Genomic DNA, 57671 nt, shown 5'->3' with positions numbered 1-57671 from the left:
GACCGCGTGGGTGTCGTGGACGCCCCAGACCTCGTCCGGCGCCCAATCCGTGAGGGGGTCGGTAGCCCCGATGACGTGTAGGTCGGTTGTGGCGTCGATGGACCATAGGTACCTGTTCATCGACGTGTCCTCCGACAGAATCTGTCGCTCTGCGTCAGGAGGAAGCAGACGCTCAACTCGACGGAGAGCAGCGTCACGGTACCTCTTCCCGAGTTCCGCGAGTTGCGTCTCCTGGTAGGCGAAGCGAAGCAGGTGATAGCGGACGGTCAGCAGCAGATCGAGGGGCACCACAACTTGATAGCCATCCGGCAGACGAAGGAAGGGCGTCTGCAGAAGTCGGTCCTCCACGACATCGTCGTCGCAGGGGTCAGTCAGGTCGCCGGGGTCCAAGGCGAATGTGTCTACAACCATGCGCAACCAAGGGCCATGCGTTTCCAAGTCTTTATGAGTGAGGAGGGCCGCGTGCCCCAACTCATTGAGTCTCGCCGCACTTGGCACCTCCACCGGCGTACGCGGATCTCGGCCCGGACGTGTCCCCCTAGCCAGGCCGGAGCGTGTCAGTACAAGGTTGCTCACTGTGAGAAGACCTTGGATGAGTTGCCGCATAGGAACCCGAAGGTCCTTCGGCATCCAGTCCTCACGGAAGGCTGCATCCGCAAGGTTCTCCAGATCGGCGACTGTGTGCTCGCCAGAGCCAGGCGACACCAGATATTCACCGCCAAAGAAGCTCATGCTCTGGATGAGAATCTCGGAATACGGATCCTCCTGACTCGTGATTCTGCTGCCCCCGATGTCATCGCGCTTGAGCAGACCCCGCACAGTGCTCGAACTCAGCGGCTTCTGCGAGTCGTCTGGGATCGCCATTCCCAGCGCGGCGAGGCGATGTAACCGCACCAGACGTGACGCGTTGGACGGCAGCAGCATCAGCCCGGCCGCAGCACGAACAATCGCGGGACCACCGACGTGCGCTGGAGCGTCAACAACCACAGTTCCGACCACGCGCCTTATGCTGTCATCCGGCGCCGACAAACCTTCCTCCGCGGGCGCATCGCTACGCCGCCAGGCAGCGGTCTGTCTGTCAGGGATGCACCGTTAGGCCTCTAGCCTCTGCACGGCCGGCCAACCACAAAAGAACGTGCCTGGGTTCCTCTTCAAGTCCAACTCAAAGGAGGCTACTGCTGGTCGCTCACCAAGGCTACGCCTCGGCAAGGAGATCATCCGGAGGCTCCGGTGGGTTGTACTTGTGGCCCACGTGGTAGTCGGACAACGTGGCTAGGAACGTGGGCAGACGCCACTCCCGAACCAGTTCCTCGTACATCCGCCCCAAGTTGGCGGCTCGTCGGAAACCATCGAGCAGGTAGTGCTGATACCGGAGCACGTCTTCCTCTGGAAGTACCTGGTTCATTGGTGGCAGGTGTTCCTGCAGGAAGAGCAAGTTCTTCTGAACATCCTCCAGGGGAGCCCAGTAGGCCTCACCAGCAGGGTTCCAGATCGAGAGACGCAAGGCAGCGCGGAGAAAGGTCCGTGCCATGGTCAGCATCTCGGGGGCGGGGATGACGCCTGGGCGCTTGTCGTGGGCGAGGTTCGGATGCTCCGAGCGCGCCCAAGTGAGCTCATGGAACTGGTAACCGAGCGTGTTGAACGCCGCGTAGTACTTGGCCCTACGCGCCAGCAGCCGAATGTAGGAGAAGCCAAGGTCGGCGGTATCCAGCACATTCCAACTCGGGATCAGAATGGTGACGCTGCCTTGTTCCTCGTACGAAGGCTTATAGGGCAGCAAGCCCTTTGCGATGTAGTCGTTCAAGCAGACGTAGTAGACGTTCTCCGAGGACAAGTCGACGTAGCACAAGAGCACAGGGATGGCTGCTCCCATTGTCTCGACAGTTAGCAATGTCTCGGTATCGAGGGTGAACTTCGCAACATCGATTTCGACCGGGGTTCCAAGCGTCGGATCAGGGTCGTACTTCGTAACGTTCCCCCGGCTCCGGACGGTCACCTTCTCTAAAGCGACGGTCCTGGCCGTCTTCACCTGTATGTAGAGATGTTCACCGAGCGTGTTTCCGCTGCCCGGGTCCCCATCGTCGGGCTCAAACACTTCGACGTGCAGATCCAGCCCATAGTCCGGATTGATGGGCCGCACCACCCAGTGCACCGGCAACTTTCGTCGAACGATTTCGACACCAAGGTCGCCGGCGATGTGATTGGAGTGCCGCTGCTTGGTCCGCACCTTGCCCTTGCGCTTCTTGGTGCCCTTCTGGTCACCCTCCTCCTTGACACCACTTCCTGGGGCCTTCGCGTCGCTCACGGCCAGATGGTCTCACCGCCGCAGCGGCAGTGCGAGCGGTTCCCCCACGCTTTGGGTGTCTCATGGCACTGGCACGAATGCTTCACCTTCTAGGGAGAACGACTTCGCGACTGTGTTCTGGAGGGATGCAGTGAGTCGCCCTGACGGCAGCAGTGGCCTCGCAACTGACGGGTGAACCCTTGGGGCCAGCAACCACGGCCTCCGCGTCGCCAAGCGCCCTATAGCGGCATCCCCTCGACGCGAGCGCAACGGGAGTGCGTCTTACCGCCGCCAAGGCTGCCGGGGCCCAATCAGTGCGGTCCTTGGAATTGGAAGTCGCCGGCCAGCCACCGGACGAAGCGGCGCGATCGATCCACATAGGTTTGCACCGAGGCCTCCTTGAGTCCTGCCGCCCGAGCCTCTCGCTCGAATCGGTCCAGCTCATTCAGCAGATCTGAGATGCTCCACGTGTTGTTCATTCCTGCATCGTGCCTCCGGAAGGGTGGCACAAGCGGGATCCTGCGCATCCTTCTCGCCGCCCCCATTCCGCCCGCGGCGATGTAGCAGCGTGACCCACGCTTCTCAGTCGGCCATGTCCGCGCCTGGGGCGAGTGCAGACTCAGCATTCACTTGGTGTGACTGTGCCGTGGCGTTCCGGACGGCTTTGGCCGTCAGGCGTAGTGGGCCGTCGAGAGCGTCGTACATGGCCAAGAAGGCCTGAGTCGCCCAAGCCTTCAGCGCCTCACGGTCTATCGGCGACAGGGTGAGTAGGTTCGTCGGCGCGGAGTGAGTGGCGATGCGACAGGCGCGGCGCCCATCCATTTCCTCAAACGTCAGGTCGATGCCCGCCTTCTCGTTCCACATGTCCGGTTCTGCAGCGAACTTGTCAAAGAGTGCCTTGTTTCGGATGCCGTCGCCGCTGTCTAGGTAGGCCTCAACGCGAACACGACCGTCGTTGATCTGCGCCAACCCCCAAGCGCCGAAGGGTCCCGACGCAAAGTTGATCCAGCTGTTGTTCGTGTTACGTGCCGGCACCCGGACAGCGGGCCTGGCGCTGTTGACGGCGTCGAGAATCTCAGCAAAGAGGTCCTGCCGCGCCTGATTCAACGGCGTCTCGGTGGATGCGCCGGCACCCCCGCCAGGGTTCGTCTTGACCCCCTTCGCCCAGTCGTTTGGTCTGGATACCACTTCGAAGACCGGCGCACGGGGACCTGACTCACCGATTTGGACGACTCCGACTTCTACGCCGAAGAACTGGATGCCTTGGTCGGTGCGTTCGTTCAGCCAGTCCAAGGCCCTCCGGAAGTCGTCCCGGAATTGGCGTGACACCCAAATGACGGTCGACGCCTCAAGGCCGGCTGCGTAGACCAAGCATTGCCCGAGGTGTGAGTGGTCGGTCCTCTCGAGCTGGTTCTCCACGATGACCACTCGTCCGTCATCGTCTTGAGCCTGTATGTCGAGTCGGAATTGACCTACCAGAACCTCGGTGCCCACGACTGTGAGGGTCATGCCCAGCTCGTCCGCGAGGACGTCGATGTTCTCGGCAAGCCAGGGCGTGAAGTCGCCTGACTCTGACGTCCAAACTTCGCGCGGATCTGCAACGTGCTTGAGGCGACCAAGATTCTTGCTGTCCAGTTCCATGGCAACCTTCCGCTGTGGGCCGTCGGCCCGATGGTACGGCGAGGCGTCGCTGCCGTGTCGCTTCGATTTGCGCTCGACTAGTAGGGGAGCCTGACTGCCGCGGGTCGAAGGAGCACTCCTGCCGCGGCCGAGATGCGTCATACCGCCGTCCTTGAACGCGCTCGGATCCAACCGTTCTCAAGTGGCGAGGCACTACTGGCCGTGCGTCACAACACGTCTGGTTGTCGGGTCCCTAGTTGATCACTCCTGCAGCCCGCATCAACGCGTAGCTGTGATAGCCGTCGATCACCATGTAGCGACGCGGATTGCGCATGTCGGAAGCCAGGCTCTCTAGCATTGACACAACTTCGGGACGAATTTCATGACAGTGCTGCAGGACCAGGACCTCCGCCGGTGACGAAGCCATCCGTTGAAGCTGGTCCCCGTTCTTGCCGAGCATTGCGATCGTCATTGGTCGCCACATCGATCCGCCAGCAGGCCCCTTCAAGACGAACGCAGCGCTATGCCCTCGACCCTCGAGCCTCAGTCGCGTCGTCCACAGATCGTGCTGCTCACCGCCCCAGTCCTTGGGAATCGTCGGTTCACCAATGAGCGCTGCGAGTGCCTGCTTTACCTCAGCCTCCGCCAACGTGCGCATCGCGTCGAGCGCCTCAGGCATGACCTCGAACTTGACGTTGGCGAACTGCTCGACCTCACTCACGTCGACTCGCTGCCATCGCGGGTGGGGCGTCCACTCGGCTCCTCGTCCGTCCGGAGGCTGAAGAAGGCGCGTTGCGATCGCAAGCGGCCGCAGCTCGACTTCGTCTTCCCCGACAGCCGCGACGTGACCGAGCATGAACTGGTGGCGGACTCCTTTCAGCTCAATGTTTGAGGTGCTGGAGGTCAGACGCGATGGATTGAAGGTTCCGTGAACCAGCATCGATCGGCCATCGCCGACACTGAGGCTCGTTCGAAACGAGGACCGTACTTCAGCAGCACCGGTTCGCCGCGCCTGTCGTTCGGCAGCGACGTCACTCCAAGCGAACTCGCGTTGAAGCCAAACGAGTTGGCCGACATGGCATTGACCAGTGGCGAGAGCGAACTCCAGCGGCTGCACGGCATACCTCGCCAGCCATCGTTCAAGTTCCCGTGCGTAGGCCAGGTGATCACCGCGCCCGAGGCCCCACGTCCGCCGAGCCAAACGTTCCAACCGGCCCCGCGACGTGCCGTTGAACAGCGTCCTGAGCAATTCCTCGTGCAGAAACCACGCGTAGATCGTCTCCGACTCCCAAGGTCCCCGCCCCCTCGACCTCATAATCACCGCATCACTTTGACGCATCCCGCCCCTGTTCAGCGACATCCGACGCCTGAGTCGCCGACGACGCTAAGGGCACAAACACCCAGCGGCCAAGTCCCAAGTTGCGGTGGACGGGTCTCGAACGGTTCGGACGGCGCCGCGCGTCACGGTGTGCCAGCCCGACGGTAACCAGCACGGCTGTTCGACCATCGAGAGTGGAGTTGGACTCGGTGGGTCCGTCCGAACTGTGTCGGGCTTCGCCGCCGGACCGGCCGCGATTGGCGTAGGGAATGGGGGACGGCGCCAGGAGTACCGCGATCTCTTCCCCCCGCGGCGTCTTTCCGCCGCGAAAGGGCCAGACCCGTCAAGGCACCGCGGGGACCGGCCAAAGAATCGGCGCCAAAGCTGAGCCCCTCAGACTGAGCCGGGAATGCCCACAGGGCCGATGACTCCGCGCGGTCGGCGGAGTCGATGCTGTGTAGGCATCCCACCCAGGAGCAGAATCGATGGACAAGACCCCAGCCGCGCGAGTTGCAGGTACGGATCCGCGTGCCGAAACTCGACGTGCCTTCGTCAGCGCCGAGACACTCTGATCATGGCGGCGCTCGACGACCTTCTCCCGCTGGGCACCGAACTGGAGCGCTCCTACCCCGTTCATGTGCACGGCAGGCTGAAGTTCCGCGTCAAGCAGATCGTCTACGTCGCGTTCTCCCGCGACGAGACCGTCATGGGCTTCGCGTTCCCCAAGGAGGAGCGTGCCGCCCTCGTCGCGAGCGAGCCGCACAAGTTCCACCTGCCGCCACCGTCGGACCTGCGCTTCAACTGGGTCCACGCCGACCTTGTGGCGCTGGAGGCCTCCGAGGCCCGCGAGCTGGTCGTCGACGCGTGGCGCATGGTCGTGCCCAAGAAGGTGTCTCGTGCCTACGATCTCGCGCACCCCGACGGGCCGGGCTGAAGCACGACCTTCGGACAGCTACAGATGGAGGCAGCGGCGCGCCGGGACGGCGAGCCCGAGTCGTGCGGCATACCGGTTCGGCGTCAGCCGGCGACCGGGAGCTCGGCGCCCCGGTCGGCTTCGGCGAGGTCGCCGGTCTCGCCGCGGCGGTGGGCCCACCGCCCCGCCGTGAAGACGTAGGTGAAGAAGGCGGCCTCGGCGAGCACCCCGATGCCCACCCGGGCCCAGGTCGGCAGGGGCGAGGGCGTCACGAACGCCTCGATGAGGCCCGAGATGAGCAGCAGCACCACCAGCCCGAGCGAGGTGGCGAGTGCCGCGCGCCCTTCAGCACCGAGGGCCTGGGCGCGCGTGCGAGCGCCGGGCTCGACCCACGCCCAGAACAGCCGCAGGCCGACGCCAGCCGCCACGAACACGCAGGTCAGCTCGAGCAGCCCATGCGGGGCGATGAGCCCGAAGAACAGACCTCCCCGGTCGTGGCGGATCATGATCGACCCCACGACGGCGAGGTTGGCCATGTTGGTGACGAGCAGGTAGACGACCGGTAGCCCGAAGACCCCGGAGGCGATGCACAGGGCCGAGAGCCAGAAGTTGTTGGTCCACACCCGCAGCGCGAAGGAGGTGGCGGCGTACTCGCTGTAGTAGCGCTCGAAGTCGTTGCCGACGAGCTGGCGGATCTGCGCCGGTGACGCCAGGGAGCTCTCCACCGACGGGTGCGAGAGCAACCACCACCCCATCAGCACGACGAGGACGACGTCGAGGACGAGCACGGTGATCCACCACCGGCGCATCCGGTACAGCGCAGCCGGGAACGTCTGCCCGAAGAAGCGGCCGACGTCCGACCACGACATGGTGCGCGTGCCGGCCGACTTCGAGCGGGCCTTGGCCAGCAGCATGGAGAGGTAGGCCACGAGCGAGGGGTCGGGCGCGGTGGAGCGCACGAGCGAGAGGTGCGTTGCCACCCGCTGGTAGCGGTCGAGGATCTCGTCGGCCTCGGCGCCGCTCAGGCGCCGCTGCTTCGTGAGCTCCTCGAGGCGCTCCCAGTCCCCCTGGTGGGCTGCCACGTAGGCGTCGAGGTCCACGGGCGACACCCTAGTGCCCGGCCCCGAAGGGCGGGCCGCTCTCGGAGGACCCGCTGTAGGGTGAGCCGCCATGAGCAGCAGCACCGTGGGGGTGGGTGCCGACGACCTCGTCACCGGCGAGGCGGTCGCCCTCGACCTGCCCCACGCCGGGCTTGGCCTGCGGATCTGCTCGGGCATCATCGACCTGGTCGTCGGGTTCGCGGCGCTGTGGGGCCTCCAGTGGGTCGCCTACTCCCTGGCCGGGGCCGGCGACGACGCGCTGGTCGGCGCCGCCATCACCATCGCCACGATCAGCGCGATGGTGGCCATCCCGACGACCTTCGAGACGCTCACCCGCGGCAAGACGCTGGGCCACCTGGCGCTCGGACTGCGCACGGTGCGCGACGACGCCGGCCCGATCTCGTTCCGGCACGCGGTGACCCGGGCCATGGTCGGGGTGATCGAGATCTACGGCTGCCTCGGCATGCCGGCCCTGATCTGCGCCGTCTTCAACCGGCGCGCCAAGCGGTTCGGCGACCTCCTGGCCGGCACCTACGTCGTGCGCGACCGGCAGAAGGTCGCCCTGCCACCGCCACCGCAGATGCCGCCGCACCTCGCGGCCTGGGCCGCCGGCGCCGACATCGCACCGCTGCCCGACGCGCTGGCCGCGGCCATCCGCCAGTTCCTGTCGCGCACCGGCAGCTTCTCCCCCGGCATCCGCGAGGAGCTCGGGCAGCGCCTGCTCGCCGAGGCCACACCGTTCATGGCCCCGGCGCCTCCGCCGGGCAACCACCCCGAGTGGGTCCTCATGGCCCTGCTAGCCGAGCGCCGCAGCCGCGACGCCGCCCGGCTCGAGCGCGACCAGGCGCTGCGGGCGAAGGTCGTGCCACCGGACGTGCTGGAGCCGGGCTCACGCTGACAGCCCGGCGCCCCTGACCGCTCAGTCGAGCAGCTTCGCGTAGCCCGGCTTGACGACCTCCTCGATGATCGCCAGCCGCTCGTCGAACGGGATGAACGCCGACTTCATCGCGTTGATGGTGACCCAGCGCAGGTCCTCGAGGGTCCAGCCCGCCTCACCGACCAGCAGGCCCATCTCGCGCGACATGCTGGTGCCGCTCATCAGCCGGTTGTCGGTGTTGACGGTGACCCGGAAGCGCAGCCGCTTCAGCAGCGAGATCGGGTGCAGCGCAACGGAGTCCGCGGCACCCGTCTGCACGTTGCTGCTCGGGCACATCTCCAGCGGGATGCGCATGTCCCTGACGTATGCCGCGAGGCGGCCGAGGTGCACCTCGCCCGGTTCGGCGGCGATCGCCGCCGCGACGTCGTCCCCGAACGCGCGGTCGCGCACCATGATGTCGTCGACGATGCGCACGCCGTGGCCGAGCCGGTCGGCGCCGCACCACTGGATCGCCTCCCAGATGCTCGGCAGCCCGAACGCCTCACCGGCGTGGATGGTGAAGTGGGCGTTCTCGCGGCGCAGGTACTCGAACGCGTCGAGGTGGCGGGTGGGCGGGAACCCGGCCTCGGCGCCCGCGATGTCGAAACCGGCCACGCCCTCGTCGCGGTAGCGGACCGCCAGCTCGGCGATCTCGGTGCTCTTGGCGGCGTGCCGCATCGCGGTCAGCAGCGCGGTGACCCGGATCGGGTGCCCCACCTCGGCGGCCAGCCCCTCGCCCTCGCGGAAGCCGGCGTTGACGGCCTCGATGACGTCCTCGAGCTGCAGGCCGGCCTCGAGGTGCTGCTCGGGGGCGTAGCGGCTCTCGGCGTAGACGACGCCGTCCTCGGCGAGGTCGAGCACGCACTCGCGGGCCACCCGGCGCAGGCCCTCGGTCGTCTGCATGACGGCGAGGGTGTGGTCGAAGGTCTTGAGGTAGCGCTCGAGCGAGCCCGAGTCGGCGCTCTCGAGGAACCACGTCCCGAGGGACTCGGCGTCGGACGCCGGCAGCGCGGCATACCCGACCTCGTCGGCGATCTCGAGGATGGTCTGCGGCCGCACACCACCGTCGAGGTGGTCGTGCAGCAGCGCCTTGGGCGCCTGCTTGATCTTCTCCGCGAGAGTCAGCTCGCCCCTGCCCTGTTGCCCGGCGACAGCGCCGGCCCCGGTCTGGTCGTCGGCGGTCGAACCGCCCTCCTGCGCCTGGCCGTCGCCATCGCGGCGTCCCCAGATCACGCCTCGTCCTCGCGGTTGACCGTCTCGGGCGAGAACGCGGGCAGGCACACGGCGACGTACTCGGCGCCCTCGGGGCCGCAGGAGTAGCGCACCCGCTCCCCCGCCGACGTGATGATCGACTGGCCGGCCGCAACCGTCGTCGGGCCGCCGTCGTGGTCGACGACGACCTCGCCCTTGAGCACCAAGGTGATCTCGTCGAACTGCGGCGTCTGCGCGGGCTCCTCCCACCCGGGCGGAGCCACCATGTGCGCGACCGAGACCGCCTCGGTGCCGCTGTTCACCCGGCCGACGTGCTCGTTGATGATCTTCCCGCCGGGGACGGGGATGGAGGTCGGTGAGCTGATCAGACGTGGCATGGGCAAACCCTAGCCGGGGCTCGTCGACGCCACCGGCAGCCGGAGGGTGAAGCGGCACCCCGGCGGCTCGTTCGCCACCTCCGCCGTGCCGCCGTGGGCGGTGGCGACGCCGCGGACGATGGCCAAGCCGAGGCCTGCCCCGCCGCCGTCCTGGGGCGACCGGTCCTCCGGCGACCGCGACGCCGCCGCACGCCAGCCCGGCTCGAACACCCGGCCCAGCGCCTCCTGGGCGATGCCACCGCAGCCGTCGCGCACGACGACGGTCGCCGCGGCGGCGCCACCGGCCCGGCCAGCAGGCTCGAGCTGCACCGCTACCCGGACGTCGCCGCCGGCGGGTGTGTGACGCAGCGCGTTGACGACGAGGTTGCCCACCGCGCGGCCGACCTCTCCGGGGTCGACGTCGGCCGGCACGGGCCCCTCGGCCCCGCCGCTCAGCCGGACGCCTCGCGCGTCGGCCAGCGGCTGGGCCCACGCCACGACGTCGGAGACCACGTCGGCCAGGCTGACCCGCTGCACCCGCAGCCGCAGGGTCGGTGACTGGAGCCGCGACAGCGCAAGCAGGTCGTCGACCATCGAGCTCATCCGGGCCACCTCGGCGCGCATCCGCGCGAGGTACTCCGCCGGGTCGGGCGCGACGCCGTCCTGAAGCGCCTCGGTCACCGCCTGCATCCCGGCCAGGGGCGTGCGCAGGTCGTGCGAGACCCAGGTCACCAGCTCCCTGCGTCGCTCCTCCACCTGGCGGTCGCGGTCGCGTTCGGCCGCCTCGCGGGCCCGTGCCCGGGCCAGGTCCTGCACCCGCAACGCGGTGGCCGCCCCGAGCACGGCGGCCACCGGCAGGGCGGCGAGCAGCACGAGCAGCACCGTGTTGGACTCGCGCTCGGTCAGCAGCATCGCGCGGGCGCTGGCGTAGACGCCGGCGGCCAGCGAGAGCACCACGACCAGGGGCGCCGTCGCGGCCGCCCACGCCGGACGCACGCGGGCCAGCCTCACCACGACCACCGCGCCGAGCAGCCCCGTCGCGGCGGCGACCAGGGCCGAGAGCAGGACGGCCTGCACCTCGACGCTGTTCATGGCGAGTGCGGCGACTCGGCCGAGTCCGCCGAGTCGGGCGACGGAGCCGCGGGGTCGGGCGACGGCACCGCGTCCGCCGAGGCCGCTGCGTCGGGCGACGACACCGGGTCCCAGCGGTAGCCGACCCCGAAGACGGTTACGAGGCGCGTCGGCGTCGACGGGTCGGCCTCGACCTTCTCCCTCAGCCGCCGGACGTGCACGGTGACGGTCGACTGGTCGCCGTACTCCCAGCCCCAGACCGAGCGCATGAGCTCCTCGCGGGCGAAGGCCTGGCCCGGGTGGGCCAGCAGCCACGCGAGCAGCTCGAACTCCCGTGTCGTCAACGACAGCTCGCGACCACCGAGGGTGGCGCGGTGGGCCAGCCGGTCAAGCAGCAGGTCACCGTCCGCGAGCCCGGCCCCGGCGGGCGGCACCGGGCTCGGCGCCAGACCTGCCGCCGGGCGCATCGTGCGCCGGAGCACCGACTGGAGCCGCAGCACCAGCTCGCGAGGACTGAACGGCTTGGTCACGTAGTCGTCGGCACCGACCTCTAGCCCGAGGACGCGGTCCTCCTCCTCGCCGCGCGCGGTCAGCATCACGACCGGGAGGTCGGGGCGCTCGAGCCGCAGCCGTCGGCACACCTCGAGCCCGTCGATGCCCGGCAGCATGAGGTCGAGCACCACCGCGTCGGGTGGTTCGGCGGCCGCTGCCGCCAACCCCGAGGGGCCGTCGCCCGCACGTCGCGCCTCCAGCCCCGCCGCCTCGAGGTAGGCCACGACCACCTCCGACACGGTGGCGTCGTCGTCGATCACCAGGACCCGGGCCACCTGCTCAGGATAGGTGGGCAGACGCATGCCGCGGGCGCTCCTGCGCCCACGTCACGACCCTGTAAGAACCGGGTAATCCCGCTGTCATGGAGTGCGGCCCCGAGCACCAGTTGAATCGAGGAGAGCCGACCACCGGGGTCGGCAGTGGAGGTGAAAACCCATGGCCCTCAAGCGTTTCCTCACCATCGGCGCCGTTGCGACCGCAGCCCTCGGCGGCCTCGTCGCAGGATCGTCCGCGGCTCCGGCAGCCGGCGTCTCCGGCCCGGCGTTCTACGTCGACCACGTGCTGTACCGCACGGTCGCCACCCCGACCGACCTCACCGGCACCGGGGCGCCGGACCAGTCCTGGGACACCATCTACAGCTTCGGGTCGGCGCAGCGCAGCGTCGCGACCGCCGCCCCCGGCGACCCGGGCTTCAACGGCGGACGCTGGCAGGTGCACGCGGTCGGCCTCCCGCACGGGTATGCCGCGGCGCTCGCCTCCGGCGACCTCGACCACGACGGCGTCCTCGACGCCGCCAACGAGGTGTATGCCGCCATGGCCGCCGGTGACGCCGCCGACCTCGGCGTCGTGAAGCTGTTCGTCTGCACCGTCAACAAGGTGCCGGCCAGCCAGGCGTGACGGCCGGATGGCGTCCCCGTCGGTGGGCGGGCGCGCCGCCTCCTTCTGCTCGACCCCCGCGACGACGATCGTGGGGGTCGAGCCGAACCCGCCACCTCGCGCGAAAGGCACAGCGGGGGCCTTGTCACTCACGAACGGTCGTGCTTTTATTGGCCGCATGCGCAAAGGCGAGGTGACCCGCGAGACGGTGCTGCGCGAGGCGTTGGCCCAGGCCAGCCGCGTCGGGCTGCGCGGGATCACCATCGGCTCCCTCGCCGACTCGCTGGAGATGTCCAAGAGCGGGCTCTTCGCCCACTTCCGCTCCAAGGAGGCCCTCCAGGAGGCGGTGCTCGACCACGCCGCCCAGGCGTTCGGGCGGCTGGTCGTCCAACCTGCGCTCCAGCAGCCGCGCGGGGAGCCGCGCCTGCGCGCGGTGTTCGAGCGCTGGCTCGGCTGGGACGGCGACGCCGACTACGCCCAGCCGGGCGGGTGCATCTTCATCACCGTCACCACGGAGTTCGACGACGAGCCCGACAGCCCGGTGCGTGACCACATCGTGCGCACGCAGCGCGACCTGCTCGACAGCATCGAGACGATGGTGCGGGCCGGCGTCGCCGACGGTCACTTCCGCGAGGACACCGACGCCGGGCAGGTGGCGCACGAGCTGTACGGCATCGTGCTCGCCCACCACTTCGCCGCCCGCATGATGCGCGACCCCGAGGCATCGGCGCGCACCCACGCGGCTTTCGAGCACCTGCTCGCCACCATCCGCAGCTGACCTTTCTCCCCGGACGGAGCATCCATGGCGCCAGAAAAAAGCACGATCGATCGTATTGACTCGCCCCTGGCGCCACCGTCCGTGCCGCCACCGTCGGTGACACCACCGTCCGTGCCGGTGCCGGCCGTCGTGGCACAGGCGGTACGTGCCGTCCACCGGGTCTCACCGCGAGCCGCCGGACGCCTCGCAGCCGACCTGTGGTTCCGCCTGCCACCCCGGGCAAGCGCGCAGCGGCGGGCGCGCCACCAACCCCCTGGCGGGGAGCCGTTCACGCTCCAGTGGGCGGGCGGCTCCGTCTCGGGACGGAGGTTCGGCAGCAAAGGTGCGCCGACGGCATACCTCGTGCACGGCTGGGGCGGTTGGTGGCAGCAGCTCGGTGCCTTCGTGCCACCCCTGCTCGAGGCGGACTTCCAGGTGGTGGCGTTCGACGGGCCGAGCCACGGCGACTCCGGGCCGGGCCGGTTCGGCCCGCGCTCGACGTCCCTCGTCGAGCTGGCCGAGTCGCTCTCCGCCGTCGTCGAGGCCCACGGCCCGGCCGAGGTGGTCGTGACCCACTCGGTCGGGGGCGCGGCGACCCTGCACGCCCACGAGCTCGGCCTGCAGCCGGGGCGCCTCGTCCTGGTCGCGCCGCCGGTGGCCATGACGCCCATCCTGCGGTGGTTCGCGGGCGGGCTCGGCCTCGGCGGGGACGCCGTGCGGCACCTCCTGACCCGCGCCGAGGACCGCGTCGGGTGGCCGCTCGACCACTTCGACGCCGTGGCCATGACGCGGCGCCGCTCAGGGCAGCCGCCGCTGCTGCTCGTGCACGACCGCGACGACGTCGAGACCCCCGCCCGCGGCTCGCAGTCCCTGGCGGAGGTGTGGCCGGCAGCCGAGCTGCTGCTCACCGAGGGACTCGGCCATCGGCGGGTCCTGTGGGACCCCGAGGTGGTGGAGCGGGCCGTCGCCTTCGCGACAGGGCGCGGGACTGCCGGCTCCGACGAGGAACCGGCCGCGTCGACGCTGCGGGTCAGCCCACGCGGTCGATGACGAGCGGCAGCAGGTCGGGCCGCGAGCCCTCGGGCGCGATGGTGAACGCGCCGTCGAGCACCTCGAGGGCGCGCTCGAACCTCTCCGGGGTGTCGGTGTGCAGCGTGAGCAGCCGCTCCCCCGCGCGGACGCTGGCACCCGGCTTGTACTGCATCTCGACGCCGGCGCCGGCCTGCACCGGGTCCTCCTTGCGGGCGCGCCCGGCGCCGAGACGCCAGGCCGCGACGCCGACCTTGTAGGCGTCGAGCTGGGTGAGCACGCCGTCGGCCGGCACGAGCACCTCGTGGGTCTCGCGCGCGGTCGGCAGCGCGGCGTCGGGGTCACCGCCCTGCGCGCGGATCATCGCCTTCCAGACGTCCATGGCTCGGCCGTCCTTGAGGGCGTCGGCCGGGTCGGCGTCGTCCTTGCCGGCCGCGGCGAGCATCTCGCGGGCCAGCGTGACCGTCAGCTCCACGACGTCCTCGGGGCCGCCACCGGCGAGCACCTCGACGGACTCGCGCACCTCGAGGGCGTTGCCCGCGGTGAGGCCGAGCGGGGTCTGCATGTTGGTCAGCAGCGCCACGGTCTTGACGCCCGCGTCGGTGCCGAGGTCGACCATCGTGCGGGCCAGCTCGCGCGCGTCGTCGACGTTCTTCATGAATGCGCCGCTGCCGACCTTGACGTCGAGCACCAGGGCGCCGGTGCCCTCGGCGATCTTCTTGCTCATGATCGAGGAGGCGATGAGCGGGATGGCCTCGACGGTGCCGGTGACGTCGCGCAGCGCGTAGAGCTTCTTGTCCGCGGGAGCGAGGCCCGCGCCGGCGGCGCAGATGACGGCGCCGACGTCCTCGAGCTGGCGCATCATCGCCTCGTTGCTGAGCGCGGCCTGCCAGCCGGGCACGGACTCGAGCTTGTCGAGCGTGCCGCCGGTGTGGCCGAGCCCGCGCCCGGAGAGCTGCGGCACCGCCACACCGCACGCCGCCACGAGCGGGGCCAGCGGCAGCGTGATCTTGTCGCCCACGCCGCCGGTGGAGTGCTTGTCGGCGGTCGCTCGCGAGAGCGAGGAGAAGTCCATCCGCTCACCGCTGTCGATCATCGCCTGCGTCCAGCGGGCGATCTCGCGCCGGTTCATGCCGTTGAGCAGGATGGCCATCGCGAGCGAGCTCATCTGCTCGTCGGCGACGACCCCGCGGGTGTAGGCGTCGATGACCCAGTCGATCTGCCCGTCGGACAGCTCTCCCTTGTCGCGCTTGGTGGTGATGACGTCGACCGCATCGAATGACTCGCTCACGAGGCACAGCATCCCAGATGGCCGCGCGACTCCGTGACGGGTGGCGCAGACTGGCGGCATGGCTGCGACGTCCCCCTCGCCGAAGCTCGTCCTCGTCAGCGGGGTCACCGGTTACATCGGTGGCCGCCTCGTCCCCGAGCTGCTCAAGGCCGGGTATGCCGTGCGCGCCATGGCGCGGCGCCCCGAGCGCCTGCGCGACCAGCCCTGGCGCGAGGCCGAGGGCGTCGAGGTGGTCAAGGGCGACGCGTCCGACGCCGACTCGCTCGCGTCGGCCATGGAGGGCGTCGACGTCGCCTACTACCTCATCCACTCCCTCGGCACGGGTCCCGACTTCGCCGCCCGAGACCGGCACACGGCGCGCACCTTCGCCGAAGCCGCGCGCCGCGCGGGCGTCGGCCGCATCGTCTACCTCGGCGGCCTCTACCCCGGCGGCGAGCGGCTCTCCGAGCACCTCGCGTCGCGCAAGGAGGTGGGCGACATCCTGCTCGCCAGCGGTGTCCCGGCCACCGTGCTGCAGGCCGCCGTCATCCTCGGCTCCGGCTCGGCGTCGTTCGAGATGCTGCGCTACCTCACCGAGCGGCTGCCGGTCATGGTGACGCCCAAGTGGCTGGGCAGCCGCATCCAGCCCATCGCGGTCCGCGACGTGCTCCTCTACCTCGTCGGGTCGGCGTCGATGCCGGCCGACGTCAACCGCGCCTTCGACATCGGCGGACCCGACGTGCTCACCTACCGCGAGATGATGCAACGGTATGCCGCGGTGGCCGGCCTGAAGCCGCGCCGCATCATCCCCACGCCGCTGCTCAGCCCCTCGCTGTCGAGCCACTGGGTCGGGCTCGTTACGCCGGTGCCCAACAGCATCGCGCGACCGCTGGTCGACTCGCTCGTGCACGACGTGGTCTGCGAGGAGCACGACATCGCGCGGTACGTGCCCGACCCGCCCGAGGGCCTCGTCGGGTTCGACCGGGCCGTCGAGCTGGCGCTCACCAAGGTCCGCGACCTCGACGTCGCCACCCGGTGGTCGTCGGCGGTGCCCCTCGGCGCCCCCAGCGACCCGCTGCCCAGCGACCCCGACTGGGCGGGCGGCTCCCTCTACACCGACGACCGCTCGTCGGTGGTGCGGGCCAGCCGTGAGGCCCTGTGGTCGGTCATCGAGGGCATCGGCGGCGACAACGGCTGGTACTCCTGGCGGCTGGGCTGGGTCGCCCGCGGCCTGATGGACCGGCTCTTCGGCGGTCCCGGGCTGCGCCGCGGCCGGCGCCACCCGCAGGACCTGGCGGTCGGGGACGCGCTCGACTGGTGGCGCGTGGAGGAGATCGAGGACCTCCACCTGCTGCGGCTGCGGGCCGAGATGCGCCTGCCCGGTCTGGCCTGGCTCGAGCTCATCGCCGAGGAGGACCAGCAGGGCCGCACCGTCTTCCGGCAGCGGGCGCTGTTCCACCCGCGCGGGCTGGCCGGGCACGCCTACTGGGCGGCGGTGTACCCCTTCCACGGCATCGTGTTCGGGGGCATGCAGAAGAACATCGCCAAGGCCGCCGAGGAGGCCGAGCGCTCGGGCGCCCAAGCCCGGTGGCGCCCGTCCCGCAAGGCTTCCTGAGACCAGGGTCTGCGGGACCTCAGGCCGGCGTTCCCTGCCCGCGGGCGGCCGCCGCCTCGAGGTCCTCGAGGCCGAAGGCCTGCGGCAGCACTTCGCTCATCGGCAGCACGCCCTTCGGGGTCATCAGCAGGCAGTCCGGGCCGCCGTGCTCCCACAGCAGCTGGCGGCACCGCCCGCACGGCATCAGCGCCTGGCCGTCACCACCCACGCACGACACGGCGACCAGCCGGCCGCCACCGCTCGCGTGCAGGTGCGAGACCATGCCGCACTCGGCGCACAGCGCGACGCCGTAGGCCGCGTTCTCGACGTTGCAGCCCACGACCACCCGGCCGTCGTCGACCAGGCCGGCCACGCCGACGGGGAACTTCGAGTAGGGCGCGTAGGCCTTGCGCATGACGGCGACCGCCTGCGCCTGGAGGGCGTCCCAGTCCACTGACGCAACGGAGGCGGCTGGCACGGCCTCCCCCGTCACGACGCCTCGCCCTTGCGGTAGACCTGGCCGTCCGCGGCCGGCATGCGCAGGCGCTGGGACGCGAACGCGAGCACCAACAGGGTGGTGACGTAGGGCGTCATACCGGTGAGCTCGGCCGGCACCGTCTCGGTCAGGGCGTACCAGAGTCCTGTGAGCACACCGACGACGATGGCGATGCCGCCCTGCACCGGGTTGTGGCGCTTGACGATCTGCCAGACGCCGATGGCGAGCAGGATGATGGCGAACAGCAACAGGAAGGCGTGCACGGTCTCGCCGCCACCGCGCAGCTGCAGGGCGTCGGTGTAGCCGAACAGGCCCGACCCGGCCAGCAGGCCGCCGGGGCGCCAGTTGCCGAAGATCATGGCCGCCAGGCCGATGAAGCCGCGGCCGCCCGTCTGGCCGTCACGGTAGATGTTGGCCGCCACCAGCGAGAGGTAGCCGCCACCCAGGCCGGCCAGGCCACCGGAGATGAGCACCGCGAGGAACTTGTAACGGATGACGTTGACGCCGAGCGTCTCGGCCGCCACCGGCGACTCACCGCAGGAGCGCAGCCGGAGGCCGAAGGCGGTGCGCCACAGCACCCAGTACGTGCCGATGAAGAGGAGGACGGCCAGGATCGTCAGCACCGACACATCGGTGCACAGCGCCCGCAGCACCGAGGCGACGTCGGAGACGAAGAACCACTGCTTCTTCTCGATGGTGCCGAGCGCGTCGGAGAGTCCCGGGATGGTGATCGTCGGAAGGTTGGGCAGCGGCGGCGACTGCGTCGGGCCGCCGCCCTTCAGGCCGGAGAAGAAGCGGGCCGCGAGGTACTTCGCCGCACCGAGGCCGATGATGTTGAGCGCGACACCGGAGACGATGTGGTCGACGCCGAAGATCACGGTGGCCACGGCGTGGATGAGACCCCCGAGGACGCCGCCGACGATCGCGCCGACGATGCCCATCCAGGCGCCCGCGTGGATGGCGAAGAAGGCACCGAACCAGGTCCCGAGGATCATCATTCCCTCGAGGCCGATGTTGACGACACCCGCCCGCTCCGACCACAGGCCACCCAGGCCCGCCAGGGCGATCGGCACGGCGAGGCCGACCGCCGCTGACAGCGCCCCCGAAGAGTCGATGTCCTCGGCGCCGGTGACGATCCGCAGCAGCGAGACGACGGCGATCGCACCGGCAACGACCATCGCCCACTGGGCGGGCGTGAAACGCTGGCGACCGGTTCGCGGGGTGGTGACCGGCTGGGTTCCGACCTCGAGTCCAGCGGCGCTCATGCCGAGGCTCCTTGGGTTGCGGGGGTGGACGGTGACTGGGCGGCGAGCTCGCGCGCGACCCGGTTCTGCTCGAGCCGGAGGTCCGCACGGCGGATCAGCTCGTAGGCGATGACCACGGCGAAGAGGATGACGCCCTGGATGATGTTGACCAGCTCCGGCGCCACGCCTGCGCGGATCTGCAGACCGTTCGACTGCTGGTCCAGGTAGGCCCACAGCAGCGAGGCGAACGCGATCCCGATGGCGTTGTTGCGACCGAGCAGCGCGATGCCGATGCCGGCGAAGCCGAGCCCGGCCTGGAAGGTGGTGCCGTACTGGTAGTCCTGGCCGAACAGCAGCGGCATGCCGACGAGGCCTGCGAGGGCACCCGAGGCGATCATGGCGGTCATCACCATGCGGGGCACCTTGACCCCGCTCGCGACGGCGGCCGACTCGCTGCGGCCCGTGGCCCTGAGGTCGAAGCCGAAGCGGGTCTTGCCCAGCACGAACCAGTAGGCGACCCCGACCAGGATCGCCAGGAGCACGAGCGTGTAGACGCGGTTGCTGGCGTTGGGGATGAGGGCGAAGCCGTCGAGGCGCGACGACTCCGGGATCAGCTTGGTGCCGATCGCGTTGCTGCCCTTCTCCTGGCTGGAGACCTTGAGCAGCAGCCACTGCACCAGTCCGGTGGCAATGGCGTTCAACATGATCGTCGAGATCACCTCGGACACCCCGCGGCGCACCTTCAGCCAGGCCGCGATGGAGGCCCAGAGGCCACCCGCAACCATCGCCACGACGAGGGTGAGCAGCACGTTCAGCGGGCCGGGCAGCCAAGCCTGGCCGGCGAAGAGCGCACCGGCGAAGGCGGCGACCCGGTACTGCCCGTCGACGCCGATGTTGAACAGGTTCATCCGGAAGCCGACCGCCACGGCGATGGCCGAGAGGTAGAGCACGCTGGCACTGTTGACGATGTTCACCACCTGGCGGGGCCGTGGCGCACCCAGGAGCGTCTTCCACACCTCCGCCACGGGGTCACCGACGGCCCAGAGGATCAGTGACGTGATGACGAACGCCACGAGCAGGGCCAGGACCGGCGCAGCGACCGACAGCAGTATCCGGCGAGGCTGGAACGTCCTCATCGGTGGTCTCCTTCGTGGCTGGTGTCACCGGTCGGTCGCCCGGTCGCCGGCCGGTCGGTGGTGGATGCCGTGTCCGCCGCCGCGCCCGTCATCGCCGCACCGAGCTCCTCGCTGGTCACCGTGTCGGGGTCGAACGGTCCGGTGAGCCGGCCACGCAGGATGACCTGGATGGTGTCCGACAGGCCGATCAGCTCCTCGAGGTCAGCCGAGATCAACAGCACGGCCAGGCCCTTGGCCCTGGCGTGTCGCATGAGGTCCCAGATGCTTGCCTGGGCGCCGACGTCGACGCCGCGCGTGGGGTGGGCGGCGACGAGCACCTTGGGGTCGTGGCTCATCTCGCGCCCGACGATGAGCTTCTGCTGGTTGCCGCCGGAGAGCGACGCGGCGGTCACGTAGACGGAGGGCGTGCGTACGTCGTACTCCCGGACGATGCGCTCGGTGTCGGCGCGCGCACCGGACGCGTTGATGAGCGGGCCACGCACGTTGGGCGCCTCGGTCTGGTGGCCGAGGATCCGGTTCTCCCAGAGCGGGGCCTCGAGCAGGAGACCGTGGCGCTGCCGGTCCTCGGGGATGTAGGCCACCCCCGCCTCCCGGATCTCGCGGACGTCCCAGTCGGAGATGTCGGTGTCCTCCAGGACCACCTGGCCGGAGGTGGGCTCGCGCATCCCCATGATCACCTCGACGAGCTCGGCCTGGCCGTTGCCCTCCACCCCAGCGATGCCGAGCACCTCGCCGGCATGGATCGTGAAGGAGATGTCGTCGAGCAGAGGACGTCCTTCGGTGCCCTGGAGGCTGAGTCCCGAGACCCGAAGGACGGGACGGTCGGTGACGGTCGACTCCTCGGTGCTCGGGGACGGCAGCTCGGAGCCGACCATGAGCTCGGCGAGCTGCCGGGCGTTGACGCTGCTCGGGTCGACGGTGTCGATCGTGGTGCCCCGGCGGATGACCGTGATGGAGTCGGCGACCTTCAGCACCTCGTCCAGCTTGTGCGAGATGAAGAGGACCGTGAGGCCCTCCTTCTTCAGCTCCCGGAGGTTGTCGAAGAGCTCGTCGACCTCCTGTGGCACGAGCACGGCGGTGGGCTCGTCGAGGATGAGGATCTTTGCACCGCGGTAGAGGACCTTGAGAATCTCCACCCGCTGGCGAGCTCCGACGCCGAGGTCGGCGACGAGGGCGTCGGCGTCGACGTCGAGGCCGTAGTCGTCCGAGATCCGCCGGATCTCCTCGCGGGCGGCGTTGCCGATGCCGTGCATCGACTCGGCCCCGAGGACGACGTTCTCGAGGATCGTCAGGTTGTCGGCCAGCATGAAGTGCTGGAACACCATGCCGATGCCGGCGCGGATGGCATCCGCCGGAGTATGGAGGTTCACGGGCTGGCCGTTGACCTTGATGCTGCCCTCGTCGGGTCGCTGGACGCCGTAGAGGATCTTCATCAGCGTCGACTTGCCCGCACCGTTCTCCCCCACGATCGCGTGCACGGTGCCCCGGCGGACCGAGAAGGCGATGTCCTTGTTGGCGACGACGCCGGGGAAGCGCTTGGTGATGCCTTCGAGCTCGACGGCGAGGTCGCCGACACCGGCCGCAGCCGGGCTTTGCGTGGAGGAAGCGATGACGCACACTCCTGGTCTGGCCCGCGGTGGTGCGCGGGGAGGTTGTCAGGCTGGCGGCGGTCAGGCAAGCACCGTCTCGCCGCAGTGGTGGCGGGCGACGAAGGGCCCGGGTGGCACGTTACCGCGCCGCCCGGGCCCTGTCCGTCAGCCTCAGGTCACGGGGTGGTGGGAACCGTGATCTTGCCGTCGATGATCTGCTTCTTGTAGTCGTCGAGCTTGGCCTTGATGTCGTCGATCTTGCCGCCGGTGGTGGAGTAGTCCACACCGCCCGACTTGAGGTCGTAGACCTTGTTGCCGCTCAGCTCCTTGCCCTCGGTGGCCGACTTGATGAAGTCGAAGACGCCGACGTCGACCTTCTTGATCATCGAGGTGATGATGACGTCCTTGACGTCCGCGGGGGCCGTCAGGGCCTGGTCGGAGTCGACGCCGATCGCCATGGCGTTCGCCGCCTTGGCCGCCGTGAAGACGCCACCGCCGGAGCCACCGGCCGCGTGGTAGACCACGTCCGCGCCGCTCTGGTACATCCCCTCGGCCGCGGTCTTGCCCTTCGCCGGGTCGGCGAAGCCGGAGAAGTCCGGCGGCTGGGTGAGGTACTTGATCTGGATCTTGATGTCCTTGTTGACGGCCTTGGCGCCCGCGACGTAGCCGGCCTCGAACTTCTTGATCAGCGGGGTGTTCACACCACCGACGAAGCCGATGTTGCCCGCCTTCGACTTGAGCGCGGCAGCCGCGCCGACGATGAACGAGCCCTCGTTCTCGGCGAAGGTGATCTGGTCGACGTTCGGGCCCTTGGAGTCCGCCGAGGCGTCGTCCACGATCGCGAAGTGGGCGTCCGGGTTGTCCTTGGCCGCCTTGCCCACGGACTTGGCGTACGCGAAGCCGACGGCGACGATGTGGGTGTAGCCGGCGTCGACGAGCTGCTGCAGGCGCTCCTCGCGGGCCGCCTCGTTCTCGCCGTTGACGGCCGCGGCCTCCTTGACCTCGACTCCCAGCTCGCTCTTGGCCTTGTCCAGGCCGGCGGCGGCGGAGTCGTTGAACGACTGGTCGCCACGACCGCCGACGTCGTAGGCCATGCCCACCTTGATGGTCTTCTTTGCTCCTGCGGACGAGGTGGACCCGCCACCGCTGCTCGTCCCGCCGGAGTCACCGCAGGCGGCGAGTGCCAGCGCAGCGGCCGACATGACCGCCGCAACCTTGATCGTGTGACGCAAGGCGTTCTCCTGTTCTAGGTCTTGGAGGAGGCACGCGCTGCACTCCCGCGTCAGGACAATAGCCGTCCACGCTGTGAGACTCGGACGCCTTCGGGAAACCCGGCTGAACTGTTACGAATCCGCGACTGTATGGACGAGGTCAGGAGAGGGTCAGCGACAGGTCAGGGAGAGCCGGCCAGGACAGACGGCCAGGACAGACGTTCAGGAGACTTCGGTCAGGACTCCGTGGTGCCGGGGTCGCCCGACGCCGCCGCCTTGATGACGTCGGCCACGACCGCGCCGGCCAGCAGCCGCGCCCCGGCGGCCACCGCCCCCTCGTCGACGACCAGGTCGCCCTGGTGCAGGTCATAGGTGCGGCCCCCCGGGGTGCGGGTGCCGAGCCGCGCCATGGCCCCCGGCACGGAGGTGAGGTACCACGCGAAGTCCTCGCCGCCGAGGGACTGCGGCGTCGGCACCGGTTCGAGCCCTCCCCCGACGCACGACTGGCGCAGCACGTCGACGGCGTCGGGGTGGTTGACCACCGGCGGCACGCCGGGCACGTGCTCGAGGCGGGCGGTCACGGCATACGGGCTGACGACGGCGTGCACCACCTGCTCGAGGAGGGGGCCCACGCTCTTCCATGCCTCGGCGTCGAGCATGCGCAGCGTGCCGGCGACGATGCCCGAGGAGGGGATGACGTTGCTGGCCATGCCGGCCCGCACCTCGCCCCACACCAGGGCCAGCCCCGACCGGGGGTCGAGCCGCCGCGAGAGCACGGCGGGAACCTCGGTGATCACCTTCGCGAGCGCGAAGGTGAGGTCCTCGGTCAGGTGCGGGCGGGAGGTGTGGCCGCCGCGCCCGCTGAGGTGCACGGTGACGCGGTCGGAGGCCGCCGTGATCGGGCCCTCGCGCAGGCCGACCCGGCCGACCTCGATGCTGGGGTCGCAGTGCACGGCGAAGACGGCGTCGACGCCCTCCATGCCGCCCTGCTCCAGGACGTCGATCGCACCACCGGGGATGACCTCCTCGGCGGGCTGGAAGATCAGGCGCGCGGCGACGCCCTGCTCGCGCAGCCGCTCCTCCTGCGCCCGCAGCGCGAGCCCGGCTCCGAGCACCGAGGTCACGTGCACGTCGTGCCCGCACGCGTGGCACACCCCGTAGTTGGTCGAGGCCCACTCCAGGTTCGTCCGCTCCCGCACCGGCAGGGCGTCGAGGTCGGCGCGCAGCGCCACCCGGTATGCCGGCTGCTCGGCGCCGATGTCCGCGACGAGCCCGGTGCCGGCCAGCGGCCGCACGCGCACGCCGGCGGCGGCCAGCCGCTGGCTGACCACCATGGTCGTGCGGGTCTCCTCGCGGGAGAGCTCGGGGTGGGCGTGCAGGTCGCGGCGGATCTCGACGAGCTCGGGCAGGAGGGGGTCGACGCTGCCGACCACGGCGGACAGGAGGGAGTTGTCAGTCATCTCAGGGCGAACTGTACCCGCGCGCCCGCAGACCGACCGGCTGCGAAGCTGCAGACGTCCAGAAGAAGGTGCGGCAGGTCAGAAGCTGTCGCGCGGGACGTAGAGGCCCCACACGTCGCGCAGCGCGTGGCTGACCTCGCCGCCGGTGGCGCGCAGCCGCAGCGCCTCCTTCATCGGGTAGAGGAGGTTGTCGGTGCCCCGGGCCGCCTCGCGCACGGCCTCGAGCGCCCGCTCGACGGCCTCGTTGTCACGCTCGGCGCGCAGCGCGGCGAGCCGCTCGCACTGGTCGGCTTCGATCTGCGGGTCGACGCGCAGCGGCTCGTAGGGCTCCTCCTCCTTGAGCGTGAACCGGTTGACGCCGACGACGGTGCGCTCGTTGTGGTCGATCTCGAGCGCGATCCGGTAGGCCGACCGCTCGATCTCCGACTTCTGGAAGCCCTGCTCGATCGCGGCCACCGCTCCCCCGCGGTCCTCGACCGCCTGGATCAGCTCGAGCGCCGCGGCCTCCAGGTCGTCGGTCATCGACTCGACGACGTAGGAGCCGGCGAACGGGTCGACCGTCTTGGTCACGTCGGTCTCGTAGGCGATGACCTGCTGGGTGCGCAGCGCGAGGCGGGCGGCCTTCGTCGTCGGCAGCGCGATGGCCTCGTCGTAGGAGTTGGTGTGCAGCGACTGGGTGCCGCCGAGCACCGCGCCGAGGCCCTGGAGGGCGACGCGCACGAGGTTGACCTCGGGCTGCTGGGCGGTGAGCTGCACGCCGGCGGTCTGGGTGTGGAAGCGCAGCATCTGCGACTTCGGGTTCTTGGCGCCGAACTCGTCCCTCATGATCTTGGCCCAGATGCGCCGGGCCGCGCGGAACTTCGCGACCTCCTCGAGCAGCGTGGTGCGGGCGACGAAGAAGAACGACAGGCGCGGCCCGAAGTCGTCGACGTCGAGGCCGGCGGCGACCGCGGCCCGGACGTACTCCTTGGCGTTGGCGAGGGTGAAGGCGATCTCCTGCGCGGGCGTCGCCCCGGCCTCGGCCATGTGGTAGCCGCTGATGGAGATGGTGTTCCAGCGCGGCATCTCCTTGGCGCAGTAGGCGAAGATGTCGCTGATCAGGCGCAGCGACTCCTTCGGCGGGTAGATGTAGGTGCCGCGCGCGATGTACTCCTTGAGCACGTCGTTCTGGATCGTGCCGGTGAGCTTGGTGCCGTCGATGCCCTGCTCCTCGGCCACCAGCTGGTACATCAGCAGCAGCGTCGAGGCCGGCGCGTTGATCGTCATCGAGGTCGAGACCTGGTCGAGCGGCAGGTCGTTGAAGAGGGTCCGCATGTCGTCGATGGAGTCGATCGCGACACCGACCTTGCCGACCTCGCCGTGGGAGATCGACTCGTCGGAGTCGTAGCCCATCTGGGTCGGCAGGTCGAAGGCCACGGACAGGCCGCCGGTGCCGTTGTTGACGAGCTCGTGGTAGCGCTCGTTGGACTCCTTGGCGGTGCCGAAGCCGGCGTACTGCCGCATCGTCCACGGGCGGCCGGTGTACATCGTCGGGTACACGCCGCGGGTGTACGGGTACGAGCCCGGCTCCCCGAGCTTCTCCTCCGAGTCGAAGCCCGCGAGCGAGGACGCGTCGTAGACGGGCTGGATGGGGAGGTTCGACTCGCTCTGCGCGGACTGTGCTTCGGCCATGGGCCGAAGACTAGTGGCGAGGTATGCCGCGTGCTCCCGGCCCGTGGCCAACCTCACCACCCCAGCCGGCGAGCTCAGCCGGTGAGCTCGGCCCGCCGCTTCTCCCAGCGCCTGGCGACGCCCTCGAACTCCTCGGTGAGGAAGTCGAGGAACTCGGCCGACAGGGCCAGCCGCCTCCCGGCCGTGGTTCGCTTCCCGCCGACCACGTCGACGCCCTCGGCGAGGACGGCACGCAGCGGCTGGTAGACCTGCCCGGCGCTGATGACGGCGTCGTGCCAGGCGTCGTCGGCGACGACGTAGAGGTCGCGCCGGGTACCGGGCTGCCGCTCACGGTGGATCATCCGAACCTGCTGCAGGTAGCGGACGGCACCGGACACCGAGGCCGGGCTGACCTCGAGCACCTCGCCGAGCTCCGCGGCGGTCATCGCACCGTCGTCGTCCGCGAGCAGGCAGGCGAAGACGCGAGCGGGCAGCCGCGGCATACCGGCTGCGGTGAGCGCGGAGCCGAACCGCTCCACGAACCGGGCAGGGGCCGGTGCGACACGACGGGAGCTCATGACTGTCACTTTAAAGCATTCAGATTCTTTTGAAGAATGCGTATCGTGAACGCATGACCACAGTCATCGAGACCCGGGGGCTGCGCAAGACCTTCGGGACGACCGTTGCCCTCGACTCGCTCGACCTGACCGTCCGCCAGGGCGAGATCCACGGCTTCCTCGGCCCCAACGGCGCCGGCAAGTCGACCACCATCCGCGTCCTGCTCGGCCTGATCCGCGCCGACGGCGGCACGGCGACCCTGCTGGGCCGCGACCCGTGGAGCGACGCCACCGAGCTGCACCGGCAGCTGGCCTACGTGCCCGGCGACGTCGCCCTGTGGCCGAACCTCACCGGCGGCGAGGTGATCGACCTCCTCGGCCGGCTGCGCGGAGGCCTCGACGAGCGCCGGCGCGCCGAGCTGCTCGAGGCCTTCGAGCTCGACCCGACCAAGAAGGGGCGCTCCTACTCCAAGGGCAACCGGCAGAAGGTCGCGCTCGTCGCCGCCCTGGCCTCGGACGTGCCGCTGCTCCTCCTCGACGAGCCGACCTCCGGCCTCGACCCGCTCATGGAGAAGGTCTTCGAGCGCTACGCGACGGCCGCGCGCGACGAGGGACGCACCGTGCTGCTCTCGAGCCACATCCTGTCCGAGGTGGAGGCGACGGCCGACCACGTGAGCATCGTGCGGGCCGGCCGGATCGTCGACTCCGGCAGCCTCGCCGACCTGCGACACATGACCAGGTCGACGGTCGACGCCACGCTCGCCCGCCCCCTGCCGCCGGCCGAGGTGGAGCAGTGGCCGGGCGTGCACACCGTGCGCCAGGACCGCGACCGGCTGGTGCTCTCGGTCGACACGAGCGCCGTGGGCGACGTCGTGGGCCGCCTCGGCCCCCACGGCATCGAGGCGCTGACCTGCCAGCCGCCGACCCTCGAGGAGCTCTTCCTCTCGCAGTACCGCGACGAGCTCACGGGGGAACCAGGGGCAGCCCCGGCGGAGGCCGAGGTCTCGGCATGAGCACCTTCGCCGGCACCGGTGCCCTGCTGCGGCTCGCCTGGCGGCGTGACCGCTGGGTGGTCACCTCCGCGGTGCTCGCCATGGCGGCCATGGCCTACGCCGCCATGGCGGCCACCCTCGACCTGTACCCCAGCGACGCCGAGGCGGCCGCGGGCGCTCGCCTCATGGCCGCGACTCCCTCGGTGGCGGCCCTCTACGGCCCACTCCCCTCGCTCACCGCAGCCGGGGTCGGGGTGCTCAAGACGATCATGATGGGCAGCCTGTTCGCCGCCTTCCTCGCCTTCGCCCTCGTGCGTCGCCACACCCGCACCGAGGAGGAGGAAGGACGCCTCGAGCTCGTCGGCGGCGGTGTGGTGGGACGAAGGGCGCCGCTGGCGGCCGCCGTGTCGCTGGCGGTGCTGTCGGTGCTCGCGACCGGGGCGCTGAGCGCGCTCGCACTCCTGCCCACCGGCGTCGACCCGGTCGGCTCGGTCGCACTGGGGGTCACCATCGTCGTCGCCGGTCTCGTCATGACCGGCATCACCGCCGTGGCGGTGCAGCTCACCACGACCACGCGCGGCGCCGGGGGCGTTGCCCTCGCCGTGCTGGGGCTCGCCTTCGTGGTGCGCGCCGGGGCCGACACCTCCGAGAGCGGGCAGGACCTCGTCTACGCCTCGTTCCTCGGCTGGGCCGAGCGGGTCAGCCCCTTCGGGGACAACCGGCTGTGGATGGTGCTGCCGGCCCTCGCCGTCACCGCCGCGCTGCTCGTCGCCGCCGACGTGCTGCTCCAGCGCCGTGACCTTGGCGCCGGCCTGTGGGCCTCCCGACCCGGTCCCGCCCGCGCCGGCGCGCGGCTCGGCAGCCCCTTCGGGCTCGCCTGGCGGCTGCACCGCGGCGCCCTGCTCGGGTGGACGATCGCGTACGCCGTGCTGGGCTCGGTGGTCGGCAGCCTCGCCGCCTCGGTCTCCGACATCGCGAGCAGCCCGGGCATGGAGCAGATGCTGCGCAAGATGAGCGGCGGTCAGGGGTCGGTGCTCGACGCGTTCTTCGGCACCGAGCTGCGCTTCCTCGCCGTCGGCGTCGCCGCCTACGGCATCACGACCGCCCTGCGGTTGCACTCCGAGGAGGACGCCGGTCGGGCAGAGGTCGTGCTCGCGACCCGGGTCACCCGGTGGAGCTGGCTCGCCAGCCACGTCACCATCGCGATGGGAGGGGCGCTGTGGCTGCTCTTCGTCGGCGGCCTGAGCGCCGGGGCCGCGGCCGGAGCGGTGAGCCCGACCGGGGTGGGCGAGCTCCTGCCGGCTGCGCTGGCCACAGCACCCGCGGTGCTGGTGTGCGTGGGCCTCACGGTGGCGCTGTTCGGCCTGCTGCCGCGCTGGACGCCCGCGGCCTGGGGGCTGCTGGCAGCCTTCCTGCTGCTCGGTGAGTTCGGCGCCCTGCTCGAGCTGCCCGACTGGGCGCTCGGCCTCTCGCCGTTCGACCACCTCGGCAGCCTGCCTGGCGGCGACGCCAACCCGACCGGGCTGGCGGTGCTGCTGGTCCTCGCCGCCGCGGTCACGGCCCTGGGCGCCGTCACCTTCCGGCGGCGCGACCTCGCCACCTGAGCGAAGCGCGGAACCAGGCAGGATCAGACCAGCTCGTCGAGCCCCTCGGCCTTGAGCGCGTCGACGACCGCCTTGACGTCCTGGGCCCGCTGTCGCGTGGTGACCAGCACGGCGTCCGGGGTGTCGACGACCACGATGTCCTCGAGGCCGACGACGGCGACGTGGCGACCAGAGGCGGGCACCACGATGCCCGTCGCGTCGAGCGCGCGGACGAGCGCCTCGTCGCCCAGCACCCGCACCTCACCGGTGTCAGCGGCGCGGGGCAGCAGCGTCGCCAACGAGTGGAAGTCGCCGACGTCGTCCCAGCCGAAGGAACCCGGGACGACCGCCACCCTCCCCTGGTCGGCGGCGGGCTCGGCCACCGCGTGGTCGATGGCGATCTTCTCCAGGTCGGCCCACCGCTCTGGGAGCAGCGAGGGGTCGGCGGCGATCTCCCGCAGCCCCGCCGCGAGCGCCGGGTGCCAGGTCGCCAGCAGGTCGAGCAGCACCGTGGCGCGGACGACGAACATGCCGGCGTTCCAACGGAACCGGCCACTGGCGACGTACTCGGCGGCCCGCCGCGCGTCCGGCTTCTCCACGAACTGCCCGACCAGGCAGGCGGGCCCGTCGCCGAGCACCTCTCCCATGCGGATGTAGCCGAAGCCGGTGGCCGGGTGGGTGGGCTCGATGCCGATGGTCACGAGGTAACCCTGGTCCGCGACCACGACGGCGTCGCGAACGCAGCGGCGGAACGCCTCCGGGTCCGTGATGACGTGGTCGGCGGCGAAGGAGCCGAGCAGTGCCTCGGGGTCACGGCGCTCGAGCATCGCGGCGGCCAGGCCGATGGCGGCCATCGAGTCGCGCGGCGACGGCTCGGCCAGCAGCTGCTCGGCCGGCAGCCCGGGCAGCTGGTCCCGCACCGCGTCGGCGTGGGCGGTGCCGGTGACGACCACGACCCGGTCCCCCACCAGCGGCTCCAGACGGTCCCAGGTGCCCTGCAGCAGCGACCGCCCGGTGCCGGTGAGGTCCTTGAGGAACTTCGGGGAGGCGGCGCGCGACAGGGGCCAGAGACGCGTGCCCGCGCCACCGGCCGGGATCACCGCCCAGAAGCGGTCGAGGCAAGACATGCGCGGAACGCTACCGGGCGGGCTCGCCCCCGGCGGCCGGTTGGGGTCAGGGCAGGTCCAGCGAGCGGCGCCCGGACGCACCGCCTGCCACCCCACTCGTCACCCGCCGGCCACTCCCCCTCCTCGGTCAGGTCGGGTCCCGCTCACCGGCGGCGAGCACCGTGGTGGCCGTGCGCGTGGCGATCGTGACCGAGTCGTTCCTGCCCAGCGTCAACGGCGTGACGACGAGTGTCTGCCGGGTGGTCGAGTGCCTCCACCGGGCGGGGCACGAGGTGATGGTGGTCGCCCCTCGCCCGGCGCCGCGCAGCTTCGCGGGGTGCCCGGTGCACGCGGTCGCCTCGGTGCCCGTCCGTCAGTTCCCCGTCGGCCTGCCGACCGCCGAGATGGAGCGCCTGCTGCCCTCGTTCGCACCCGATGTCGTGCACGTCGCCTCACCGTTCGTCCTCGGCGCCGCCGCCGTCGTCGCCGCGAACCGGTGCGGCCTTCCCGCGGTCGCCGTCTACCAGACCGACATGCCGGGCTACCTGCAGCGCCACGTGCCCGGCCTGGCCGGGCGGGGCGCCGCGCGGACCGCCTGGCGGTGGGTCCGCTGGGTGCACCGGCAGGCGGCGCTGACGCTGGCTCCCTCGACGCCCGCGCTGGCCGACCTGCGGCGCCACGGCATACCCCGCACCGCCCTGTGGGGCCGGGGCGTGGACACCGCGCAGTTCCACCCCGGCTGGCGGGGCGACGCCGGGACGGCAGCCCTTCGCCGCCACCTCTCACCGAACGGCGAGCTGGTGGTCGGCTACGTCGGCCGACTGGCACCCGAGAAGGAGCTGCACCGCCTGGCCGAGCTCGCCGGCCTGCCGCACCTGCGGGTCGCCGTCGTGGGCGACGGGCCGAGCGCCGGGCGCGACCGCCTCACCCTCACGGCCGCCGGCCTCGACACGGTGTTCCTGGGACGCAGGGAGGGCGACGACCTGGCCCGGGCTTACGCCGCCCTCGACGTCTTCGTCCACACCGGGACCCGGGAGACCTTCGGCCAGACGCTCCAGGAGGCGGCGGCCACCGGCCTTCCCGTGGTGGCACCCGCGAGCGGCGGCCCGCTCGACCTCGTGGAGCACGGGCGCAGCGGACTGCTGTTCGACCCAGACCGCGCCGGAGGACTGGCCGAGGCGGTGGCGAGCCTGTACGACGACGCCCTGCGAGCCGGCCTCGCGGCCCGGGGCCGCGCCCTGGTCGCACACCGCTCCTGGCCGTCGCTCGTCGACCAGTTGCTCGCCCACTACGGCAGCCTCACCGCGCCCGCGGCGCGGGCGGCGTGACTGGCTCGGGACGGCATACCCGCTGGTAACCCGATCTGTCTGGTTTCTCACAGGCCCCGCCGGGCGATGCACCTCCGCGGACAGATAATCTGACGGACGAACTACGGCCGCCGTCGTCCAGCACGGACGCCTGCCGCCGTCCACCTCCTCGGCTTGAAAGGGACGCGCAGTGGCCCAGTCAGCTACCGGCACGCTCTACCGTGGCGATCGAGAGGGCATGTGGTCGTGGGTGGCCCACCGGATCAGCGGTGTGCTCATCTTCCTCTTCCTCTTCGCGCACGTGCTCGACACCGCCCTCGTCCGCGTCTCGCCCGACGCCTACAACTCGATCATGGACACCTACAAGAACCCGGTCGTCGGCCTCGGCGAGACCGGTCTCGTGGCGGCGGTGACCTTCCACGCGCTCAACGGCCTCCGCGTCGTCGCGGTGGACTTCTGGTCCAAGGGCCCGCGCCACCAGCGGCAGATGTTCTGGGCCGTCGTCATCGGCTTCGTCGTGCTCTTCGCGCCCTTCGCGATCCGGCACCTGAGCATCGTCTTCTCGCACTGAAAGGGCCTGGTCTCATGACTGCAACCACGAGCGAGCCCGGCCTCCGCCCCGTCCAGAAGTCCCGCTACAAGCGCCGGTCCAAGGGCCGCGGCAACTTCGAGATGTGGTCCTGGGTCTTCATGCGCGGCTCGGGCGTCCTGCTGCTCTTCCTGGTCTTCGGGCACCTGTTCGTCAACCTGATGCTGGGCCAGGGCATCCACGCCATCGACTTCGCATTCGTCGCCGGCAAGTGGTCGAACCCGTTCTGGCAGGTGTGGGACATGCTGATGCTGTGGCTCGCCGAGCTGCACGGCTTCAACGGCGTCCGCACGATCATCAACGACTACACCGAGAAGGACAGCACCCGCTGGGTCCTCAAGACGCTGCTCGTGGTGAGCGCCCTGGTGGTGCTCGTGCTGGGCACCCTGGTGATCTTCACCTTCGACCCGTGCGTCGACCCCGGATCAACCCTCTCGCAGTGCAAGTAAGGAAACGACACTGATGCAGACGCACAAGTACGACGTCGTCATCGTCGGAGCCGGCGGCGCCGGCATGCGCGCGGCGCTGGAGTCCTCCACGCGCGTTCGCACCGCGGTGCTCACCAAGCTCTACCCCACCCGGTCCCACACCGGCGCGGCCCAGGGCGGCATGTGCGCCGCCCTCGCCAACGTCGAGGAGGACAACTGGGAGTGGCACACGTTCGACACCGTCAAGGGCGGCGACTACCTCGTCGACCAGGACGCTGCCGAGGTCATGTGCCGTGAGGCCATCGACGCGGTCATCGACCTCGAGAAGATGGGCCTGCCGTTCAACCGCACGCCCGAGGGCAAGATCGACCAGCGCCGGTTCGGTGGCCACACGCGCAACCACGGCGAGGCCGCCGTCCGTCGCTCGTGCTTCGCCGCCGACCGCACCGGCCACATGATCCTCCAGACGCTCTACCAGAACTGCATCAAGCAGGGCGTCGAGTTCTACAACGAGTTCTACGTGCTCGACCTGCTCCTCACCGACGGCCCGGACGGCGTGCAGCGCACCTCCGGCGTGGTCGCCTACGAGCTGGCGACCGGTGAGATCCACATCTTCCAGGCCAAGTCCGTCGTGTTCGCCACGGGCGGCACCGGCAAGGTCTTCAAGACCACCTCGAACGCGCACACCCTCACCGGTGACGGCATGGGCGTCGTGTTCCGCCGCGGCCTGCCCCTCGAGGACATGGAGTTCTTCCAGTTCCACCCGACGGGCCTCGCCGGCCTCGGCATCCTCCTGTCGGAGGCGGCCCGCGGTGAGGGCGGCATCCTGCGCAACGCCGACGGCGAGCGCTTCATGGAGCGCTACGCCCCCACCATCAAGGACCTCGCGCCGCGCGACATCGTGGCGCGCTCCATGGCCAACGAGGTGCGCGAGGGCCGCGGCGCAGGGCCGAACAAGGACTACGTCCTGCTCGACCTGACCCACCTCGAGCCGGCGCACATCGACGCCAAGCTGCCCGACATCACCGAGTTCGCCCGCACCTACCTCGGCGTCGAGCCCTACACCGAGCCGGTGCCGGTCTACCCGACGGCCCACTACGCGATGGGCGGCGTGCCGACCAACGTCGAGGCCGAGGTGCTGCGCAACAACACCGACGTCGTGCCCGGCCTGTATGCCGCCGGCGAGGTCGCGTGCGTGTCGGTGCACGGCTCGAACCGCCTGGGCACCAACAGCCTGCTCGACATCAACGTCTTCGGCCGTCGCGCCGGCATCGCCGCCGCCGAGTACGCCGCGACCGCCGACTGGGTCGACCTGCCCGAGGCGCCGGAGGCCCTGGTGGTCGGCATGGTCGAGTCGATCCGCAGCCGCTCGACCGGCGAGCGGGTCGCCGACCTGCGCCGCGAGCTGCAGGAGACCATGGACCGCAACGTCCAGGTGTTCCGCACGGAGGCCTCGATGAAGGAGGCCCTCGGCGTCATCGACGAGCTCAAGGAGCGCTACGCCAACGTCGTCGTCCAGGACAAGGGCAAGCGCTACAACACCGACCTGCTCGAGGCCGTCGAGCTCGGCTTCCTCATCGAGCTGGCCGAGGTCATCACCCTCGGCGCCCTGGCCCGCAAGGAGTCGCGCGGCGGCCACTTCCGCGAGGACTACGAGGCTCGTGACGACGTGAACTTCATGCGCCACACCATGGCCTACCGTGCCCCTGTCACCGAGGTCGACAACGGACCGCGCTTCGCCGACGAGGTCCGCCTCGACTACAAGCCGGTGACCGTGACCCGCTACCAGCCGATGGAGCGCAAGTACTGATGACTGCCACTGTCGAAGAGAACACCGAGGCGAAGCCGGGAGCCGTCCCGACCTTCGAGGTCACCCTGCGCATCGAGCGCTACAACCCCGAGGTCGACGACGCACCCCACTTCGAGGACTACCGCGTGACGGTGCACGGCACCGACCGCGTGCTCGACGCCCTGCACCAGATCAAGTGGGACCAGGACGGCTCGCTGAGCTTCCGCCGCTCCTGCGCCCACGGTGTCTGCGGCAGCGACGCCATGCGGATCAACGGCAAGAACCGGCTCGCCTGCAAGACGCTCGTCAAGGACGTCAACCCGGGCAAGCCGATCACCGTCGAGCCGATCAAGGGCCTGCCGGTCGAGAAGGACCTCATCGTCGACATGGAGCCGTTCTTCCAGGCGTACCGCGACGTGATGCCCTTCCTCGTCACCACCGGCAACGAGCCGACGCGCGAGCGCCTGCAGAGCCAGGAGGACCGCGAGCGCTTCGACGACACCACCAAGTGCATCCTGTGCGCCGCGTGCACCACCAGCTGCCCGGTGTTCTGGAACGACGGCCAGTACTTCGGCCCGCAGGCGATCGTCGGCGCGCACCGGTTCATCTTCGACAGCCGCGACGACGGCGCCGCCCAGCGCCTGGAGATCCTCAACGACAAGGAGGGCGTGTGGCGCTGCCGCACGACCTTCAACTGCACCGACGCCTGCCCACGCGGCATCCAGGTGACCAAGGCGATCCAAGAGGTCAAGCGGGCCCTGCTGACCAACAAGTTCTGAGCGCGTGCGACGCATCCTCTGCGCCGCCGCTGCCGGCCTCGTGCTGGCAGTCGGCGGCGCCGTCGTGTCACCGGCCCCCGAGGCCGCGACGGCCGCCGTGCCCGCGGCCCCGAAGCCGAGACCGAGGCCTAGCACGCCGACGCTGCCGGTCCCGAAGCCGACGGTCGACCCGAAGCTCTCCGTCGGTGGCGAGCGGCTGGCCTCCATGGGCCTCGTCGTCGACCTCCCGGCGGGCGTGCCCGCTCCCCCGAAGCTCAAGGACGTCTCCTGGGTGCTGGCCGACATGGACTCCGGGGAGGTCGTCGCCGCCAAGGCCGCGCATGCCCGGATGCTGCCCGCCAGCACCCTGAAGACCCTGACCGCCCTGACGCTCATCCCCAAGGTGGACGCGAACCGTCCCTTCCGCGCCACGGCCGAGGACGCCAACGCCGACGGCACCCGCGTGGGCCTCCTGCCCGGCCAGGCCTACACCGGGCGACAGCTGTTCAGTGCCCTGCTGATGTCGTCGGGCAACGACGCGGCCTACGCCCTCGCCCGGGCCGGTGGTGGCAGGCAGGAGACGCTCGCGGCGATGAACCAGGAGGCGCGCCAGCTCGGCGCGCACGACACGGTGGCCAAGGACCCCTCCGGCCTCGACGCCCCCGGGCAGACCTCGAGCGCCTACGACCTGGCGCTCATCGGCCGCGCCGCTATGCAGCTCCCCGACTTCCGCACCTACGTCACGACGAAGCAGATGAAGTTCCCCGGCGCCAAGGGCAGGAACGGCAAGCGCGCCAGCTTCGTCATCAGCAACCACAACCGGCTGCTCTACAACTACGACGGCACGATCGGCATCAAGAACGGCTACACCAACGCCGCCAAGCGCACGTTCATCTCAGCCGTCACCCGCGGCGGGAAGACGTACATCCTCACCGAGATGTACGGCCTGGACAACAGCTGGCGACCCCAGGCCGCGATGTACGACTGGGCGTTCCGCTGGGGCGACAAGGCCAGGCCGGTCGGCCGCCTCGTCCACCCGGGCGAGGTCACCGAGCCGCCGACGCCGGCACCGGCCGCAACCGACGCGCCAGGGGCGCCGGCGGCCGACGTGGCCAAGGGCGACGGCCGTGCCGACGGAGCCGCGGCGGCCATCCCCTCGGCCCTCGGCAGCCAGCGGGTGCCGCCGTGGGTCGGCGTGGCCAGCCTCGCGGCCGCAGTGCTCCTGGTGGCCCTGTTCGCCGTCCGCGGCATCACCGGCGGTAGAGCCGGTCGGCCGCCCAGCCGGCACCGCGCCCGCTGACGCGGGGTCGGTCACTCCCTGCGAGCCAGGCCCCGTATGCCGCGGAGCACCGCTCCCAGCATCGCGGCGCCGACCGCACCGAGCACCGCCCCGGCCAGCATCGCCGTGCGAGCGGTCGCCGGCTGCCCGAGGACCGGCAACCCCTCCTGCAGACGGTCCCGCGCCGTCGCCGGAACGGGCGCCGGCCCTTCCAGCAGCTTCTCCCGCTGTCCGGGGCTCAGCGTCCCGGTGCCGGTGGACAGGTCGAGGTCGTTGGCGGCCCACGCGGCGGCGACGAGGATGACGCGCGACATCAGGTTGAGCCAGAGCAGCAGGCCCACGACGAGGGCGAACGACGCGTAGAGCGGGTTGTGCAGCGTGCCGGAGAGCAGCACCGTGCCGAACTTCTTGAGAGCGGTGAGGCCCACGCCGCCGATGAGCGCGGCGGTGCGCAAGACCCGCCAGGGCACCTCGACCCCCGACTCGACCCGGACGAGGAACCCGACGAGCACCGCGTCCAGGACCACCCCGAGGACGACGCTGGACGCCGTGAGCACCCAGCCCTGGCCACCCAGACCCACGTGGCCGGCAACCCAGGCCGACACGGCCCCGGTCACGGCGCCGACGACCCCGGACAGGACGATGCCCAGACCGAGGACCAGCATGACGCCGAGGTCGCGGGCCTTCACCACGACGGCGTTGGCCGTCGGGCCGGGCACGCCGAAGATGGCGCGGATGGCGTCGCGCATCGCCCCGAGCCACCCGACCCCGGCGAAGACGAGGCCGACGACCGAGAGCACACCGCTGACCGTGAGCGCAGCCCTGGTGGGGGCGGTCACGTCGATCACCCCGTTGGGGTTGTCCTGCGACTTCACGAAACCGGGCACGAGGTCGTTGACGGCGTTCTTCGCCTCCTCGAGCAGCTGCGGCTGGTCCCTCAGCACGAGGCCGAACACCGTGAAGGCGAGCAGCACGGCGGGGAAGATCGAGAAGAAGGCGAAGTAGCCCACGCCGCCGGCCAGCACGCTGCCCCGGCTGTCGCCGTACCGCTTCCACGCGCCGTAGAGGCGGGTGCGCTGGGCCGCGGCCCACCACCGCCTCAGCGTGGTCAACCGGTCACCGGCCTCGCAGCGGGAAGGAACGCACCGGCCGCCACACCTGGTCGGCGCCGTGCTCGTAGAGGTGGAACTCCTCGATCTCGAAGGTCGCCTCGAAGTCGGCGAGGTCGGCCAGGGCCCGGTCGAGGTTCTCCTCGCTGACGTCGTGCGCCACGGTGACGTGCGGGTGGTAGTTGAACTCGAGGTGCCGCTCGAGGGGACCCTGCCGCACCGCGCGCTCGAGCACCTCGCACTCGGCGAGCCCACCGGAGACCTGCACGAAGACGACCGGCGAGATGGGCCGGAACGTGCCGGTGCCGCGCAGCCGCATGGGGAACGGCCTGCTGATCGCGCTGACCTCCTCGAGGTGCTCGACGGCGGCGGGCATGTCGGCGGGCGCCAGCTCGGTCGGGCCGAGCAGCGTCACGTGCGTCGGGATCGAGTCGGCCAGCGGGTCGCCGAAGGACGCGCGCTTGGCCTGGAGCAGGTCCCCGTGGGGTGCGGGGATCGCGATGCTGACGCCGATCGTGGGCACGGCCGCGACCCTATCGCGCCGCCGGCAGCAACCCGACGCGGTCACGGACCCGCGCCATGGTGGCGACGGCGACCTCCCGGGCCCGGTCGGCGCCCTCGGCCACCGCCCGGTCGAGCTCGGCCGGGTCGTCGAGCAGCTCGGTCATCCGGGTCCGGAACGGCGTGATCGCCTCGACCACGACCTCGGCGACCTCCTTCTTCAGGTCGCCGTAGCCGTGGCCCTCGAAGCGCCGCTCGAGGTCCGGGATCGACGTGCCCGACAGCACGCTGTGCATCACGAGGAGGTTGGACACCCCGGGCTTGGCGTCGACGTCGTAGCGCACCTCCGCCTCGGTGTCGGTGACCGCCGAGCGGATCTTCTTGGCCGTCTTGGACGGCTCGTCCATCATCCAGATCACGCCGCGGTCGGTGGACCCCGTCTTGCTCATCTTCGACGTGGGGTCCTGCAGGTCCATGATCTTCGCCGACTCCTTGAGGATGTGCGGCTCGGGCACGACGAGCGTCTCGCCGAAACGGGTGTTGAACCGCTCGGCCAGGTCACGGGTGATCTCGAGGTGCTGGCGCTGGTCCTCCCCCACCGGCACACGGTCCGCGTCGTACATGAGGATGTCGGCGGCCATGAGCATGGGGTAGGCGAACAGCCCGACGTTGGCGTTCTGCCCCTTGGCGATCTTGTCCTTGAACTGGGTCATCCGGCTCGCCTCGCCGAACCCGGTCAGGCAGTTCATGACCCAGCCGAGCTCGGCGTGCTCGGTGACGTGGCTCTGGCAGAAGACCGCGGAACGCTTCGGGTCGACGCCGCCGGCGATGAACTGTGCTGCCGTCACGCGGGTGCGGTGGCGCAGCACCTCCGGCTCGGTCGGCACGGTGAGGGCGTGCAGGTCGGCCACGAAGTAGTAGGCGTCGAAGCCCTCCTGCAGCCCGACCCAGTTCACCAGGGCACCGATGTAGTTGCCGAGGTGGAGCGAGTCACTGGTCGGCTGCATGCCGGACAGGATCCGGGGCAGCCGGGCTGGGGTGGGCGCAGACATGCCCGCCATTGTGTCAGGTGAGGTGGAGCAGGAGTCCCTGGGCCGGGGCCAGCACCGGCAGCGGGAGCCCGACCGTCCCCAGCACGGCACCGCTCAGCCGCAGGCCGTCACCCAGCGCGTCCGCCCACCAGACCGGCGGCGCGGTCTGCACCGTGTGCGGCAGCCCCGCCTCGGGCCGCACCCGCACGGTGTACTCCCGCTCGGGGTCGAGCCCCGGCAGGGGCACCAGCCCGGGCACCGCCCGGGGCCCCGTGTGCGTGCGCACCACCGTGTATGCCGCGTGCGCGCCGTCCGCCGCCACCGTCCCGGTGACGAGCAGGCCCTCCTCGGCGGGCAGGTCGGCCCGCACGAGGTCGCCGCCGTGCAGCAGTGGCCGCAGCTCGCGGTAGAGCGCCGACCACCGGGTCAGGGCCTCCCGCTCCGAGGCGTCGCACGTCGTGATGTCCCACTCGAGGCCGGCGTGTCCCTGCAGTGCCATCAGCGTGCGGAAGCCGAGGTCGAGGCTGCGGTGCGTCGTGTGGGCGGTGGGCGGCCCGACGTGGGTGCCCATCACCTCCGCGGGCACCAGCAGCGAGGTCCAGCGCTGGATCTGGGCACGCTCGAGGGCGTCGTTGCAGTCGCTGGTCCACACCCGGTCGGTGCGGGCCAGCACACCCAGGTCCACCCGCGCGCCGCCGCTGGCGCACGACTCGACCTCGAGGCCGGGGTGGGTCGCCCGGAGGCGGTCGAGCAGGTCGTAGAAGGCGGCCGTCTGCGTGTGCACCGCCGGGCGGTCGCCGGCCTCGCCCTCGTCGCCGGGACGCACGGCCTCGTGCAGGTCGCGGTTGTGGTCCCACTTGATGAAGTCGATGCCGAGCTCGGAGACCAGCGTGCTGATCTGCCGCTCGACGTGTGCCGCGGCCTCGGGGTTGGCGAGGTCGAGCACCTGCTGGTGGCGCCACTCGCGGGGGTGGCCGGCCCGCGGGCCGAGGACCCAGTCGGGGTGCTGCCGGACGAGGTCGGAGTCGGCGTTGACCATCTCCGGCTCGAACCAGAGGCCGAACTCCATGCCGAGGTCCTTGACGTGCTCGACGATCGGGCCGAGCCCGTCGGGCCACGCCTCCGGCGAGACCCACCAGTCGCCCAGGCCGGCCCTGTCGTGGCGACGACCGCCGAACCAGCCGTCGTCGAGCACGAACCGCTCCACCCCGATGGCGGCGGCGGTGTCGGCCAGCTCGCGGAGCCGCCCGAGGTCGTGGTCGAAGTAGACCGCCTCCCACGTGTTGAGCACCAGCGGGCGGGGACGGCGCGCGCGGGTGGCCGTGGCCCGCTGGGCGCGGTGCAGCCGTCGCGAGATGCCGTCCAGCCCCTCGGCCGAGTGGACGAACACCACGTCGGGCGCGGCATACCGCTCACCGGGACCGAGCCGGACCTCGCCGGGCTCGAGCAGCTCACCGCCACCCAGCACGGCCGCGTGCATGCCCGCGCCCTCCGGCAGGCGCTCCACCAGGTGCTCGTGGCCGCCGCTCCACGCCACGTGCACCGACCACACCTCGCCCGCGCGGAAGCCGAAGCCCGGTGTGCCGACGGAGAGCAGCAGGGTGGCGTCGTGTCCCGTCCGACCACGCCGCGAGGCGCGCAGGTGCGTGCCATCGGTCAGCGCCCGGCGCTGGGGCGAGCGCTCCCGGCACCAGCGGCCGGTCAGGTCGAGCACCTCGGTGGCGCGCGAGGGTACGGGCAGCAGCACCCGCAGGGCCGCGAGGTCGAGCACCAGCTCGGGCCCGTCGGGCTCGACGGTGCTCGCCACCGCGGCGGAGGCGGTCAGCACGCCGTGCTCGTCGAGCCGGTAGACGAGGGTGACCTCGGCGCCGTCGGCCCCCAGGACCACCTCCACGCTGTCGACCGTCGCGGTGGTGGAGGTGACCGCGAACCTCGGTGCGGTCGCGCGCCCGCCGCGGTGCGCGGCATACCCGGGCGTGCCCAGCCAGCCGTCGGCGTCGGTGGGCAGCACCGTGAGCGGCCACGGCCGGTCGAGCGCGCTGGGCGGCACGGGACCCTGCGCGAGCAGCGGCAGCGCACGCACGGCCTCGTCGGGCAGGTCGGCGCCCCAGTGGAGCACGCGTGGCAGGTCGGGGCCACGGGTGTCGAGGACCAGCGCGGTGCCCGCGGCCCGCAGGACCGTGAGGTCGGGATTGTCGGTGAGGTCGGTGGTGTGGGCGGCGGAGGAGGACGTCATCCCTTGGTGGCTCCCAGGGTGAGGCCGGCGACGAACTGCTTCTGCAGCACGAAGAACACGATGAGCGTCGGGAGCGCGATGACGACCGAGCCGGCCGCGACCAGGTTGTTGTCGGTGAAGAACTCGCCGCGCAGGTTGTTCAGCGAGCTGGTCACCGGGTACTTGTCGCCGGACTGCAGCAGCACCGTCGCCCAGAAGAACTCGTTGTAGATCCAGGTGACCTCGAGGGTGGCCAGGGCGGCGAGCGCCGGTCGGCACAGCGGCAGGGTCAGCTGGAAGAACTGGCGCAGCACCCCGGCGCCGTCGACGACGGCCGACTCGTAGAGCTCGCGCGGCAGCGCCTTCATGTAGTTGGACAGCACGAACGCGCAGAAGCCGGTCTGGAACGCGACGTTGACCGCGATGAGGCCCCAGTAGCTGTTGAGCAGGGTGCCCGACTCGCTGAACCAGAAGGGCACCTCGATCGACCGGAACATCCGGTAGACCGGGATCAGCAGCGCCTGCGGGGGCAGCAGGTTCGCGGCGGTGAACAGGCCGAGCAGCGCGAGGTTGAACTTGAACGAGAAGCGCGCCACGACGAACGCCACGCAGCACGACAGGAACAGCGTCAGGGCCACCGCGGGGATGGTCACGATCGCCGAGTTCACCATCGTCTGCGAGAAGTTCGCCTGCGCCCAGGCGTCCTTGTAGTTCTGCAGGGTGAAGCCGCCGAACGAGAGGTAGCCGTGCTGCGCCGTGTAGGAGTAGTCGCGGAAGCTGGCCAGCACCGCGTAGCCGACGGGGAAGATCCACAGGACCGCGACGAGGGCGAGGAAGCCCTGCACGGCCAGGCGTCCGCGCCTGCTCCGGCGGCCGCTGCTGGTGCGACGCGCAGTCACCGGGTTGCGGGTGCTCACCTGCCGGGGCGCGTCGTTCGCCTGGTGGGCGGTGGCGGTCATTGCTGCTCCCTCATGATGTAGCGGATGTACAGGGCCACGAAGAACGAGGAGAGGACGAGCATGATCGTGGCGATGGCCGAGCCGAAGCCGATCCGGCTCGCCTCGCCCACGACGTTCGACGTCACGAGCGTGCCCAGCAGCTCGAGCCCGTTGCGGCCCTTGTTGATCACCCAGGCAAGGTCGAACGCGCGCAGCGACTCGATGACCGTGATGACGAGGACGATGATGTTGATCGGGGCCATCACCGGGAACACCACCTTGAAGAAGGTCGTCCGCTCGTTGGCGCCGTCGACCTTCGCGGCCTCGCGCAGGGACGGGTCGACGCCCTTGAGGCCGGCCAGGTAGAGCAGCATCACGTAGCCGACGTGCCGCCAGCTCGAGGCGACCAGCGCGGCCCACAGGTTGTACCTCGGGTCGCCGTACCAGTCGATGGTGCTGCCGGTGACCTGGTTGATGAGCCCCTGGTCGCGGCTGTAGATCAGCTGCCAGATGAAGCCGACCAGGGCCAGCGAGAGCACCACCGGCAGGTAGATCGCCGTCTGGTAGACCCGCGTCCCGCGCAGCTCGCGGTCGAGCAGCACCGCGAGGAACATGCCGAACGGGGTGGCCACGAGGAACATCACCGCCAGCCAGATGAGGTTGTGCTGCACCGCCGGCCAGAACGGCGGGTAGATGCTCACCACGTCGCGGTAGTTCTGGATGCCGATGAACTTCGCGTCCGAGATCGGGCCGACACCGTCCCAGTTGGTGAAGGACAGCAGCACCGACCCGATCGCCGGCGCCCAGACCAGCCACACCACCAGCAGCGTCGGCACGACGACCATGAGGCCGACCACCACCCGGTCCAGGCCGGAGAGCTGGTTGATTCCCTTGTACTTGGCCATGGAGCTTTCCTCGGTCGTCGTCGGCAGCGGTCAGCTGGCGAAGATGCTCTGCTTCTGCTTCTCGATGCTGTTGACCAGCCCGTCGATGTCCTTGGGGTTCTTGAGGAACTGCTGGATCGCCGGGATCATCACCGTCGACGCGAAGTCGGGGCGGGTGTCGCGGTCCATGAACTGCGCGATCGACTTGGCGGAGGCCACGAACTCGGCCGACTTCTTCTGCAGCGCGGTGTAACCGGAGGTGTCGGCCTTGCCATTCGAGGCCACCACGCTCGGGTCGGCCTTGACGAGCACGTTCTGCGCCTCCGGGGAGCCGATGTAGCTGAGCATCTTCAGCGCCCCGGCCTCGTTCTTGGGCCGCTTGGACATCATGTAGCCGTCGATGGGCGCCTCGACCGCGTCGGCACCGATGGTCGAGTCGACCTCGGGGAAGCCGAAGAAGTCCAGGTCGTCCTGCTCCGCGCCCTGCTTGAACTGCTGGGCCACGAAGGAGCCGAGCAGGTAGGTACCGGCCTTGCCCTGCTGCAGGGTCTGGGCGGCCTCCTGCCAGGTGCGGCCGAGGGCGTCGGGCTGGTGCAGGTCGAGCAGGCCGGCCCAGGTGTCGAAGACCTTCTTGACCTTGTCGCTGTTCCAGGGCTCCCGGCCGGCCATCAGGCTGACGTGGAAGTCGTAGCCGTTGACCCGCAGGTTGAGCTGGTCGAAGGTGCCCATGGCCGGCCAGCCGTCCTTGTCCCCGAAGGCGATCGGCACCAGGCCGTCCTTCTTCATCTGTGCGCCGAGGGTGCGCAGATCGTCGAGGGTCTTGGGCACCTCGTAGCCGTGCTTCTGGAAGACGCTCTTGCGGTAGAACATCGCCCACGGGTAGTAGGTGGCCGGCATGAAGTACTGCTTGCCGTCGTCGCCGGTGGAGGCCTTCTTGAAGGCGTCGGTCATCCCCGACATGCCCTTCCAGGCGTCGGAGATGTCGCCGGCGAGGTCGCGCTTGGCGAAGAAGCGCATGCGGTAGCCGGCGAACCAGGAGAAGACGTCGTCCGGCGAGCCCTGCAGGTAGTTGTTGATGTTCTCCTGGAACGAGTTGTGGTCGATCGTGTTGATCTTCACGGTCAGCCCGGAGTTCGCCTTCTGGAAGGCGTTGACCATGCTCTGCACGGCGGCCTTCGGCACGGCGTCGGACTGGTTGGACCCGAGGGTCACCGTCCCGGTCGCCGAGCTGCCGCTGGAGCTGCTGCCGCCACCACAGGCCGCGAGCAGCGACGGGGTGGCGAGGAGCGCGCCGGCACCGAGGGCGCCGCGCAGCAGGGTCCGGCGTGAGACGCCCTTGACGGAGTCGGGCACGAGGCTGGCGAGGTACTCGTCCTGGGTGGCGGGGCGCGGCATGTCGTCTCCTTTGACGGGCATGGGTGCACGCAGGTGCACGCAGCGGAGCAGGGGGTCCGGTGGTCTCGCGTCGCTCAACAAGTTCGATCAAAAACCACCATTAACGAACGAGGATGAAGGTCCGGCGTCGCGCTGTCAAGACCCTTGTCGCGGACTGGGCGGCCGGGCTCCGCCACCCACGCATTCCTCTTCAGGCTGCGCAAGTTCTCGCCGAAAGCCGCACCGGCCCAGCCCAATTGGGCTGGACGGGCCGTGGCGCCGGTTGTCGCCGCCACCCACCGCGAGCGGTGGCCCGCGGCCAGTTCGAGGACCCTCGCGGGGATGTTGAGTTCTGTTGACATCTGTGCGGAACGGGGTCAACACTGTCCCCCATGCGCCCTTGGCCAGCAGACCGCATCGCCTTCGGTGGCGACTACAACCCCGAGCAGTGGCCCCGCGCGACCTGGCGGGAGGACATCGAGCTGATGCGGCGCGCCCGGGTCTCCTTCGTGACCCTCGGCGTCTTCTCCTGGTCCTGGCTCGAGCCGGCCAAGGGCGAGTACGACTTCGGCTGGCTCGACGAGGTCATGGACCTGCTGCACGAGGCCGGCATCGCGGTCGACCTCGCCACCGCCACGGCCACCCCGCCGCCCTGGCTCTCGGCCGCCTACCCCGAGATCCTGCCGGTCGACCGCGACGGCCACACCCTCTGGCCGGGCAGCCGGCAGGCCTGGTGCCCGAGCTCGCCGGTCTACCGCGAGCACGCCCTCGCGCTGACCGCCGCTCTCGCCGAGCGCTACCACGAGCACCCGGCCCTGGCGATGTGGCACGTCTCCAACGAGTACGCCTGCCACAACCTCCCCTGCTACTGCGACACCTGCGCCGCTGCCTTCCGCCGGTGGCTGCGCGGGCGCTACGACGGCCTCGAGGGCCTCAACGACGCCTGGGGCACGGCCTTCTGGAGCCAGCGCTACACCGACTGGGACCAGGTGCTGCCGCCGCGGCGCACGACGACCTTCGCCAACCCGACGCACCAGCTCGACTACGCGCGCTTCGGGTCCGACACCCTGCTCGACTTCTACCGTGCCGAGAAGGCCGTGCTGACCGAGCGCTCCCCCGGCGTCCCCGTCACGACCAACTTCATGACGCTCGCCCACTTCGACCTGCTCGATTACCACCAGTGGGCGCCGGAGCAGGACGTCGTCAGCACCGACCACTACGTCGTCAACACGCTCGAGCACCCGGCCGCGGAGCTCGCCTTCAGCGGTGACCTCACCCGCGGCCTGGCGGGAGGGCAGCCGTGGATGCTCATGGAGCACTCCACGAGCGCGGTGAACTGGCAGCCGGTGAACCCGGCCAAGGCTCCCGGGCAGACGCTGCGCGACAGCCTCGCCCACGTGGCCCGGGGCGCCGACACGGTCGGCTACTTCCAGTGGCGGCAGTCGCGGGCGGGCTCGGAGAAGTTCCACTCCGCCCTGGTGCCGCACGCCGGACCCGACAGCGCGCGCTTCCGGGAGGTGTGCCGGCTCGGCGAGGTGCTGGAGCGGCTCGGTGAGCTGCGCGGCTCCACCGTCGAGGCCGACGTCGCGATCCTCTGGGACTACCAGGCCGGCTGGGCGGCGTCCGGCCCCGCCATGCCGTCCTCGGCACTGGAGTACCCGGCGGTCGCCCACACGGTCCACCGGCTCCTCCGCGACCGCGGCGTCGTCGCCGACGTGGTGCACCCGTCGGCCGACCTCACGGCCTACCGGGTGGTGGTCGTGCCCACCCTCTACCTGGTCACCGACGAGCACGCGGCCGCCGTCGCGGCCGCGGCCGAGGCGGGCGCCCAGGTGCTCGTGACCTTCTTCTCCGGCATCAGCGACGAGCACGACCACGTCCACCTCGGCGGCTACCCCGGCGCCTTCCGCGACGTGCTCGGTGTGCGCGTCGAGGAGTTCTTCCCCCTCATGCCCGGCGAGACCGTCGCCCTCGGCTCCGGCTCGGGCCACCTGTGGAGCGAGGACCTCACCGCCGTCGACGCCGAGGTCCTCGACCGGTATGCCGCGGGCCCGCTGCGGGGCCGGCCCTGCACCACCCGCCGCGCCGAGGGCCGGGGGGCTGCGTGGTACCTCAGCACGCTCCCCGACGACGCCACCTTCAACGCGCTGCTCGGGCAGGTCCTCGACGCCGGCGGGGTCACGCCCGCGGCCGAGGTCCCACCCGGCGTCGAGGCCGTCCGGCGCAGGAGCGGGCACGGGTCCTGGCTCTTCCTGGCCAACCACACCGACCAGCCCCAGTCCGTGAACGCGTCCGGACACGACCTCGTCGCCGACCGACCCGTCGACGGTGTGCGGCTCGAGCCCGGCGACGTCGCCGTCGTGCGAGAGGGCTGAGAGATGCTCGCCAGCCAGCGCCGGGCCACCATCGCCGCCCTCGTCGCCGAGTCCGGCGCCGTCCGCGTCGCCGACCTCGTGCAGCACCTCGGCGTCTCCGACATGACGGTGCGCCGCGACATCGAGCAGCTGGCCCGCGAGGGCCTCGTCGAGCGGGTGCACGGCGGGGCGATGGCGGTCGGCGGGCGCAGCAGCGAGGAGCCGGGTTTCTCAGCGAAGTCCGCGCTCATGACCCGCGAGAAGGAGGCCATCGCCGCCGCGGCCGCCGCCCTGGTCGAGCCGGGCGCCTCGATCGGCATCTCCGCGGGCACCACGACGTACGAGTTCGCCCGTGCCGTGCGGGGCGTGCCCGACCTGACCGTCGTCACCAACTCCATCCCGGTGGCGCAGCTGCTCCACGAGTCGGGCACCCCGGGCCAGACGGTGGTGCTCACCGGCGGGGTGCGCACGCCGTCCGACGCGCTCGTCGGACCCGTGGCGGTGTCGGCCCTGCGCATGCTGCACGTCGACCGCCTCTTCCTCGGCGTGCACGGCATGGACGCCCGCGCCGGGCTGACCACCCCGAACCTCGTGGAGGCGGAGACCAACCGCGCCATGATCGAGACCGCCCGTCGGCTGTGCGTGCTCGCCGACCACACCAAGTGGGGCACCGTAGGGCTCAGCACCATCACCGAGCTCAGCGAGGTCGACCAGCTGGTCACCGACAGCGGCCTCTCCGAGCGGGCCCGGACCACGCTGAAGGACCTCGTCGGTGAGCTCGTCGTGGCACCGCCGCTGCCGGAGGCGGCCGGGCAGGGACGCACGGCATGACCCAGGCGACCCCCACCATCCGCCGCACCCGCCGGCTGCTCGCCGACGGGCGCGAGATCCTCTACTACGACGACCGGGCGTCCGCGCCGAGGACCGCGGAGGACTCCCGCGACCTCGGCGAGCGGGCCCTCGCCGGCCAGCTGCGCCGCGACCCCCTGACCGGCGACTGGGTCGCCATCGCCGGGCACCGGCTCAACCGCACCTTCCTGCCGCCGAAGAACGAGTGCCCCCTCTGCCCCACGGGCCGCGGCACCGTGCCCTCGGAGATCCCCGAGGCTGACTACGACGTGGTCGTCTTCGAGAACCGCTTCCCGTCCTTCTCCGCCCACGCCGAGGAGGGAGCCGCCGCGCACGGGCTGCTCGAGCACGTGCCGGCCCACGGCCGGTGCGAGGTCGTCTGCTTCACCAGCGACCACGACGCCAGCTTCGCCTCCCTCACGCCGTCGCGGGCGCGCACGGTCGTCGAGGCCTGGGCCGACCGCACCGCCGAGCTCTCGCGCCAGGCCAGGGTGGAGCACGTCTTCCCGTTCGAGAACCGCGGACAGGAGATCGGCGTGACCCTGCACCACCCGCACGGGCAGATCTACGCCTACCCCTTCGTCCCGGCGCGCACGCAGTCGCTGCTCGCCGAGGCGCGCCGCCACCACGACCGCACCGGGAGGGTGCTCGGGGCCGATGTCCTCGCCGCCGAGCGCGCCGACGGCTCGCGCATGGTGCTCGAGGGGGAGCACTGGAGCGCCTACGTGCCGTATGCCGCCCGCTGGCCGGTCGAGGTGCACCTCGCGCCGCACCGTGACGTGCCCGACCTCGTCGCCCTGACCGGCGAGGAGCGCGACGAGCTCGCGGAGGTCTACCTCGACCTGTTGCGCAGGCTCGACCGCTACTACCCCGCCCGCGACGGCCAGAGCCCACGGCTTCCTTACATCGCCGGCTGGCACCAGGCGCCGGTGCACGTCGGCCGCGACATCTCCCGGCTGCACCTGCAGGTGATGTCGGTGCTGCGCTCCCCCGGCAAGCTGAAGTACCTCGCCGGCTCCGAGTCCGGCGTCGGCGGCTGGGTCAACGACGTGCCGCCCGAGCGGATCGCCGCGCGGCTGCGCGAGGTGGGCAAGACGGGCGACGTGGGCGAACCGCGCGAGGCTGGCCGGTGACGGCGCCCCTCTGGCTCCCCGCACCCGACTCCGCCCAGGTGGCGCACACGCTCGTCGAGGCGTTCACGCAGCGGTTCGGCGTGCCGCCGTCAGGGGTGTGGGCCGCACCGGGCCGGGTCAACCTCATCGGCGAGCACACCGACTACAACCAGGGCCTCTGCCTGCCCATGGCCCTCCCCCACCGCACGTATGCCGCGGTGCGGCCGCGCACCGACCGCCTCGTCCGGGTGGCCTCGCTCCAGCAGGAGGACGCCTGGGCGGGAACGCTCGACGAGGTGGGCCCGGGACGGCCGGACGGTTGGGCGGCCTACGTGGTGGGGGTCCTGTGGGCCCTGCACGGGCAGGGCATCGACCTGCCCGGTGTCGACGTGGTCGTCGATGGCCACGTGCCGCTGGGCAGCGGGCTGTCGTCATCGGCGGCGCTGGAGTGCTCGGTCGCCGTCGCGCTCGCCGACCTCGTGCCCGCGGTGGCGGCGCTCGAGGTCACCGACCTGGCGGCCGCCTGCGTCACCGCCGAGAACGTCGTGGCCGGAGCGAGCACCGGTGGCCTCGACCAGACGGCGGCACTGCGGGCCCGTGAGGGCCACGCGATGCTGCTGGACTGCCGCGACTTCACGGTGGAGCACGTGCCGTGGTCGGTGGGCGCGGACGGCTGGACGGTGCTGGTCGTCGACACCCGGGCGCCGCACGCCCTCGTCGACGGACAGTACGCCGCCCGCCGACGCAGCTGTGAGGAGGCGGCCGTCCGTTTGGGCGTGCCCTCGCTCCGCGACGTCGCGGTGCCCGACCTGTCGTCCGCGCTGGAGCACCTGGCGCCCGACGACGTGCTGGTGCGTCGCACCCGGCACGTCGTCACCGAGATCGAGCGGGTGCGCGAGGCCGCCGTGGCACTGCGCTCGGCCGACGTGACGGCCCTGGGGTCGCTCATGACCGCGTCGCACGTCTCGCTGCGCGACGACTACGAGGTCTCGTGCGCCGAGCTCGACGTCGTCGTCGACACCGCGCTCGGCTGTGGCGCGGCCGGGGCCCGCATGACCGGTGGCGGCTTCGGCGGCTCCGCGATCGCCCTCGTGCGCCACGACGAGGGGGCGCGGGTGGCGGACGCCGTGGCCGGCGCCTTCGAGGCACGCGGGTGGCGGCCACCGCAGGTCCTGGAAGCCGTGCCGTCCGGCCCGGCGGGGCGCGCTCAGCCCAGGTCGTAGTCGACCGTCACCGCGGCGTGGTCGCTCCACCGCTGGTCGTAGGCCGCGGCGCGGCCCACGGAGGCAGCCACCGCGGTCTTCGCCAGCGCCCGGCTCGCGAGCTGGTAGTCGATACGCCACCCGGCATCGTTGTCGAACGCCTTCCCTCGCCACGACCACCAGGTGTAGGGACCCGGCCCGGGCCCGTGCAGCTCGCGGTGCGTGTCCACCCAGTCGCCGAACTCGAACCATCGGTCGAAGTAGGCGCGCTCCTCGGGCAGGAAGCCGGCCTTCTTGAGGTTGCCCTTCCAGTTCTTCAGGTCGTCCTCGCGGTGGGCGACGTTGAGGTCACCGGTGACCACGGCCAGGGCGCCCTCGGCGGCCCAGGCCTGCAGCCGGGCAGTGACGGCGTCGAGGAAGCGGTACTTCTCCAGCTGCCGTGGGGTGTCGGCCTCCCCGGTGTGCACGTAGGTGGAGACGACGCTGACCACGCCCGCAGGACTGGGCAGGTCGACCTCGACCCATCGGCCGCTCGCATCGAACTCCTCGGGTCCGACGCCCACCTGCACGCGCAGCGGCTCGAGCCGGCTGATGACGGCGACCCCGGCGCGCCCCTTGTCCGCCGCCTCGGTGTGCGCGACGTGCCAGCCACCGAGGCCGGCCTCGTCGAGCGCCTGGCCGAGCTGGGCGTCGGTGGCCCGCACCTCCTGCAGGCAGAGCACGTCGGCCCCCTGGTCGGCGAGCCACTGCACTCCGTCGCGTCGGGCGCAGGCCCGGATGCCGTTGACGTTGGCCGTGATCACTCGCATGTCCCTATTGTCCGTGCTCGGCAGGGCTGCTCCGCACTAGGGTGACCGCCATGGCCGACGAGACCGCCGACACCCGCCCCGCACCTGCTCCGTCCACGGGGCAGGCCCCCGACGACACCGGGCACCAGAACGGCGGACACACCGTGACGACCACCCCGGCCTCGCCGCAGGACGACGTGGTCACCACCCGGCACACGCTCCGGGTCGGCCGCCGCACCCTGCGCTACACCGCAACCACGGGGCGCGTGGTGCTGCGCGACGAGGTCTTCGAGGACGGAAAGTTCACGGGCTTCAAGCCCAAGGCCGAGATGTCCCTGACCGCCTACGTCGTCGACGCCCCGGCCGGGACGAACCGCCCGGTCACGTTCGCCTTCAACGGCGGGCCGGGTTCGTCCTCGGTCTGGCTGCACCTCGGCCTGTTCGGTCCCCGGCGGGTCGTCATGGGCGACGTCGGCGAGCTCCTCGCTCCCCCGTACGCCCTCGAGGACAACGCCCAGTCGCTGCTCGCGGTCAGCGACCTCGTGTTCATCGACCCGGTCTCCACCGGGTACTCGCGCGCGGTCGAGGGCGGGACCACGAAGGACTACCACGGCTACACCGGCGACATCGAGAGCGTCGGCGAGCTGATCCGGCTGTGGACCACCCGGCACAACCGCTGGATGTCGCCCAAGTTCCTGGCCGGCGAGTCCTACGGCACCCTGCGAGCCGCCGCGCTGGCGGAGCACCTGCAGACCCGCCACGGCATGTACCTCAACGGCGTCATGCTGATCTCCAGCGTGCTCGACCTCGGGTCGATCGGCCTGCACGAGCCGGAGGACCGCGGGTACGCCAACTTCCTGCCGACCTATGCCGCCGTCGCGCACTACCACGGCAAGCACGGCCGGCGGAGCCTGCGCAGCGTGCTCGCTGAGGCCGAGGGGTATGCCGCGCGCGACTACCCGTGGGTGCTCTCCCGCGGCAACCGGCTCACCCGCGCGGAGCGCGCCGAGGCCGTCACCACCCTCGCCCGGCTCACCGGCCTGAGCGAGGACTACGTCGACCGCGCCGACCTGCGCATCGAGCACGTGCGCTTCTTCACCGAGCTGCTGCGCGACCAGCGCCTGGCCGTCGGACGGCTCGACAGCCGCTTCACCGGGCCGCTGGGCAGCGCTCTCGCCGAGGCCTACGACGCCGACCCCAGCCACGACGCCATCGCCGGCCCGTATGCCGCCGCCTGGAACCACTACGTGCGCAGCGAGCTCGAGTACAAGAACGACCTTCCCTACGTGCAGATCTCGGCCAAGGCGCACGAGGAGTGGTCGTACAAGGAGTTCGAGGGCCGGGCGGTCAACGTCGCACCCAAGCTGGCCCGGGCCATGCGCGCCAACCCGCACCTGCGGGTTCACGTGGCCTACGGCTACCACGACGGCGCCACCCCGTACTTCGCAGCGCAGGACGTCATCGCCCACCTGCAGGTGCCGCAGTCCCTGGTCGACAACATCGAGCACGCCTACTACGAGGCCGGCCACATGATGTACGTGCACGAGCCGAGCCGACTGCAGCAGAGCGCGGACCTCGCGGACTTCGTCACCCGCGCCAGCCAACCCTGACGCATTCACGCATGACCTGACGCACCCACACATGAGGAAAGGCCCGGCTCACCAGAGCCGGGCCTTTCCTCATGTGCCGTCGCAGACGTAGCGCCACCCCAACCTCATCGAATGACGCCACCTCATTGAATGACGCAAATGCAGAAAGGCCCCGCACTGAGTGCGGGGCCTTTCTTCAAAGTATGTTCGGCTGCGTCCTACTCTCCCACACCGTCACCAGTGCAGTACCATCGGCGCTGAAGGGCTTAGCTTCCGGGTTCGGAATGGGACCGGGCGTTTCCCCTTCGCTATGACAGCCGAAACTCTATGGAGATGTCAATCAGGTGTTCCCGACCGTTTCTCGGGAACCGCACAGTGGACGCGAAGCAATCTTCTCTGCCTTTTCAGCAGAAGTGTGTAGTCAAGTTGTCGGCCTATTAGTACCAGTCAGCTGCATGCATTGCTGCACTTCCACATCTGGCCTATCAACCCAGTAGTCTAGCTGGGAGCCTCTCGGGGCAAGCCCCGTGGAAACCTCATCTTGAAGCGTGCTTCCCGCTTAGATGCTTTCAGCGGTTATCACTTCCGAACGTAGCTAATCAGCGGTGCCCTTGGCAGGACAACTGACACACCAGAGGTTCGTCCATCCCGGTCCTCTCGTACTAGGGATAGCCCTTCTCAAGTTTCCTACGCGCACAGCGGATAGGGACCGAACTGTCTCACGACGTTCTAAACCCAGCTCGCGTACCGCTTTAATGGGCGAACAGCCCAACCCTTGGGACCTACTCCAGCCCCAGGATGCGACGAGCCGACATCGAGGTGCCAAACCATGCCGTCGATATGGACTCTTGGGCAAGATCAGCCTGTTATCCCCGGGGTACCTTTTATCCGTTGAGCGACGGCGCTTCCACAAGCCACCGCCGGATCACTAGTCCCGACTTTCGTCCCTGCTCGACATGCCTGTCTCACAGTCAAGCTCCCTTGTGCACTTACACTCAAAACCTGATTGCCAACCAGGCTGAGGGAACCTTTGGGCGCCTCCGTTACCTTTTAGGAGGCAACCGCCCCAGTTAAACTACCCACCAGGCACTGTCCCTGATCCGGATCACGGACCGAGGTTAGATATCCAGAACGACCAGAGTGGTATTTCAACGTTGACTCCACACACACTGGCGTGCATGCTTCACAGTCTCCCACCTATCCTACACAAGCCGTACCGAACACCAATACCAAGCTGTAGTAAAGGTCCCGGGGTCTTTCCGTCCTGCTGCGCGTAACGAGCATCTTTACTCGTAGTGCAATTTCGCCGAGTTCGTGGTTGAGACAGTGGAGAAGTCGTTACGCCATTCGTGCAGGTCGGAACTTACCCGACAAGGAATTTCGCTACCTTAGGATGGTTATAGTTACCACCGCCGTTTACTGGGGCTTAAATTCTCAGCTTCGCTCCGAAGAGCTAACCGGTCCTCTTAACCTTCCAGCACCGGGCAGGCGTCAGTCCGTATACATCGTCTTGCGACTTCGCACGGACCTGTGTTTTTAGTAAACAGTCGCTTCTCCCTGGTCTCTGCGGCCCTTCACCCTAGGAGGCAAGCTCCTTCAGGGTCCGGGCCCCCCTTCTCCCGAAGTTACGGGGGCATTTTGCCGAGTTCCTTAACCACGATTCACTCGATCGCCTTGGTATTCTCTACCTAACCACCTGAGTCGGTTTGGGGTACGGGCGGCTCGAACCTCGCTAGAAGATTTTCTTGGCAGCATAGGATCACCCTGCTTCCCGCATACGCGGTCACTATCAGGTCTCAGGATATGTGCGACACGGATTTGCCTATGTCGCTCCCTACACCCTTGGACGTGGACTACCATCGCCACGCGGAGGCTACCTTCCTGCGTCTCTCCATCGCTTGACTACTACTAGATCGGGTCGCGCGCTCCACCACCAGTCCTTCCCCGAAGGGTCGGTGCCGGCGGCTTCGGGCGCTTAGCATCACTAGGTTCATCATGGGCGGTTCTTCGCCGGTTCCGGAATATCAACCGGATGTCCATCGACTACGCCTGTCGGCCTCGCCTTAGGTCCCGACTTACCCAGGGCAGATTAGCTTGACCCTGGAACCCTTGGTTATTCGGCGGACGGGTTTCTCGCCCGTCATTCGCTACTCATGCCTGCATTCTCACTCGTGTGGCCTCCACGGCTGGATCACTCCGCCGCTTCCCTGGCCACACGACGCTCCCCTACCCATCAACACGCCTGGACACCGAACCCGCAGGTGTCGGTGCCGAGCAAATATGTCAATGCCACAGCTTCGGTGGTGTGCTTGAGCCCCGCTACATTGTCGGCGCGGAATCACTTGACCAGTGAGCTATTACGCACTCTTTAAAGGGTGGCTGCTTCTAAGCCAACCTCCTGGTTGTCAATGCAACTCCACATCCTTTCCCACTTAGCACACGCTTAGGGACCTTAGCTGGTGGTCTGGGCTGTTTCCCTCTCGACTACGGAGCTTATCCCCCGCAGTCTCACTGCCACGCTCTCACTTACCGGCATTCGGAGTTTGGCTAACGTCAGTAACCTGGTGAGGCCCATTAGCTATCCAGTAGCTCTACCTCCGGTAAGAAACACGTGACGCTGCACCTAAATGCATTTCGGGGAGAACCAGCTATCACGGAGTTTGATTGGCCTTTCACCCCTACCCACAGCTCATCCCCTCAGTTTTCAACCTAAGTGGGTTCGGTCCTCCACGACGTCTTACCGTCGCTTCAACCTGGCCATGGGTAGATCACTCCGCTTCGGGTCTAGACCCCGCGACTAAAACGCCCTATTCGGACTCGCTTTCGCTACGGCTTCCCCACACGGGTTAACCTCGCCACGGAGCACTAACTCGCAGGCTCATTCTTCAAAAGGCACGCCGTCACCCCACAAGGAGGCTCCGACGGATTGTAGGCACACGGTTTCAGGATCTATTTCACTCCCCTCCCGGGGTACTTTTCACCTTTCCCTCACGGTACTTGTCCGCTATCGGTCACCAGGGAATATTTAGGCTTAGCGGGTGGTCCCGCCAGATTCACACGGGATTTCTCGGGCCCCGTGCTACTTGGGATGGGTCTTGGGAGTGCGTCGCGATTTCGTCTACGGGGGTAGCACCCTCTGTGCCGGGCCTTTCAATGCCCTTCGACTATCACACGCATTTGTAACTCCCTGCCAGCGTGTCAGCGCTGACCAAGACGTCCCACAACCCCGTACCTGCAACCCCTGACAGGTATCACACAGATACGGTTTGGCCTGATCCGCTTTCGCTCGCCACTACTCACGGAATCGCGGTTGCTTTCTCTTCCTGTGGGTACTGAGATGTTTCACTTCCCCACGTTCCCTCCCATCGCCCTATGTGTTCAGACGAGGGTGACTGGACTTGCCTCCAGCCGGGTTTCCCCATTCGGGCATCCTCGGATCACAGTCTGGTTATCGACTCCCCGAGGCTTATCGCAGATTCCTACGCCCTTCATCGGTTCCTGGTGCCAAGGCATCCACCGTGTGCCCTTAAAAACTTGAGCCACAAAGATGCTCGCGTCCACTGTGCAGTTCTCAAAAAACGGGCGGCCCCCCACACAACCGGCGCCTACCACACCAACCCCTCTTCACCCATCAAGGTGACCAGGAGCTGACCGTGTGGCGGTTCGACCGCAGTGAGGGTCCGATAAGCCGTCCAAGACGACCCGAAGGAGGCTTTCGCCCGAGCCTTCAGGACCCAACAACGTGCCAGGCGCCTCCCCCACCCCCCACCGCGTTCCACTGCCCTGCCCCCATCAACGACGGAGGAAGAGCTTGTACTTGCGACACGAGACGGTGTCAGCGCCAACTAATCGATGTTCCACCCTTGAGCACCCGCTGCCCCACACTCGGGGACAGACCGGGCTCTGGATCGCTTGCGCGACCAGTGCTCCTTAGAAAGGAGGTGATCCAGCCGCACCTTCCGGTACGGCTACCTTGTTACGACTTAGTCCCAATCGCCAGTCCCACCTTCGACAGCTCCCTCCCACAAGGGGTTGGGCCACCGGCTTCGGGTGTTACCGACTTTCGTGACTTGACGGGCGGTGTGTACAAGGCCCGGGAACGTATTCACCGCAGCGTTGCTGATCTGCGATTACTAGCGACTCCGACTTCATGGGGTCGAGTTGCAGACCCCAATCCGAACTGAGACCGGTTTTTTGGGATTCGCTCCACCTCACGGTTTCGCAGCCCTTTGTACCGGCCATTGTAGCATGCGTGAAGCCCAAGACATAAGGGGCATGATGATTTGACGTCATCCCCACCTTCCTCCGAGTTGACCCCGGCAGTCTCCTATGAGTCCCCACCATCACGTGCTGGCAACATAGAACGAGGGTTGCGCTCGTTGCGGGACTTAACCCAACATCTCACGACACGAGCTGACGACAACCATGCACCACCTGTATGCGAGTGTCCAAAGAGTTCTGCATCTCTGCAGCGTTCTCGCATATGTCAAGCCTTGGTAAGGTTCTTCGCGTTGCATCGAATTAATCCGCATGCTCCGCCGCTTGTGCGGGCCCCCGTCAATTCCTTTGAGTTTTAGCCTTGCGGCCGTACTCCCCAGGCGGGGAACTTAATGCGTTAGCTGCGGCACGGATCTCGTGGAATGAGACCCACACCTAGTTCCCAACGTTTACGGCATGGACTACCAGGGTATCTAATCCTGTTCGCTCCCCATGCTTTCGCTTCTCAGCGTCAGTAGTGGCCCAGAGACCTGCCTTCGCCATCGGTGTTCCTCCTGATATCTGCGCATTTCACCGCTACACCAGGAATTCCAGTCTCCCCTACCACACTCTAGCCTGCCCGTACCCACTGCAAGTCCGAGGTTGAGCCTCGGATTTTCACAGCAGACGCGACAAGCCGCCTACAAGCTCTTTACGCCCAATAATTCCGGACAACGCTCGCACCCTACGTATTACCGCGGCTGCTGGCACGTAGTTAGCCGGTGCTTCTTCTGCAGGTACCGTCACTTGCGCTTCTTCCCTGCTGAAAGAGGTTTACAACCCGAAGGCCGTCATCCCTCACGCGGCGTCGCTGCATCAGGCTTTCGCCCATTGTGCAATATTCCCCACTGCTGCCTCCCGTAGGAGTCTGGGCCGTGTCTCAGTCCCAGTGTGGCCGGTCGCCCTCTCAGGCCGGCTACCCGTCGTCGCCTTGGTGAGCCATTACCTCACCAACAAGCTGATAGGCCGCGAGTCCATCCCAGACCGAAAGACTTTCCACACCATACCCATGCGGATTGGTGTCATATCCGGTATTAGCTCCGGTTTCCCGGGGTTATTCCAGAGTCAGGGGCAGGTTACTCACGTGTTACTCACCCGTTCGCCACTGATCACCAGGAGCAAGCTCCTGGATCACCGTTCGACTTGCATGTGTTAAGCACGCCGCCAGCGTTCGTCCTGAGCCAGGATCAAACTCTCCATTGATGTTTAGCTCGTGACCCGAAGACCACGAAACTGCTACCCAAGAAGGGTTGTTTCACTGACTGAGCAAGAACAACTAGCCATTGCTAGAAATTCATTGTCAACCAAAGGATTTTCGTTCGACATGACCGCATCCCCAGACCTTTAGCCCGGTTCGCCGCCACCTCGAGACGAGGTAATTGGCATCGATTTTTGACACGCTGTTGAGTTCTCAAGGTTCGGACGC

47 protein-coding genes and 3 rRNA genes (1 of these 50 running past the window's edge) are annotated in these 57671 nt (G+C 69.5%); 19 read left to right on the top strand and 31 right to left on the bottom strand.

The window, feature by feature from the left end:
• The 5 genes from BMW78_RS14150 to BMW78_RS21050 all read right to left on the bottom strand — a co-directional run.
• On the bottom strand, positions 1 to 999 hold the 5' portion of the coding sequence (locus tag BMW78_RS14150; protein ID WP_143056261.1) for a hypothetical protein. The gene continues 2619 nt to the left of window position 1, outside the view; only the first 999 of its 3618 coding nucleotides appear in the window; its start codon is at positions 997 to 999; its stop codon lies beyond the left edge, outside the window.
• A gap of 196 nt (positions 1000 to 1195) precedes the next feature.
• Positions 1196 to 2305, bottom strand: a complete 1110-nt coding sequence (locus tag BMW78_RS14145) for a DUF4365 domain-containing protein (protein WP_177180401.1) — start codon at positions 2303 to 2305, stop codon at positions 1196 to 1198.
• Between the two features lie 290 nt (positions 2306 to 2595).
• Positions 2596 to 2763, bottom strand: coding sequence for a hypothetical protein (locus tag BMW78_RS20860; RefSeq protein ID WP_177180400.1), 168 nt, complete (start codon positions 2761 to 2763; stop codon positions 2596 to 2598).
• A 103-nt stretch (positions 2764 to 2866) separates the two neighbouring features.
• Positions 2867 to 4066 (bottom strand): DUF4268 domain-containing protein, encoded by a 1200-nt coding sequence (locus tag BMW78_RS14140; protein ID WP_218144366.1) that lies wholly within the window; start codon positions 4064 to 4066, stop codon positions 2867 to 2869.
• Between the two features lie 91 nt (positions 4067 to 4157).
• Entirely contained in the window at positions 4158 to 5264 is a 1107-nt protein-coding gene (locus BMW78_RS21050) for a hypothetical protein (RefSeq protein ID WP_218144365.1), read from the bottom strand.
• Between the two features lie 532 nt (positions 5265 to 5796).
• Between BMW78_RS21050 and BMW78_RS14130 the strand changes: the two genes are divergently transcribed.
• Positions 5797 to 6156 (top strand): MmcQ/YjbR family DNA-binding protein, encoded by a 360-nt coding sequence (locus BMW78_RS14130; RefSeq protein ID WP_091761114.1) that lies wholly within the window; start codon positions 5797 to 5799, stop codon positions 6154 to 6156.
• Positions 6157 to 6239: 83 nt separating this feature from the next.
• On the opposite strand, the gene BMW78_RS14125 is transcribed toward BMW78_RS14130, so the two are convergent.
• On the bottom strand, positions 6240 to 7235 hold the full coding sequence (locus BMW78_RS14125; protein WP_091761111.1) for a stage II sporulation protein M: 996 nt from the start codon (positions 7233 to 7235) through the stop codon (positions 6240 to 6242).
• A gap of 70 nt (positions 7236 to 7305) precedes the next feature.
• Between BMW78_RS14125 and BMW78_RS14120 the strand changes: the two genes are divergently transcribed.
• The gene (locus BMW78_RS14120; protein WP_091761109.1) at positions 7306 to 8133 is read left to right on the top strand and encodes an RDD family protein; all 828 of its coding nucleotides are present in this window, start codon (positions 7306 to 7308) and stop codon (positions 8131 to 8133) included.
• Between the two features lie 21 nt (positions 8134 to 8154).
• Here BMW78_RS14120 and BMW78_RS14115 read toward each other — a convergent pair whose 3' ends face one another.
• The 4 genes from BMW78_RS14115 to BMW78_RS14100 form a co-directional block, all read right to left on the bottom strand.
• Positions 8155 to 9276 carry an adenosine deaminase gene (locus BMW78_RS14115; protein ID WP_091761435.1) on the bottom strand — a complete coding sequence of 374 codons (1122 nt, stop codon included), beginning with the start codon at positions 9274 to 9276 and terminating at the stop codon, positions 8155 to 8157.
• 104 nt (positions 9277 to 9380) lie between these two features.
• Complete coding sequence (locus BMW78_RS14110; protein ID WP_091761107.1) at positions 9381 to 9740, bottom strand: cupin domain-containing protein; 360 nt, start codon at positions 9738 to 9740, stop codon at positions 9381 to 9383.
• A 9-nt stretch (positions 9741 to 9749) separates the two neighbouring features.
• Complete coding sequence (locus tag BMW78_RS14105; RefSeq protein WP_091761104.1) at positions 9750 to 10811, bottom strand: sensor histidine kinase; 1062 nt, start codon at positions 10809 to 10811, stop codon at positions 9750 to 9752.
• Complete coding sequence (locus BMW78_RS14100) at positions 10808 to 11644, bottom strand: response regulator transcription factor (RefSeq protein ID WP_091761103.1); 837 nt, start codon at positions 11642 to 11644, stop codon at positions 10808 to 10810. Before BMW78_RS14100 ends, BMW78_RS14105 begins: the two co-directional genes overlap by 4 nt.
• Before the next feature lie 133 nt (positions 11645 to 11777).
• Between BMW78_RS14100 and BMW78_RS14095 the strand changes: the two genes are divergently transcribed.
• The 3 genes from BMW78_RS14095 (at position 11778) to BMW78_RS14085 (ending at position 14025) form a co-directional block, all read left to right on the top strand.
• Entirely contained in the window at positions 11778 to 12239 is a 462-nt protein-coding gene (locus BMW78_RS14095; protein WP_091761101.1) for a hypothetical protein, read from the top strand.
• Positions 12240 to 12396: 157 nt separating this feature from the next.
• The gene (locus tag BMW78_RS14090) at positions 12397 to 12996 is read left to right on the top strand and encodes a TetR/AcrR family transcriptional regulator (RefSeq protein WP_091761099.1); all 600 of its coding nucleotides are present in this window, start codon (positions 12397 to 12399) and stop codon (positions 12994 to 12996) included.
• A 117-nt stretch (positions 12997 to 13113) separates the two neighbouring features.
• Entirely contained in the window at positions 13114 to 14025 is a 912-nt protein-coding gene (locus BMW78_RS14085; protein ID WP_177180399.1) for an alpha/beta fold hydrolase, read from the top strand.
• Here BMW78_RS14085 and BMW78_RS14080 read toward each other — a convergent pair.
• A complete protein-coding gene (locus BMW78_RS14080) occupies positions 14006 to 15295 on the bottom strand; it encodes a thymidine phosphorylase (protein WP_091761433.1) in 1290 nt (429 codons plus the stop codon). The two genes, BMW78_RS14085 and BMW78_RS14080, sit on opposite strands and share 20 nt — an antisense overlap.
• Positions 15296 to 15353: 58 nt before the next feature.
• Here BMW78_RS14080 and BMW78_RS14075 point away from each other — a divergent pair, with 58 nt between their 5' ends.
• The gene (locus BMW78_RS14075; protein WP_091761095.1) at positions 15354 to 16889 is read left to right on the top strand and encodes an SDR family oxidoreductase; all 1536 of its coding nucleotides are present in this window, start codon (positions 15354 to 15356) and stop codon (positions 16887 to 16889) included.
• 19 nt (positions 16890 to 16908) lie between these two features.
• Here the strand turns inward: BMW78_RS14075 and BMW78_RS14070 are convergent, their stop codons facing one another.
• From BMW78_RS14070 to BMW78_RS14035, 8 genes are all read right to left on the bottom strand, one after another.
• On the bottom strand, positions 16909 to 17346 hold the full coding sequence (locus tag BMW78_RS14070) for a cytidine deaminase (RefSeq protein WP_281247089.1): 438 nt from the start codon (positions 17344 to 17346) through the stop codon (positions 16909 to 16911).
• 11 nt (positions 17347 to 17357) lie between these two features.
• A complete protein-coding gene (locus BMW78_RS21045; protein ID WP_091761090.1) occupies positions 17358 to 18629 on the bottom strand; it encodes an ABC transporter permease in 1272 nt (423 codons plus the stop codon).
• Positions 18626 to 19744, bottom strand: coding sequence for an ABC transporter permease (locus tag BMW78_RS14060; protein WP_091761088.1), 1119 nt, complete (start codon positions 19742 to 19744; stop codon positions 18626 to 18628). The genes BMW78_RS21045 and BMW78_RS14060 overlap by 4 nt, the downstream gene beginning before the upstream one ends.
• Positions 19741 to 21363 (bottom strand): ABC transporter ATP-binding protein, encoded by a 1623-nt coding sequence (locus BMW78_RS14055; RefSeq protein WP_091761085.1) that lies wholly within the window; start codon positions 21361 to 21363, stop codon positions 19741 to 19743. The genes BMW78_RS14060 and BMW78_RS14055 overlap by 4 nt, the downstream gene beginning before the upstream one ends.
• Before the next feature lie 146 nt (positions 21364 to 21509).
• Entirely contained in the window at positions 21510 to 22565 is a 1056-nt protein-coding gene (locus BMW78_RS14050; RefSeq protein ID WP_091761082.1) for a BMP family lipoprotein, read from the bottom strand.
• A 215-nt stretch (positions 22566 to 22780) separates the two neighbouring features.
• Positions 22781 to 24004 carry an amidohydrolase gene (locus BMW78_RS14045; protein ID WP_091761079.1) on the bottom strand — a complete coding sequence of 408 codons (1224 nt, stop codon included), beginning with the start codon at positions 24002 to 24004 and terminating at the stop codon, positions 22781 to 22783.
• 78 nt (positions 24005 to 24082) lie between these two features.
• Entirely contained in the window at positions 24083 to 25675 is a 1593-nt protein-coding gene (locus BMW78_RS14040) for an acyl-CoA mutase large subunit family protein (RefSeq protein ID WP_091761076.1), read from the bottom strand.
• Between the two features lie 74 nt (positions 25676 to 25749).
• The gene (locus tag BMW78_RS14035; protein WP_091761072.1) at positions 25750 to 26232 is read right to left on the bottom strand and encodes a GbsR/MarR family transcriptional regulator; all 483 of its coding nucleotides are present in this window, start codon (positions 26230 to 26232) and stop codon (positions 25750 to 25752) included.
• Between the two features lie 53 nt (positions 26233 to 26285).
• Between BMW78_RS14035 and BMW78_RS14030 the strand changes: the two genes are divergently transcribed.
• Positions 26286 to 27224, top strand: coding sequence for an ABC transporter ATP-binding protein (locus tag BMW78_RS14030; protein WP_091761069.1), 939 nt, complete (start codon positions 26286 to 26288; stop codon positions 27222 to 27224).
• Complete coding sequence (locus tag BMW78_RS14025; RefSeq protein ID WP_091761066.1) at positions 27221 to 28807, top strand: ABC transporter permease; 1587 nt, start codon at positions 27221 to 27223, stop codon at positions 28805 to 28807. Before BMW78_RS14030 ends, BMW78_RS14025 begins: the two co-directional genes overlap by 4 nt.
• A gap of 23 nt (positions 28808 to 28830) precedes the next feature.
• On the opposite strand, the gene BMW78_RS14020 is transcribed toward BMW78_RS14025, so the two are convergent.
• The gene (locus BMW78_RS14020) at positions 28831 to 29913 is read right to left on the bottom strand and encodes a mannose-1-phosphate guanylyltransferase (RefSeq protein ID WP_091761063.1); all 1083 of its coding nucleotides are present in this window, start codon (positions 29911 to 29913) and stop codon (positions 28831 to 28833) included.
• 170 nt (positions 29914 to 30083) lie between these two features.
• Between BMW78_RS14020 and BMW78_RS14015 the strand changes: the two genes are divergently transcribed.
• The 6 genes from BMW78_RS14015 (at position 30084) to BMW78_RS13990 (ending at position 36063) form a co-directional block, all read left to right on the top strand.
• Positions 30084 to 31220 (top strand): glycosyltransferase family 4 protein, encoded by a 1137-nt coding sequence (locus BMW78_RS14015; protein ID WP_091761431.1) that lies wholly within the window; start codon positions 30084 to 30086, stop codon positions 31218 to 31220.
• Between the two features lie 169 nt (positions 31221 to 31389).
• A complete protein-coding gene (gene sdhC, locus BMW78_RS14010; RefSeq protein ID WP_091761059.1) occupies positions 31390 to 31770 on the top strand; it encodes a succinate dehydrogenase, cytochrome b556 subunit in 381 nt (126 codons plus the stop codon).
• A 14-nt stretch (positions 31771 to 31784) separates the two neighbouring features.
• Entirely contained in the window at positions 31785 to 32237 is a 453-nt protein-coding gene (locus tag BMW78_RS14005; RefSeq protein ID WP_091761056.1) for a succinate dehydrogenase hydrophobic membrane anchor subunit, read from the top strand.
• 13 nt (positions 32238 to 32250) lie between these two features.
• Positions 32251 to 34026, top strand: a complete 1776-nt coding sequence (gene sdhA / locus BMW78_RS14000; RefSeq protein WP_091761053.1) for a succinate dehydrogenase flavoprotein subunit — start codon at positions 32251 to 32253, stop codon at positions 34024 to 34026.
• A complete protein-coding gene (locus tag BMW78_RS13995; RefSeq protein ID WP_091761048.1) occupies positions 34026 to 34784 on the top strand; it encodes a succinate dehydrogenase iron-sulfur subunit in 759 nt (252 codons plus the stop codon). Before sdhA ends, BMW78_RS13995 begins: the two co-directional genes overlap by 1 nt.
• A 4-nt stretch (positions 34785 to 34788) precedes the next feature.
• Positions 34789 to 36063, top strand: coding sequence for a D-alanyl-D-alanine carboxypeptidase family protein (locus BMW78_RS13990; RefSeq protein WP_091761045.1), 1275 nt, complete (start codon positions 34789 to 34791; stop codon positions 36061 to 36063).
• Positions 36064 to 36074: 11 nt separating this feature from the next.
• Here BMW78_RS13990 and BMW78_RS13985 read toward each other — a convergent pair whose 3' ends face one another.
• Genes BMW78_RS13985 through BMW78_RS13955 form a run of 7 tightly spaced genes read right to left on the bottom strand, consistent with a single transcriptional unit; the run spans position 36075 to position 44115 of the window.
• A complete protein-coding gene (locus BMW78_RS13985; RefSeq protein ID WP_091761043.1) occupies positions 36075 to 37154 on the bottom strand; it encodes a YihY/virulence factor BrkB family protein in 1080 nt (359 codons plus the stop codon).
• 4 nt (positions 37155 to 37158) lie between these two features.
• Entirely contained in the window at positions 37159 to 37674 is a 516-nt protein-coding gene (locus tag BMW78_RS13980) for a 2'-5' RNA ligase family protein (protein ID WP_091761040.1), read from the bottom strand.
• Positions 37675 to 37684: 10 nt separating this feature from the next.
• Positions 37685 to 38713, bottom strand: coding sequence for a tryptophan--tRNA ligase (trpS, locus tag BMW78_RS13975; RefSeq protein WP_218144363.1), 1029 nt, complete (start codon positions 38711 to 38713; stop codon positions 37685 to 37687).
• Between the two features lie 4 nt (positions 38714 to 38717).
• Positions 38718 to 40919 carry an alpha-galactosidase gene (locus BMW78_RS13970; protein WP_091761034.1) on the bottom strand — a complete coding sequence of 734 codons (2202 nt, stop codon included), beginning with the start codon at positions 40917 to 40919 and terminating at the stop codon, positions 38718 to 38720.
• Positions 40916 to 41857: a carbohydrate ABC transporter permease gene (locus BMW78_RS13965; protein WP_177180397.1), complete on the bottom strand. Its 942-nt coding sequence runs from the start codon at positions 41855 to 41857 to the stop codon at positions 40916 to 40918. The genes BMW78_RS13970 and BMW78_RS13965 overlap by 4 nt, the downstream gene beginning before the upstream one ends.
• Positions 41854 to 42741 (bottom strand): carbohydrate ABC transporter permease, encoded by an 888-nt coding sequence (locus BMW78_RS13960; RefSeq protein WP_091761031.1) that lies wholly within the window; start codon positions 42739 to 42741, stop codon positions 41854 to 41856. Before BMW78_RS13960 ends, BMW78_RS13965 begins: the two co-directional genes overlap by 4 nt.
• Positions 42742 to 42771: 30 nt before the next feature.
• Positions 42772 to 44115, bottom strand: coding sequence for an ABC transporter substrate-binding protein (locus BMW78_RS13955; RefSeq protein ID WP_091761028.1), 1344 nt, complete (start codon positions 44113 to 44115; stop codon positions 42772 to 42774).
• A gap of 371 nt (positions 44116 to 44486) precedes the next feature.
• Between BMW78_RS13955 and BMW78_RS13950 the strand changes: the two genes are divergently transcribed.
• Genes BMW78_RS13950 through galK form a run of 4 tightly spaced genes read left to right on the top strand, consistent with a single transcriptional unit; the run spans position 44487 to position 49632 of the window.
• Positions 44487 to 46469: a beta-galactosidase gene (locus tag BMW78_RS13950; RefSeq protein ID WP_091761025.1), complete on the top strand. Its 1983-nt coding sequence runs from the start codon at positions 44487 to 44489 to the stop codon at positions 46467 to 46469.
• Positions 46470 to 46472: 3 nt separating this feature from the next.
• On the top strand, positions 46473 to 47279 hold the full coding sequence (locus BMW78_RS13945; protein ID WP_091761021.1) for a DeoR/GlpR family DNA-binding transcription regulator: 807 nt from the start codon (positions 46473 to 46475) through the stop codon (positions 47277 to 47279).
• Positions 47276 to 48430: a galactose-1-phosphate uridylyltransferase gene (gene galT / locus BMW78_RS13940; protein ID WP_218144362.1), complete on the top strand. Its 1155-nt coding sequence runs from the start codon at positions 47276 to 47278 to the stop codon at positions 48428 to 48430. The genes BMW78_RS13945 and galT overlap by 4 nt, the downstream gene beginning before the upstream one ends.
• A complete protein-coding gene (galK, locus tag BMW78_RS13935; protein ID WP_091761018.1) occupies positions 48427 to 49632 on the top strand; it encodes a galactokinase in 1206 nt (401 codons plus the stop codon). Before galT ends, galK begins: the two co-directional genes overlap by 4 nt.
• Here the strand turns inward: galK and BMW78_RS13930 are convergent.
• Positions 49617 to 50420: an exodeoxyribonuclease III gene (locus tag BMW78_RS13930; RefSeq protein ID WP_091761015.1), complete on the bottom strand. Its 804-nt coding sequence runs from the start codon at positions 50418 to 50420 to the stop codon at positions 49617 to 49619. The two genes, galK and BMW78_RS13930, sit on opposite strands and share 16 nt — an antisense overlap.
• Before the next feature lie 50 nt (positions 50421 to 50470).
• Here BMW78_RS13930 and BMW78_RS13925 point away from each other — a divergent pair, with 50 nt between their 5' ends.
• Positions 50471 to 52009, top strand: coding sequence for a S10 family peptidase (locus BMW78_RS13925; protein WP_091761012.1), 1539 nt, complete (start codon positions 50471 to 50473; stop codon positions 52007 to 52009).
• Positions 52010 to 52193: 184 nt separating this feature from the next.
• On the opposite strand, the gene rrf is transcribed toward BMW78_RS13925, so the two are convergent.
• The 3 genes from rrf to BMW78_RS13910 form a co-directional block, all read right to left on the bottom strand.
• Positions 52194 to 52310: ribosomal RNA gene (gene rrf, locus BMW78_RS13920) — 5S ribosomal RNA — on the bottom strand.
• A gap of 95 nt (positions 52311 to 52405) precedes the next feature.
• Positions 52406 to 55528: ribosomal RNA gene (locus BMW78_RS13915) — 23S ribosomal RNA — on the bottom strand.
• Between the two features lie 394 nt (positions 55529 to 55922).
• Positions 55923 to 57448: ribosomal RNA gene (locus tag BMW78_RS13910) — 16S ribosomal RNA — on the bottom strand.
• Together the 16S, 23S and 5S rRNA genes form the textbook arrangement of a ribosomal RNA operon.
• Between the last annotated feature and the right edge of the window lie 223 nt (positions 57449 to 57671).

The organism is Pedococcus cremeus (genome assembly GCF_900111375.1).
In the GTDB taxonomy this organism is placed as follows: domain Bacteria; phylum Actinomycetota; class Actinomycetes; order Actinomycetales; family Dermatophilaceae; genus Pedococcus_A; species Pedococcus_A cremeus.
The sequence above is the reverse complement of the archived record's forward strand: the minus strand, read 5'-3'. Positions and strand labels throughout refer to the sequence as shown.

Excerpts from the sequence above, each read along its gene's own strand:
- BMW78_RS20860 (WP_177180400.1), bottom strand. The coding sequence starts at position 2,763 with ATGAACAACACGTGGAGCATCTCAGATCTGCTGAATGAGCTGGACCGA.
- BMW78_RS14140 (WP_218144366.1), bottom strand. The coding sequence starts at position 4,066 with ATGACGCATCTCGGCCGCGGCAGGAGTGCTCCTTCGACCCGCGGCAGT.
- BMW78_RS21050 (WP_218144365.1), bottom strand. The coding sequence starts at position 5,264 with ATGTCGCTGAACAGGGGCGGGATGCGTCAAAGTGATGCGGTGATTATG.
- BMW78_RS14130 (WP_091761114.1), top strand. The coding sequence starts at position 5,797 with ATGGCGGCGCTCGACGACCTTCTCCCGCTGGGCACCGAACTGGAGCGC.
- BMW78_RS14120 (WP_091761109.1), top strand. The coding sequence starts at position 7,306 with ATGAGCAGCAGCACCGTGGGGGTGGGTGCCGACGACCTCGTCACCGGC.
- BMW78_RS14110 (WP_091761107.1), bottom strand. The coding sequence starts at position 9,740 with ATGCCACGTCTGATCAGCTCACCGACCTCCATCCCCGTCCCCGGCGGG.
- BMW78_RS14105 (WP_091761104.1), bottom strand. The coding sequence starts at position 10,811 with ATGAACAGCGTCGAGGTGCAGGCCGTCCTGCTCTCGGCCCTGGTCGCC.
- BMW78_RS14100 (WP_091761103.1), bottom strand. The coding sequence starts at position 11,644 with ATGCGTCTGCCCACCTATCCTGAGCAGGTGGCCCGGGTCCTGGTGATC.
- BMW78_RS14095 (WP_091761101.1), top strand. The coding sequence starts at position 11,778 with ATGGCCCTCAAGCGTTTCCTCACCATCGGCGCCGTTGCGACCGCAGCC.
- BMW78_RS14090 (WP_091761099.1), top strand. The coding sequence starts at position 12,397 with ATGCGCAAAGGCGAGGTGACCCGCGAGACGGTGCTGCGCGAGGCGTTG.
- BMW78_RS14075 (WP_091761095.1), top strand. The coding sequence starts at position 15,354 with ATGGCTGCGACGTCCCCCTCGCCGAAGCTCGTCCTCGTCAGCGGGGTC.
- BMW78_RS21045 (WP_091761090.1), bottom strand. The coding sequence starts at position 18,629 with ATGAGCGCCGCTGGACTCGAGGTCGGAACCCAGCCGGTCACCACCCCG.
- BMW78_RS14060 (WP_091761088.1), bottom strand. The coding sequence starts at position 19,744 with ATGAGGACGTTCCAGCCTCGCCGGATACTGCTGTCGGTCGCTGCGCCG.
- BMW78_RS14045 (WP_091761079.1), bottom strand. The coding sequence starts at position 24,004 with ATGACTGACAACTCCCTCCTGTCCGCCGTGGTCGGCAGCGTCGACCCC.
- BMW78_RS14040 (WP_091761076.1), bottom strand. The coding sequence starts at position 25,675 with ATGGCCGAAGCACAGTCCGCGCAGAGCGAGTCGAACCTCCCCATCCAG.
- BMW78_RS14035 (WP_091761072.1), bottom strand. The coding sequence starts at position 26,232 with ATGAGCTCCCGTCGTGTCGCACCGGCCCCTGCCCGGTTCGTGGAGCGG.
- BMW78_RS14030 (WP_091761069.1), top strand. The coding sequence starts at position 26,286 with ATGACCACAGTCATCGAGACCCGGGGGCTGCGCAAGACCTTCGGGACG.
- BMW78_RS14025 (WP_091761066.1), top strand. The coding sequence starts at position 27,221 with ATGAGCACCTTCGCCGGCACCGGTGCCCTGCTGCGGCTCGCCTGGCGG.
- BMW78_RS14020 (WP_091761063.1), bottom strand. The coding sequence starts at position 29,913 with ATGTCTTGCCTCGACCGCTTCTGGGCGGTGATCCCGGCCGGTGGCGCG.
- BMW78_RS14005 (WP_091761056.1), top strand. The coding sequence starts at position 31,785 with ATGACTGCAACCACGAGCGAGCCCGGCCTCCGCCCCGTCCAGAAGTCC.
- sdhA (WP_091761053.1), top strand. The coding sequence starts at position 32,251 with ATGCAGACGCACAAGTACGACGTCGTCATCGTCGGAGCCGGCGGCGCC.
- BMW78_RS13995 (WP_091761048.1), top strand. The coding sequence starts at position 34,026 with ATGACTGCCACTGTCGAAGAGAACACCGAGGCGAAGCCGGGAGCCGTC.
- trpS (WP_218144363.1), bottom strand. The coding sequence starts at position 38,713 with ATGGCGGGCATGTCTGCGCCCACCCCAGCCCGGCTGCCCCGGATCCTG.
- BMW78_RS13970 (WP_091761034.1), bottom strand. The coding sequence starts at position 40,919 with ATGACGTCCTCCTCCGCCGCCCACACCACCGACCTCACCGACAATCCC.
- BMW78_RS13965 (WP_177180397.1), bottom strand. The coding sequence starts at position 41,857 with ATGACCGCCACCGCCCACCAGGCGAACGACGCGCCCCGGCAGGTGAGC.
- BMW78_RS13960 (WP_091761031.1), bottom strand. The coding sequence starts at position 42,741 with ATGGCCAAGTACAAGGGAATCAACCAGCTCTCCGGCCTGGACCGGGTG.
- BMW78_RS13955 (WP_091761028.1), bottom strand. The coding sequence starts at position 44,115 with ATGCCGCGCCCCGCCACCCAGGACGAGTACCTCGCCAGCCTCGTGCCC.
- BMW78_RS13950 (WP_091761025.1), top strand. The coding sequence starts at position 44,487 with ATGCGCCCTTGGCCAGCAGACCGCATCGCCTTCGGTGGCGACTACAAC.
- BMW78_RS13945 (WP_091761021.1), top strand. The coding sequence starts at position 46,473 with ATGCTCGCCAGCCAGCGCCGGGCCACCATCGCCGCCCTCGTCGCCGAG.
- galT (WP_218144362.1), top strand. The coding sequence starts at position 47,276 with ATGACCCAGGCGACCCCCACCATCCGCCGCACCCGCCGGCTGCTCGCC.
- BMW78_RS13930 (WP_091761015.1), bottom strand. The coding sequence starts at position 50,420 with ATGCGAGTGATCACGGCCAACGTCAACGGCATCCGGGCCTGCGCCCGA.
- BMW78_RS13925 (WP_091761012.1), top strand. The coding sequence starts at position 50,471 with ATGGCCGACGAGACCGCCGACACCCGCCCCGCACCTGCTCCGTCCACG.